Annotated in this window: 52 protein-coding genes and 1 tRNA gene (1 of these 53 running past the window's edge); 25 read left to right on the top strand and 28 right to left on the bottom strand. The window is 41.0% G+C overall.

The features are described 5' to 3' along the window. From L2730_RS19830 to L2730_RS19815, 4 genes are all read right to left on the bottom strand, one after another. Positions 1-622, bottom strand: the 5' portion of a protein-coding gene (locus L2730_RS19830) for a MarC family NAAT transporter (protein WP_248976170.1). The gene continues 29 nt to the left of window position 1, outside the view; the window shows 622 of its 651 coding nt (coding positions 1-622); it begins with the start codon at positions 620-622; its stop codon lies off the left edge, out of view. Between the two features lie 65 nt (positions 623-687). Then, the gene (locus L2730_RS19825; protein WP_248976169.1) at positions 688-1,344 is read right to left on the bottom strand and encodes a DedA family protein; all 657 of its coding nucleotides are present in this window, start codon (positions 1,342-1,344) and stop codon (positions 688-690) included. A 70-nt stretch (positions 1,345-1,414) separates the two neighbouring features. Continuing rightward, on the bottom strand, positions 1,415-2,506 hold the full coding sequence (locus L2730_RS19820; RefSeq protein WP_248976168.1) for a calcium:cation antiporter: 1,092 nt from the start codon (positions 2,504-2,506) through the stop codon (positions 1,415-1,417). Positions 2,507-2,884: 378 nt separating this feature from the next. Further along, a complete protein-coding gene (locus L2730_RS19815; protein ID WP_248976167.1) occupies positions 2,885-3,814 on the bottom strand; it encodes a LysR family transcriptional regulator in 930 nt (309 codons plus the stop codon). 613 nt (positions 3,815-4,427) lie between these two features. On the opposite strand from L2730_RS19815, the gene L2730_RS19810 reads away from it, so the two are divergent. The 3 genes from L2730_RS19810 (at position 4,428) to L2730_RS19800 (ending at position 6,832) form a co-directional block, all read left to right on the top strand. Next, positions 4,428-4,697, top strand: coding sequence for a hypothetical protein (locus L2730_RS19810; protein ID WP_248976166.1), 270 nt, complete (start codon positions 4,428-4,430; stop codon positions 4,695-4,697). A 420-nt stretch (positions 4,698-5,117) separates the two neighbouring features. Further along, positions 5,118-6,320, top strand: coding sequence for an AAA family ATPase (locus L2730_RS19805; RefSeq protein WP_248976165.1), 1,203 nt, complete (start codon positions 5,118-5,120; stop codon positions 6,318-6,320). Positions 6,321-6,412: 92 nt separating this feature from the next. Further along, complete coding sequence (locus L2730_RS19800) at positions 6,413-6,832, top strand: hypothetical protein (RefSeq protein ID WP_248976164.1); 420 nt, start codon at positions 6,413-6,415, stop codon at positions 6,830-6,832. A 1,438-nt stretch (positions 6,833-8,270) separates the two neighbouring features. Here L2730_RS19800 and L2730_RS19795 read toward each other — a convergent pair. Together L2730_RS19795 and L2730_RS19790 are read right to left on the bottom strand one after the other, a co-directional pair. Further along, entirely contained in the window at positions 8,271-9,563 is a 1,293-nt protein-coding gene (locus tag L2730_RS19795) for a tyrosine-type recombinase/integrase (protein ID WP_248976163.1), read from the bottom strand. A 522-nt stretch (positions 9,564-10,085) separates the two neighbouring features. Further along, positions 10,086-10,292, bottom strand: coding sequence for a hypothetical protein (locus L2730_RS19790; protein WP_248976162.1), 207 nt, complete (start codon positions 10,290-10,292; stop codon positions 10,086-10,088). Between the two features lie 520 nt (positions 10,293-10,812). Here L2730_RS19790 and ccoN point away from each other — a divergent pair. The 11 genes from ccoN to ttcA all read left to right on the top strand — a co-directional run bounded on the left by ccoN (position 10,813) and on the right by ttcA (position 20,832). Next, positions 10,813-12,249, top strand: coding sequence for a cytochrome-c oxidase, cbb3-type subunit I (ccoN, locus tag L2730_RS19785; RefSeq protein ID WP_248976161.1), 1,437 nt, complete (start codon positions 10,813-10,815; stop codon positions 12,247-12,249). A gap of 12 nt (positions 12,250-12,261) precedes the next feature. After that, the gene (gene ccoO, locus L2730_RS19780; protein WP_248976160.1) at positions 12,262-12,876 is read left to right on the top strand and encodes a cytochrome-c oxidase, cbb3-type subunit II; all 615 of its coding nucleotides are present in this window, start codon (positions 12,262-12,264) and stop codon (positions 12,874-12,876) included. An 11-nt stretch (positions 12,877-12,887) separates the two neighbouring features. Further along, complete coding sequence (locus tag L2730_RS19775) at positions 12,888-13,064, top strand: cbb3-type cytochrome oxidase subunit 3 (protein WP_248976159.1); 177 nt, start codon at positions 12,888-12,890, stop codon at positions 13,062-13,064. After that, a complete protein-coding gene (gene ccoP / locus L2730_RS19770) occupies positions 13,064-14,020 on the top strand; it encodes a cytochrome-c oxidase, cbb3-type subunit III (protein WP_248976158.1) in 957 nt (318 codons plus the stop codon). Before L2730_RS19775 ends, ccoP begins: the two co-directional genes overlap by 1 nt. 137 nt (positions 14,021-14,157) lie before the next feature. Further along, positions 14,158-14,637 carry a FixH family protein gene (locus L2730_RS19765; protein ID WP_248976157.1) on the top strand — a complete coding sequence of 160 codons (480 nt, stop codon included), beginning with the start codon at positions 14,158-14,160 and terminating at the stop codon, positions 14,635-14,637. Positions 14,638-14,681: 44 nt separating this feature from the next. Further along, on the top strand, positions 14,682-17,078 hold the full coding sequence (locus tag L2730_RS19760) for a heavy metal translocating P-type ATPase (RefSeq protein ID WP_248976156.1): 2,397 nt from the start codon (positions 14,682-14,684) through the stop codon (positions 17,076-17,078). Next, on the top strand, positions 17,075-17,299 hold the full coding sequence (gene ccoS / locus L2730_RS19755; protein ID WP_248976155.1) for a cbb3-type cytochrome oxidase assembly protein CcoS: 225 nt from the start codon (positions 17,075-17,077) through the stop codon (positions 17,297-17,299). The genes L2730_RS19760 and ccoS overlap by 4 nt, the downstream gene beginning before the upstream one ends. Next, positions 17,292-17,984 carry a sulfite exporter TauE/SafE family protein gene (locus L2730_RS19750; RefSeq protein WP_248976154.1) on the top strand — a complete coding sequence of 231 codons (693 nt, stop codon included), beginning with the start codon at positions 17,292-17,294 and terminating at the stop codon, positions 17,982-17,984. Before ccoS ends, L2730_RS19750 begins: the two co-directional genes overlap by 8 nt. A gap of 55 nt (positions 17,985-18,039) precedes the next feature. After that, a complete protein-coding gene (gene etrA, locus L2730_RS19745) occupies positions 18,040-18,792 on the top strand; it encodes an electron transport transcriptional regulator EtrA (protein WP_044555870.1) in 753 nt (250 codons plus the stop codon). Positions 18,793-18,881: 89 nt separating this feature from the next. Next, entirely contained in the window at positions 18,882-19,814 is a 933-nt protein-coding gene (gene uspE, locus L2730_RS19740; RefSeq protein WP_248976153.1) for a universal stress protein UspE, read from the top strand. Between the two features lie 79 nt (positions 19,815-19,893). After that, on the top strand, positions 19,894-20,832 hold the full coding sequence (gene ttcA / locus L2730_RS19735) for a tRNA 2-thiocytidine(32) synthetase TtcA (RefSeq protein WP_248976152.1): 939 nt from the start codon (positions 19,894-19,896) through the stop codon (positions 20,830-20,832). A 60-nt stretch (positions 20,833-20,892) separates the two neighbouring features. Here ttcA and L2730_RS19730 read toward each other — a convergent pair whose 3' ends face one another. Both L2730_RS19730 and L2730_RS19725 read right to left on the bottom strand, forming a co-directional pair. Continuing rightward, positions 20,893-21,513, bottom strand: a complete 621-nt coding sequence (locus L2730_RS19730; protein ID WP_248976151.1) for a DUF2987 domain-containing protein — start codon at positions 21,511-21,513, stop codon at positions 20,893-20,895. Next, on the bottom strand, positions 21,491-22,318 hold the full coding sequence (locus L2730_RS19725; protein ID WP_248976150.1) for a glucosaminidase domain-containing protein: 828 nt from the start codon (positions 22,316-22,318) through the stop codon (positions 21,491-21,493). Before L2730_RS19725 ends, L2730_RS19730 begins: the two co-directional genes overlap by 23 nt. Positions 22,319-22,474: 156 nt before the next feature. Between L2730_RS19725 and yvcK the strand changes: the two genes are divergently transcribed. After that, positions 22,475-23,389 (top strand): uridine diphosphate-N-acetylglucosamine-binding protein YvcK, encoded by a 915-nt coding sequence (gene yvcK / locus L2730_RS19720; protein WP_248976149.1) that lies wholly within the window; start codon positions 22,475-22,477, stop codon positions 23,387-23,389. A gap of 42 nt (positions 23,390-23,431) precedes the next feature. Here the strand turns inward: yvcK and L2730_RS19715 are convergent, their stop codons facing one another. The 7 genes from L2730_RS19715 to lrp all read right to left on the bottom strand — a co-directional run bounded on the left by L2730_RS19715 (position 23,432) and on the right by lrp (position 31,795). Beyond that, positions 23,432-24,625 (bottom strand): amino acid aminotransferase, encoded by a 1,194-nt coding sequence (locus L2730_RS19715; protein ID WP_248976148.1) that lies wholly within the window; start codon positions 24,623-24,625, stop codon positions 23,432-23,434. A 258-nt stretch (positions 24,626-24,883) separates the two neighbouring features. Further along, positions 24,884-26,170: a serine--tRNA ligase gene (serS, locus tag L2730_RS19710; protein WP_248976147.1), complete on the bottom strand. Its 1,287-nt coding sequence runs from the start codon at positions 26,168-26,170 to the stop codon at positions 24,884-24,886. A gap of 18 nt (positions 26,171-26,188) precedes the next feature. Next, on the bottom strand, positions 26,189-26,563 hold the full coding sequence (crcB, locus tag L2730_RS19705) for a fluoride efflux transporter CrcB (protein WP_020912683.1): 375 nt from the start codon (positions 26,561-26,563) through the stop codon (positions 26,189-26,191). Then, positions 26,556-27,887: a replication-associated recombination protein A gene (locus tag L2730_RS19700; protein WP_248976146.1), complete on the bottom strand. Its 1,332-nt coding sequence runs from the start codon at positions 27,885-27,887 to the stop codon at positions 26,556-26,558. Before L2730_RS19700 ends, crcB begins: the two co-directional genes overlap by 8 nt. A 9-nt stretch (positions 27,888-27,896) precedes the next feature. After that, a complete protein-coding gene (lolA, locus tag L2730_RS19695) occupies positions 27,897-28,523 on the bottom strand; it encodes an outer membrane lipoprotein periplasmic chaperone LolA (protein ID WP_248976145.1) in 627 nt (208 codons plus the stop codon). 85 nt (positions 28,524-28,608) lie between these two features. After that, positions 28,609-31,098 (bottom strand): DNA translocase FtsK, encoded by a 2,490-nt coding sequence (locus tag L2730_RS19690; RefSeq protein WP_248976144.1) that lies wholly within the window; start codon positions 31,096-31,098, stop codon positions 28,609-28,611. A gap of 193 nt (positions 31,099-31,291) precedes the next feature. Continuing rightward, positions 31,292-31,795 carry a leucine-responsive transcriptional regulator Lrp gene (gene lrp / locus L2730_RS19685; RefSeq protein WP_044555872.1) on the bottom strand — a complete coding sequence of 168 codons (504 nt, stop codon included), beginning with the start codon at positions 31,793-31,795 and terminating at the stop codon, positions 31,292-31,294. 180 nt (positions 31,796-31,975) lie between these two features. On the opposite strand from lrp, the gene ald reads away from it, so the two are divergent. Continuing rightward, on the top strand, positions 31,976-33,091 hold the full coding sequence (gene ald, locus L2730_RS19680) for an alanine dehydrogenase (protein WP_220736384.1): 1,116 nt from the start codon (positions 31,976-31,978) through the stop codon (positions 33,089-33,091). Positions 33,092-33,153: 62 nt separating this feature from the next. Here the strand turns inward: ald and L2730_RS19675 are convergent, their stop codons facing one another. From L2730_RS19675 to L2730_RS19660, 4 genes are all read right to left on the bottom strand, one after another. Then, positions 33,154-33,834 (bottom strand): response regulator transcription factor, encoded by a 681-nt coding sequence (locus L2730_RS19675; protein WP_248976143.1) that lies wholly within the window; start codon positions 33,832-33,834, stop codon positions 33,154-33,156. A gap of 177 nt (positions 33,835-34,011) precedes the next feature. After that, a complete protein-coding gene (locus L2730_RS19670) occupies positions 34,012-35,784 on the bottom strand; it encodes a DUF885 domain-containing protein (RefSeq protein ID WP_248976142.1) in 1,773 nt (590 codons plus the stop codon). A 164-nt stretch (positions 35,785-35,948) separates the two neighbouring features. Further along, positions 35,949-37,883 (bottom strand): RecQ family ATP-dependent DNA helicase, encoded by a 1,935-nt coding sequence (locus tag L2730_RS19665; protein WP_248976141.1) that lies wholly within the window; start codon positions 37,881-37,883, stop codon positions 35,949-35,951. A gap of 32 nt (positions 37,884-37,915) precedes the next feature. Continuing rightward, complete coding sequence (locus tag L2730_RS19660) at positions 37,916-38,776, bottom strand: endonuclease/exonuclease/phosphatase family protein (protein ID WP_248976140.1); 861 nt, start codon at positions 38,774-38,776, stop codon at positions 37,916-37,918. A gap of 163 nt (positions 38,777-38,939) precedes the next feature. Between L2730_RS19660 and cls the strand changes: the two genes are divergently transcribed. Together cls and L2730_RS19650 are read left to right on the top strand one after the other, a co-directional pair. Beyond that, positions 38,940-40,397, top strand: a complete 1,458-nt coding sequence (gene cls / locus L2730_RS19655; protein ID WP_248976139.1) for a cardiolipin synthase — start codon at positions 38,940-38,942, stop codon at positions 40,395-40,397. A 55-nt stretch (positions 40,398-40,452) separates the two neighbouring features. After that, positions 40,453-41,079, top strand: a complete 627-nt coding sequence (locus L2730_RS19650) for a sulfotransferase (RefSeq protein ID WP_248976138.1) — start codon at positions 40,453-40,455, stop codon at positions 41,077-41,079. A 78-nt stretch (positions 41,080-41,157) separates the two neighbouring features. On the opposite strand, the gene L2730_RS19645 is transcribed toward L2730_RS19650, so the two are convergent. The 7 genes from L2730_RS19645 to astE all read right to left on the bottom strand — a co-directional run bounded on the left by L2730_RS19645 (position 41,158) and on the right by astE (position 50,169). Next, a tRNA-Ser gene (locus tag L2730_RS19645) sits at positions 41,158-41,247 on the bottom strand. A 166-nt stretch (positions 41,248-41,413) separates the two neighbouring features. Further along, positions 41,414-43,408 (bottom strand): methyl-accepting chemotaxis protein, encoded by a 1,995-nt coding sequence (locus tag L2730_RS19640; protein WP_248976137.1) that lies wholly within the window; start codon positions 43,406-43,408, stop codon positions 41,414-41,416. Positions 43,409-43,592: 184 nt separating this feature from the next. Next, entirely contained in the window at positions 43,593-44,660 is a 1,068-nt protein-coding gene (gene nadA / locus L2730_RS19635) for a quinolinate synthase NadA (RefSeq protein ID WP_248976136.1), read from the bottom strand. A 572-nt stretch (positions 44,661-45,232) separates the two neighbouring features. Continuing rightward, a complete protein-coding gene (locus tag L2730_RS19630; RefSeq protein ID WP_248976135.1) occupies positions 45,233-46,780 on the bottom strand; it encodes a dihydrolipoyllysine-residue acetyltransferase in 1,548 nt (515 codons plus the stop codon). Positions 46,781-46,789: 9 nt separating this feature from the next. Further along, the gene (locus tag L2730_RS19625) at positions 46,790-47,767 is read right to left on the bottom strand and encodes an alpha-ketoacid dehydrogenase subunit beta (protein WP_248976134.1); all 978 of its coding nucleotides are present in this window, start codon (positions 47,765-47,767) and stop codon (positions 46,790-46,792) included. Between the two features lie 3 nt (positions 47,768-47,770). Then, complete coding sequence (locus tag L2730_RS19620) at positions 47,771-48,949, bottom strand: thiamine pyrophosphate-dependent dehydrogenase E1 component subunit alpha (protein ID WP_248976133.1); 1,179 nt, start codon at positions 48,947-48,949, stop codon at positions 47,771-47,773. A 182-nt stretch (positions 48,950-49,131) separates the two neighbouring features. Beyond that, complete coding sequence (astE, locus tag L2730_RS19615) at positions 49,132-50,169, bottom strand: succinylglutamate desuccinylase (RefSeq protein ID WP_248976132.1); 1,038 nt, start codon at positions 50,167-50,169, stop codon at positions 49,132-49,134. Between the two features lie 247 nt (positions 50,170-50,416). Here astE and msrA point away from each other — a divergent pair, with 247 nt between their 5' ends. Next, on the top strand, positions 50,417-50,896 hold the full coding sequence (gene msrA, locus L2730_RS19610; protein WP_248976131.1) for a peptide-methionine (S)-S-oxide reductase MsrA: 480 nt from the start codon (positions 50,417-50,419) through the stop codon (positions 50,894-50,896). Positions 50,897-51,006: 110 nt separating this feature from the next. On the opposite strand, the gene pgm is transcribed toward msrA, so the two are convergent. Together pgm and seqA are read right to left on the bottom strand one after the other, a co-directional pair. Further along, the gene (gene pgm / locus L2730_RS19605; protein ID WP_248976130.1) at positions 51,007-52,647 is read right to left on the bottom strand and encodes a phosphoglucomutase (alpha-D-glucose-1,6-bisphosphate-dependent); all 1,641 of its coding nucleotides are present in this window, start codon (positions 52,645-52,647) and stop codon (positions 51,007-51,009) included. Positions 52,648-52,681: 34 nt separating this feature from the next. Beyond that, entirely contained in the window at positions 52,682-53,239 is a 558-nt protein-coding gene (gene seqA / locus L2730_RS19600; protein ID WP_248976129.1) for a replication initiation negative regulator SeqA, read from the bottom strand. A gap of 268 nt (positions 53,240-53,507) precedes the next feature. Here seqA and L2730_RS19595 point away from each other — a divergent pair, with 268 nt between their 5' ends. The 6 genes from L2730_RS19595 to efp all read left to right on the top strand — a co-directional run bounded on the left by L2730_RS19595 (position 53,508) and on the right by efp (position 57,358). After that, a complete protein-coding gene (locus L2730_RS19595; RefSeq protein WP_248976128.1) occupies positions 53,508-54,263 on the top strand; it encodes an alpha/beta fold hydrolase in 756 nt (251 codons plus the stop codon). 98 nt (positions 54,264-54,361) lie between these two features. After that, on the top strand, positions 54,362-54,583 hold the full coding sequence (locus L2730_RS19590) for a DUF2788 domain-containing protein (RefSeq protein ID WP_248976127.1): 222 nt from the start codon (positions 54,362-54,364) through the stop codon (positions 54,581-54,583). Positions 54,584-54,594: 11 nt separating this feature from the next. Then, entirely contained in the window at positions 54,595-54,867 is a 273-nt protein-coding gene (ybfE, locus tag L2730_RS19585; protein ID WP_220736400.1) for a LexA regulated protein, read from the top strand. A gap of 53 nt (positions 54,868-54,920) precedes the next feature. Continuing rightward, positions 54,921-55,448, top strand: a complete 528-nt coding sequence (gene fldA, locus L2730_RS19580) for a flavodoxin FldA (RefSeq protein WP_020912708.1) — start codon at positions 54,921-54,923, stop codon at positions 55,446-55,448. Between the two features lie 98 nt (positions 55,449-55,546). Beyond that, positions 55,547-56,752: an elongation factor P maturation arginine rhamnosyltransferase EarP gene (gene earP / locus L2730_RS19575; protein ID WP_248976126.1), complete on the top strand. Its 1,206-nt coding sequence runs from the start codon at positions 55,547-55,549 to the stop codon at positions 56,750-56,752. A 45-nt stretch (positions 56,753-56,797) separates the two neighbouring features. Next, positions 56,798-57,358 (top strand): elongation factor P, encoded by a 561-nt coding sequence (gene efp, locus L2730_RS19570; RefSeq protein ID WP_020912710.1) that lies wholly within the window; start codon positions 56,798-56,800, stop codon positions 57,356-57,358. The last annotated feature ends 313 nt before the right edge of the window (positions 57,359-57,671 follow it).

The following is a 57,671-nucleotide window of genomic DNA, read 5'->3' as shown; positions in this document are numbered from 1 at the left end:
TCTCGGTGATCCCGATTGTAAAAAACTGGACGCCCATACAAATAAGTAAGAACCCCATAATTCGGGTAAATGCATCAATGCCATTTTGTCCAAGCGCTTTTAAAAGTGGGTAAGCCATACTGAGAATAAAACCAGCAATAAAGCTAACAACAACGAAACCACCTATCACTCCAGTGTAGATACTTAATCGCTCTAGTTCCTGCTCACTGGTTGCGATCTCTGCAGCAAGGCTGATAATTAAGGCCATCGTACCGGGACCACAAAGGGAAGGGATAGTTAAAGGCACCAAGGCAATTGAACCTTTAGGAGCTGTACAATCCAGATTTTCAGGTTTTGGAAACAGCATATTGAATCCGATCGCGCAGATAATAATTCCACCGCCTAGTCGTAAGCTAGGAATGGAGATACTAAACATCTCCAGTACCGATGCACCGATAAAAAAGGTGACGCACATGGCGATAAACAAATAAAGGCTAACGGTTTTAGCCTGATTAACAATGTATTCTTTATTTTGTCCTTTACTCAATCCAAGCAGGACAGTTGCGGCTGCAGGGGGATTCATCATTGGTAGTAAGCCAAGAATGGTGAGAGAAAAATAGGTCAAAAGTGTTTCAATATTCATTACGCTTTCCATAAAACTGCCCAGGATAGATTATCGCTTATTCGTCTAAAATCTAAACGGGAACATTAATTTGTTAATTTAACAGGGCGTTTCTTTCTTAAGACTCTAACGATTAAAGTAATAAAGGCGAGTGTCATCAGTGCCAGGCTTATCAATAGAAAATACTTAGTAAGAAGTTCTTGGTGTTGGCTAACAAAAGGGTGTCGCATAATTGATTTTCCAGCATAAAGAAGGGTAACAACCCAAACGATGGAGCTGGATAGACTTATCATAATGGTACGAGTAAGACTCAACTTAGCTATCCCCATAAGCATAGGTGTCAGTACCCTAACAAAAGGAATAAAGCGAGAGACAAACAAGGATAGAAAACCAAATCGTTTGAGTAAGCGCTTTGCCTTATACACAGACTTGTCTGGCAACACCTTTTCAAATTTGTCCATAAATTGCGTGCCTTCAAGGCAACGACCTTGTAAATAAGCTATCAAGGTTCCTATTGAAGCTGAAAAGCTAAGGACTGCAACAGCTGTGTAAAAATTAATTGCGCCTAAACCGACCAAGCCGCCAACAAATAACACTAAACCATCGCCAGGTAACGGTAAGAAAACAAAGCTAGACTCTAGTAATAAAACCATAGCCAGTAGCAGTAATAAGATGTTTAGCGACTCAATTTTCAGCAACACATTAAAATCTTGCACCCAAATTGCTGACAGTATTTCTTGCATGAGATGTCCTAGTTCTTAACCAAAGTTATGCTAGGCCAGCGTGTAAACTACTGGCCAAAATAGAGTGCTATTAATCGAACATGAGAATTAAATAGACGAAGAACAGAACCAAATGAGTTGCGCCGTTAAGTGAGTGGCTTCGACCACTACTAAAACTGACGCTTGTCATAAGCAGAGTCGCTGCAAGCAATACCATTTCAGCGGGCTCAAGCCCAAGTTTAATAGGTTGTTCCATTACGCCAGAAATCATTAATACTGCGGGTACTGTCAGCGCAATAGTGGCCAGTACCGAACCAAAGAATAGATTTATTGCCCGTTGTAATTGGTTAGTCAATGCGGCTTTTACTGCGCCCACAGCTTCTGGAGCCATGATGATTAAGGCAACTATTAAGCCACTAAGTGCTGCTGGTGCACCCATGACAGTAATGCTGTCATTAATTGGAATTGCTAAACCTTTAGCAAGGAATATCACGACGAGTAGATAACTTATAAGCATAACTGTGTGGAATACGTTGCTGCGAACAGCCCCATGATTGTCATGTTCACTTTTATTATCAGCATCGATAAAAAAATGAGTGTGACTTTTTGTTTGTATAAACAAAAACACGCCGTATAACACAATAGAAGCGAATACGAGTGCCAACATTAGGCTAACAGACATATTGCCATTTTCACCACTGCTGGTGAAATTAGGCAGTATTAAGCACAGCATAGCTAGGGGGATGATGGCGACCAAATAAGCTTTAATGCCATCCAAATTGTAAGATTGAGTATGAAACTTAACGCCACCGACTAACAGTGTAATACCTACAAAACCATTTAAGATAGTCATGATTACCGCAAACATTGTATCTCTTGCTAGCACTGGGTTCGGATCGCCAGTTAACATGACAGAGGAGATCATAATAACTTCTAATGAAATCACCGAAAGCGTTAATATGAGCGTACCAAAAGGGTCACCTAACTTGATAGCAAGTGCGTCAGAATGTCGCACGACTGCAAAAATTGCCGTCATTGCGACATAAAACAATACTGCAGTGGTGATAATGTATTGGCTAAGGCCAAGACCTATATTGAGTAATTCTTCGCCCCAAACTTTAAAAAATAATACTGCCAATACACCAATAAACAGTGTCTTTTCCTGCTTAATAAATTTATACATATGCGCTTAAAAGTTGTCTCTAACCGCTAATGGTCCTTTTGCGATAAGGTATACAAACTAACACTATTCTTCCGTGACAAAGTGATTTGGGCGCATTCTATGATTAGTTGAAACAATAGGGTACGAATTAGTGAAATTCAAAATTGGCGAGTGCATAAATAAATAACTACAAATATTTATAACACATAGTTTTTTAAGGTAAAAATACTTGCCGCGGGCCGCGAATAGTCATTGAATATATAGGAAGTAGATAGTATTTGTGAGTCGTTTAGTGAAATAGAGAAACGTCAACTACCTTGATGTCCATTACCACCTTAGTTTGCAAGACAATCTTTCGCTGGTATTAGACAAAAAAAGCCTAATTCCTTTAAAGCTTTATTAATCTTCAGGCTGTATAACCGTATCAAAGAAACGTTGCATTGTTTGGTGTAACAGTTGATTTAACGGAAAACCACGCTTTGATTGTAAGTAGCCGCCAATAATCTGGATCTCGTGCAACTCTTTTGGAACGAGAGGAAGCGGATAACAACACAATTCTGGCTCATTTTCAGTTAAAAATGTACTGCCAAACGAGAAAGCATCCGAGTTTCTAAGTTTATTGAGTAATACACGCATACTATGAGTTGCTAGCACCACATTCGCTTTATAACCTTTCGACAAATACAGATCTTCAAATGGTGTTCGTTTTGAGTTGATCCCATCGACCAATATACGTGTAATTGGCAAATGGTGAATATCTTCCCAGTTGCTACCTTGGCTGAGTACCGGGTGGTTTTTCCTTGCTATTAGGCTGATTTTTATATCTTTTAGTCGATGCTGATACACTTCCTGTGGCAGTGGGAAAGTTGCAAATTGTAGTATGTAATCAATTTTCCCGTTTAACACATTTACTAAACTTTGTTCTTGCCAATAAACCATTTTAAACTTAGCGTTAGGTAAGACTTCGCGCAGCGTGCTAAAAATGTCTTCACCATATTGCTCAAGCAGAAATATGTTCATTGCAATGCTAATTTCGCCAGTGAAATCAAGCGGCTCGAAGTTATTGTAAGATTCGAGTACCTTTATCAACGGAGTAAACATCTCATCTACAGCTTCAGCTAGTTTCTCGGCCAGTTCAGAAGGTTCTACGCCGTGTGCTTTACGGGTGAAAAGTTGATCACCAAACATTTCTCTCAGCTTCGCTAATCCGCGACTAACACTAGTTTGTGAGATCCCCAGTTTGTCGGCAGCTAAATGAGTATTTTTCGTATACACTACGGCTTGCAATAACTTAAGTAAGTTTAAATCTAAATCTCTAAGCTCTTTCATAGTGTTCCTAGTGTTAAAACAATGAAATAGAAACTAGCTCGTACATCATCAACGGAAACTAAACCTTATACAACTACTAATGATAATTCTGCCTTGTAACTAGCATTGTATATTAGGAAACTTTAGCCAACCTGAGCGGCTAGCAACTACCAAAGCATCTGTTATCTAAGCCCTTACGATCGAATCCTTAATACACACTTTACTGATTGGCATAATATGAAATCATGCGGATTAAAAACTTGGGTTCTTGCAAATCCGTTAATTACTGTAGGTTCGCTACTGCCGATATTAACGGATTAAGTTGTGCCAAGCACCTGTTTATGGACGGTTTATTTGTCTCGCAGTAACCAGATTTATTGTACGTCAGTTTATTGATTTCTTCGCAGAGTATTGATCTAAAGATATCAAGCTGCTCACTCAGTTTGAATCAGGTTAGGGCACTTCATTGGGCTTTTATAGCGAGTAAAAGTCATCATCGGTTTAAAATGGAAACGAGACTAACCGCTGTTTTAGCGCTACTTTGCAATATTTATGTATAATTCTATTGCTTACAACGCATATACGGCATAATAGCGCGAATGCAAAACTGAATCGTCAATAGAGAGTCGTTTTAATGGACACAGAGCAAGACAGCTACATGACTGAAGCAACACTAATTGAAACAATCGAAAACCAAATCGCTGACGGCGAGCCAAGAAAAGTCAAAGAAACTTTAATGCGTTTAGTTATGACCGGCACACCTCGTGAAGAGGCTATTCAGTGGATGGCTTGCGCATTAGCAATAGAGGTCAGTGACGTTATGGAAAATAACGCATCGTTCAACCAAGCACGTTACGCCCAGCATCTAGATGCATTGCCAAATTTAGATTGGATGGAAGATTAACCGTAGCGATAATCATCTATTAGCTTAGTTCTACTGAAACCCCAATAACTGCAGTTATTGGGGTTTTGTTTTTACGGGAGGCCAACTTATCCGTAAAGTCCGTACTAGTGGTTTATCGCCAACTTTGTCATAACTCAACGCCCCGCAGAATCAAATAAAACAGCCATTAGTAACGCGACACTTTTTAGAACGGGTCGACTCAAGCGCGCCGATGATCGCAAGATAGTCGCCAAAGAACTAGATCTGCATGTTTCCGAGGTGACAGGATAAAGCCTTTGGATTTCGTAGAAAGGGATGATATGACGGGTATTGTGAGAAAGGGAAATTTAAAGGGGTAAACTCTAAATTAATAACTATAATCATTGTAACCAACACCATCGTACTGCATAATCAACAAAAATACGTTCAAAGAGGCTTACTATGTTTAGTAAAATTAGCTTTTCTAATTTTTATTCCTTTTATGAAGAAACAGAAGTTTCTTTCGAAGTTGGTAAAAAGCCGAGCCATTCATACTATGATATCGATTTACCTGCCGGCACACGAATTAACAAAGTTATCGCTATCTCTGGCGCAAACGGCTCAGGAAAAACTCAATTATTAAGGCCATTTGCTTTTTTAAGTTGGTTTATCACAAAGTCATTTGTGCAGGCATCAGATGAAGACCAGACCATTGCTTTTAATCCGCATAAGCTACATCAAGATGAAGAGTCTACATTTGCATTAGAGTTTTATATTGGTGAGGAAAAGTATCGATACAAATTGGTGGCAACGAAAGAAAAAGTCATTCATGAATCGCTTTTTAGAAAAACCAGTCACTTATATAGTTATATATTTACAAGAGATATAGAGGACGCTCTTGGTGATTCTTTTTCATACAAATATAAAACGAAAGGCTTTGACTTTGCGCCTAAGCAAGAGAGTAAGGTAAAGCACAACGTTTCTTTTTTGTGTGCTGCTGATGCATTTGGTTCTGTCGTTGCAAGAAAGATCGTTAAGTATTTTAATAATGTGTCATTTAACATTAACTCCAGTGGAAGAGATAACTTCCACGAATCTGATCTTTTCGACAGTGCAGAATTCTATAGCAAAAACAAAAAACTGAGCAAAAAGGCCGTAGATTTGATCTGCCAACTTGACCTTGGTTTATCATCAGTAAAGGTCAAAAAAGTTAAAGGTCATAATGAAAAAGGTAATGAAGAAACACTTTTCATGCCAGTAGGTGTTCATGGTTCAAATGAAGAAAGCTTTGAACTTCCTTTTTTTGAAGAGTCTAGTGGTACTAAAGCAATCTATGTTCTTCTTAGACAGATCTTACCTGTACTAGAGTCTGGTGGTTTGGCTGTGTTAGATGAAATCGATAATGATCTGCACTTACATATGCTAATCAAGGTTATTGAAATGTTTAAGTTTAAACATACAAACCCTTATAATGCTCAGTTAATATTCACTTGCCATAGCAATGAAATTTTAAATACGCTAAAAAAGCATCAGCTCTACCTTGTTGAAAAGATCGATAATAAAAGTGAATCTTGGAGATTAGATGAAGTCGTTGGTTTGAGAGCTGATGATAATATTTATGGCAAATATCAAGCTGGAGCGTTGGGTGGAATACCTAACTTTTAAATACTATGACAAGGAAGAAACTTAGAAGAATAAAATTAGCATCTCTACTTATTGTAGGCGAAGGGCCGGATGATGAGGCCTTTCTTAGTTACATGAAAACGCTCTACGATGACAGGGAAACTAATCAGCATGTAACGATCAAAGCCGGTAGTGGGGGGAGTCCTAAAGACGTTATAGATTGCGCTATACAAGTTAGGGAAGCAGAGTTTGACAAGAAGTATGTTCTTATCGACTCAGACGTTAAAGTAGAACAAAAAGATTTCGATAAGGCAAGGGTACATAAAGTCGTAATAATTCAAGCTAGTCCTATTTGTCTTGAAGGAATGCTACTTGAGGTTTTAGGATGTAAAGCTGGGAAGACTAATAAAGCCTGTAAAGCTGCTCTAAAGCCACATTTAACAGGAACATCGACTTCAAAAACTAGTTATGCTAAAGCTTTTCCTAAAGCGGTATTAGACAAAACAACTAAACCTCAGATTGTTTCGTTAAGAAAAATAATAAGTAATAGTTAATAAGTTTTTCCTACAAACCGTACCAGTTAACGGGTACGGTTTTTTTATGCCTAAAATACGCGTATACCTACAGTACCGAAAGAATAACGCTGTGAGGCGCTAACTATCCCTTCAGGACTTTTCATTTGTCATTAGTGGCCATTGCTGCGGGTGTGGTGTACGTCGCTAATTGTATTCCTGCGGTTTGCGGCATCATAGGCTTAGCGGTTAGTTAAAAGCTGGTACTTTTCCGAAACTTGAAAGCTTGTCTAATGTAGTCGCAGGAAACTAAAACTCCGTTGAGGCTACAGGAATGGTATGGAACGACGTCGAGCGAAGTCTGAGCGCAGAGAGAATGACAAACAAATCCTGATAATCACATTATCGGCATCTTTATATCCACAGGCAAATGCGCACAATGTATATTATGTTAAATAACATGTACAGGTAAAGGCTTCAGTATAGCAGAAGCTGCAACCTACTCTTTGTAAGCATCATCACTAGCTCTTTGTTTACATGTACCTTTTATTGCTACTTAAACCGAAATCTACAGCATTTTGACCGGCTGCTGTGTAGATTCTGCAGTAGTAAGCCTAGCAAACTTGCAAAGCAGCCACACAGCGCACGCTACATTTTAGCTCTATCAAACTACTTGCTTTGGTTTTAGTATCTTTCACTTCAGATAACGCCAAGTTGTATAAGCGATACTTAACTATAGCCAGTAACAACGGATTCGAAACGGTTAGCTGAAGCGATTAGTTGATTAATATTCATCTAACCTGAATGTCAGAAAGTTTACTGAACCGAGCCTCGTATTTACAGTACAGCGCTTTCAATTTGCACATATGAATCTAATCGTGTCTACACTAGGAATTCTGTTCACTGCAAACTAAACGCTAAACACCTATTAAGATTAATAACTTTAACGTGTAGATAATCGACTTAATCTTTGGCGTACATAGAACTTAAGTGATTGCGTATTTGATTGGCAGCGACTTATATTGGGATCATCCATGCGGCTAATGCCTTCAACTTGCTTTGCAAGGTTTGAATGCATGTCTAAGGTTTTACATACATTTCTTATTTTTATCGTTTCGAGGTTCTTAGTGTTTTTATACGGCCAAATCCTCAGTTTACTGCCGTTTTAAAATAAGATTTAGCGGACTGTATAACCTGACTGCACTTACTCTAGAGTGCTAGCTGCATCTGAATCAAAGCAATCGATAGCGACAAATTTAACTGCCTATTCGAGAAGGCTAACGTACTACGCTATTCTTACTCATCTTTAATTATATAAGGATGAAAATCTGCAATGACTCATTGTTCATACTTGGATAACGGTAATTATGAGCGTCCTTTATAAGTGTGAATTGGCGTTTTTAGTTGAATGCCGATAATGTCACTTATCGGCATTCAGCCATATGAAATAATTAGTGCTTTGTTGATATTTAAACTTTCTTTACTCAATACCTTGGAGGTTATCTAACGGTTTATTTTGGCCACTTTGATGACGCTCAATCTGTGTGGTGTGCAAATATTGTGATGTGGTATCTATGCTTTCATGACCAGCATCAGCTTGCACATGAGATAGTGGCCTGCCATGAATATTGATGTCATGAGTGATCCCTGTATGGCGTATATTGTGGATGCTCAGTTGCCTCATCTGTGCACCATCTTCGAAAAAGCCGTCATTTTCGGCACTTATCGCTGCAAGTACGATGATCTTATCAACTTCTTCTCTTATTTGGCGGATCCCGAGGTTTGCATTAATACAGCCAACTTCCCTGCCTCGTCCTGCTGCTCTTTGTCTAATAATAAGTGGGTGCTGCTCATTTGACTTCGGGTAATCTACTAGACCTAAATAATGTCTGTACTCCACTAACGCCTCAAGCAATGCATTAGATATAGAAACGGTACGACGCTTACCACCTTTACTTGATGGAATATGAAAGCTCCAAATACCTGTTTGTGGATTACGTTTAAATTGCGCCATGACTGGCGAGTACCCTGCTCTTGCTGCGACCTCAGATACTCTTAGATAACAGCTATAAATTAGTTTAATTAAAAACAAACTACGTTGATGGGTTTCTGGTTGCTCTTTGGCTAACTCGGTGACTGTTGAAATAACGTAAGACCATTGCAACTCGGTAAAAGCGAGTTGATTGTCACCGTCGTTATCAAGACGATACTTCTTATTTGAAGCAAACCTGCTTTTATTCAGCCACATCTGCGCGGGGTTCTTCTCTACATAATCTTCACTCATTAAATAGGCATAGAAAGAAGATAAAATGGCAATTTTGGTTTTTAAGGCACTTTCAGTTAACACATAAGGTTGAATTTTATCTGCAGTCTTCTTACCGCGAAAAGGCAACCATTGTGGGTTTGGCGTTCGCAGTGAACTCCCCTTCTCCGCTTTAAACTGCGCGACATTATAATAGCCAATTAGATTTAGAGGCGGAGACTGACAATATTCTACATATTTACTAATTTCTTTGCGGCCAATCTTAACCAGATCTTGCTCTGCAACGTCAAAACACCAATGTAGAAAAGTGGTTAATTCACTGCGGTAAGCTTTATAGTTATTTTCGCAATACTTTTGTTCTGCTAGCCAGTCGCTGGCATGTTCAAATACAACACTGGCGTCTTCAATGCCGCTTAAAGAGAGTTGAGTAATACGTTGGTTGACTATTGGATTACCATTTTCAAGGTACTCGATAGAGTCGAAGAGTGGCATTACAATTGGAAGTTGCATTGTTGAGTCGCTTGGAATACTTATTAATTGCACTATATTAATCAGTTAGATGTTTCTTGAGTAGTGTTGTTCTCTATATAAGGCTATTTTTTTATTTAGCTGGTAGTGACCTTAATTTTTGATGAACACAGGCTATTACATTCGCTGGCACATTGCTGATTACAGCTTATACGTTTCTCACAGCACCAGAGACAAAGTTGCCAAACAGTATTTTTTGATTCCGAATCCAAGCACCTAAAGTCGGCAGCGCATAGATGTCCTTGCTGGATTAATTGCGCAATCTTTTGCTGTGGGATACTAATATTGAGGTGTTTGTTACTGGCTTCCATGTGGTTCTCTACCGATAAGATATTAACTGTAAACCCAATATACCCAAATGAGAATAATTATCAATAGCGTGTTGTTGGTAGTTAGATCTATACCTCTTTTTAGAGATCACTTGTTTATCTATTGTCTAGAGAAGTTCGGTGCTATTCGCTTATATACTAACCACATAGTACTCGCACAAATAACTCTTATAGATTAGCTATCGCTGTCAGCTAAAAATTCAAAAATGGTGAATTTCTCGATACCATTCACCTCAAAACTTACAATTGCTTGCCAAACCATGTAACCACTGCTGCACGAACCGTAGATTAATGGAGCTTGATAGCTATTTTTGCCTATCTCAGTCAAATTGACAGGGATAATCCCCATAAACATATCTCTACCTTCGATACGGACGTTCACGTTTTCCAACTTTGTCGAACTGGTCAAATTTAGCGTAAGGGGCTTTTCACTTGGGGTATTCCAAGGGGAGATGCTCAAGGCTAAATCAATGTCATTAACCGACTTTGTACATGGGCCAATTTGAAAATTACATAAACTAGGGTCGGCCTTAAAAACGTTTGTTTTTTTGTTAGCATTAGGTTCGCAACCGCTAATCAATAACCCAATTAAACACAGAGATAAAACTCTCAATACTATTGATTTGTGAGTATTTTGCACAATAAATAACCTTTTAACTAACTCTGTTAACATTCTATGGAGTAGCTTGATCTAGATCAACTTTTCTATAGCCCTAATTCCTATCTTTTTTGACATAGCTCAAGTATCATTGCATTGCTTAGCGTTTACTTCATGAAATGCTAGGTTACACATTGACACAGACAACTTATTCCCTGTAGGGAAGCGCTAATTTGTGTCATTTTGCCGGGTAGAGTTTAACTCTACTCAATAATAAGTATAAGTAATAAGCAGTGGAAGCAATATGATGAACCATTCCCAGCCTCAAGGCGCTGATTACAACTACACTATTGTCCGTCAATTCGCCCTAACAACTGTGTTATGGGGAATTGTTGGAATGTCAGTAGGTGTATTGATCGCAGCCCAGTTAATCTGGCCGCAACTAAACTTTGAAACTCCATGGTTAACGTATAGTCGTCTTCGACCGCTACATACGAACGCCGTGATTTTCGCGTTTGGTACTTCAGCCCTTTTTGCCACATCCTATTATATCGTTCAACGCACCTGTCAAACCAAACTTTTTGCGCCTAAGTTAGCCGCATTTACGTTTTGGGGATGGCAAGCCATTATTCTATCAGCAGCAATAAGTCTGCCTCTTGGTATCACAAGTGGTAAGGAATATGCTGAGTTAGAATGGCCTATTGATATCGCAATTACCATCGTATGGGTTGCGTATGCAGTGGTGTTCTTCGGTACCATCATTAAACGAACAACTTCTCACATTTATGTGGCGAACTGGTTCTTTGGTGCCTTCATTATCACCGTAGCAGTGTTGCACATAGTTAACTCTATGGCAGTTCCGCTAACGCTGACCAAGTCCTACTCACTTTATAGTGGTGCAGTCGACGCAATGGTTCAGTGGTGGTACGGCCATAACGCGGTTGGTTTCTTACTAACAGCGGGCTTCTTGGGTATGATGTACTACTTCGTACCGAAGCAAGCGGGTCGCCCTGTTTATTCATATCGTTTATCTATTGTTCACTTCTGGGCATTGATTGCTTTGTACATCTGGGCTGGTCCTCACCACCTACATTACACAGCACTTCCAGATTGGACTCAATCACTTGGTATGGTCATGTCGCTGATTTTATTCGCTCCTTCATGGGGTGGTATGATTAACGGTATCATGACGTTATCGGGTGCTTGGCACAAACTACGTACTGACCCTATCCTGCGTTTCCTAGTTGTTTCATTGTCTTTCTATGGTATGTCTACCTTTGAAGGCCCGATGATGGCAATTAAGACGGTTAACGCTCTATCGCATTACACTGATTGGACTGTTGGTCATGTTCACTCTGGTGCATTGGGTTGGGTTGCTATGGTTTCTATCGGTTCTCTGTATCACTTGATACCTGTTCTGTTTAGCCATGGTCGTATGTACAGCACAAACTTAATTAACGTTCATTTCTGGTTGGCAACAATCGGTACTGTTCTTTATATCGTTTCAATGTGGATCTCTGGCGTAATGCAGGGTCTGATGTGGCGCGCAGTTAACTCTGACGGTACATTGACTTACAGCTTCGTTGAAAGCTTAGAAGCCTCTTACCCGTTCTACTTTGTTCGTTTCTTAGGTGGTGTTTTCTTCCTGACAGGTATGTTCTTAATGGCATACAACGTGTTCCGTACTGTTAAGGCCCCTAAAGATTCTTTGCCAGCAATTGCTGAAGCAAAAGCAGCTTAAGGAGTAGATTCGATGAAATTTAATCATGAGTTAGTTGAGAAAAACATCGGTCTATTAGGGATATTTACAGTTATCGCAATCAGCTTTGGTAGCTTGGTTGAGATCACTCCCCTACTTTTCCAAAAAGACACGACTGAACCGCTAGAAGGTCAAATTCCTTACACTGCTTTGCAGATTGAAGGTCGTGATATCTATGTTCGTGAAGGTTGTTATAACTGTCACAGCCAGATGATCCGTCCTTTACGTGCAGAAACAGAACGCTACGGACATTACTCTGTTGCGGGTGAGTCTGTATGGGATCACCCATTCCAGTGGGGTTCTAAGCGTACAGGTCCAGATTTGGCTCGTGTTGGTGGTCGTTATAGTGATAAATGGCATGAAGTTCATTTAATTGACCCTCGCGCTGTAGTACCACAGTCTAATATGCCTGGTTTCCCATGGTTGGCAGATAACAAGCTTGATGGCGAGTTAACTGGCAAGAAAATGGATATCTTACGCAACCTTCATCCTACACATAAGCTGTATACCGATGAAGAGATTGCTGGGGCTAAAGATGCTGTGAAAGATAAGACAGAAATGGAAGCATTGATCGCTTATCTTCAATCACTTGGCCACGCGCTTAAATAAGGAGGCAAATTATGGATTACGGCACATTACGAGGAATTATAACCATCGTAGTAATGGTGACCTTCATCGGTATATTTGCTTGGGCATATAGCTCGAGTCGCAAAAAGCAATTCGACGATGCAGCTAATCTTGTTTTCTCTGATGAAGAGCAAAGCCCAGTTGCGAATAACTCAGGAGAGCCAAAGTAATGACAAACTTCTGGAGTATATGGATTATCGTACTCTCGTCTGTGGTAATTATTGGTTGTGTTTTTCTACTACGTGCTTGTTCTAAGAACGACACCGGTGTAGAAGAAGGCGAATCAATGGGCCATAGCTTCGACGGTATTGAAGAACTAAACAACCCACTGCCAAAATGGTGGAGTTATATGTTCTACATTACTATCGTATTTGGTGTCATCTATCTTGCACTTTATCCAGGTATGGGTAGCTTTAAAGGCCTATTAGGTTGGACAAGTTCGAACCAAAGCGTTCGTACACTTGAAGAATCTAAAACTGCTGTTCAAGACGCGTTAAAAGAAGGCCGTTGGGTTCAGTATGACCAAGAAGTCATTCAAGCTGACGAAAAATTTGGTCCTATCTTTAAAGCATACGCTGACACGCCATTGGAAGAGTTAGTTAATAACAAAGAAGCACTGAAAGTTGGTGGTCGTTTGTTCTTACAAAACTGTGCAATGTGTCATGGTAGTGATGCACGCGGCAGCAAGGGCTTCCCTAACCTCACCGATGGTGCTTGGTTATATGGCGGTGAACTAGAAACGATTAAGACATCCATTATGAATGGCCGTCACGGTATGATGCCGCCTAAAGGTGGTTTACCAATCGAAGACAGTGAATTACCTGGTCTAGCTGAATACGTTGTTAAGTTATCAGGCCGTGAACATGACGCCGCACTTGCTGCTCAAGGTCAAGGTTCATTCATGAAAGGCTGTTTTGCTTGTCATGGTATGGACGGTACAGGTAACAAATTCATGGGTGCACCTAATTTAACTGACAATGCGTGGCTATACGGCGGAAGTCGTGGTGCGATTCAACAGTCGATTAAGAATGGTCGTAGTGGCGTAATGCCAGCATGGAAAGATGTATTAGGTGAAGAGAAAGTTCACGTAATCTCAGCATACGTTTATAGCTTGTCAAACAAGTAGTTACACTAGTGTAACATTAAACGAAATATAAAGGCCTCGTCACTCACGAGGCCTTTTTTTTAAGTGCTAAATCACAGTTTTAACTGTAAAATACCGACTTCAAAAACATCATTCTCTGGAAATAATAGGTGTAAAACATGGCAACTCCACAACCCTGGTATAAGCAGTTCTGGCCTTGGTTTTTAATTATTCTTCCTCTTTGTGCTGTCGTTGCTAGTGTTAACTTGTTATACCTTGCAATCGATAATAAAGATTCACTTGTTTCGGAAGACTATTACAAAGAAGGTAAAGGCATTAATATGGACCTTCGAAAGATAAAGCATGCCAAGCAATTAGGCATGAATTACCTACTTGAATTCGATGATGAATACGTCGAACTTTCACAGCAAGGCGGCAAGAATTATCAAGCGGCATTAAGTGTTGGCTTTTTTCACCCAACAATGGCGGAAAAAGACTTTAATGAGATAGTTACTGCAGATGCAAATGGTATCTACCGTATTGAAATAGCCCAACCAATTTCAGGGCCTTGGGAAGTGCGTATCGAAGGTTTCGATCAAACCTGGCGGATCCAACAGCGAGTTACCTTGGTAGACGACCAGCAATACTGGCTAAACTAACAAAAACAATAAATTGGTCTAAAAATTAGTATGAACCCAACTCTATGAGTCAAATCAATTGCTATCACTGTAGTGAACCGGTACTTACTGGTACTCAATTCACCACTCAGATCCACAACGAAGACCAACCCATGTGTTGTCCGGGTTGTCAGGCCGTTTCTCAGGCTATTATTGATGCGGGTTTAACTAATTATTATAAGTTTCGTACTGAACCAGGTAGTAAGCAAACCGCTTTAGTACCCGAAGAGTTGAGCAGTGTTAGTGCCTATGATCTGCCTGAAGTGCAGCAGGACTTTATTCATCATAGAGATGATCTCAATGAAGTGTCGTTGACTATTGATGGGATCACCTGCGCAGCCTGTGCTTGGCTGATTGAGCACCAAGTCAAAAAGCTCAATGGTGTGGTTAGCGTACAAGTAAACTCTACCACTCAGCGAGCACTCATTGCATGGCAAGCCGAGCAGGTTAAGTTGAGTGAAATACTCAATAAAATTGGCGCAATTGGCTATCAAGCAGCGCCTTTTCAAATCGATGAACAAGAAACAAAGAGTAAAAAAGACAGTAGAAAGTTTCTAGTCCGTCTTGGTCTAGCGGGTTTTGCGACTATGCAAGTAATGATGTTTGCCCTGGCCCTTTACTCTGGATACTTTACCGATTTAGATACAGAATTTAGGGATTACTTCCGCTGGGTTAGCATGCTTTTTGCCGCACCAGTTGTGTTTTACTCTGCTCAGCCTTTTTATTTCAGCGCCATTCGTTCCTTGTTAATGGGGCGTTTGAATATGGACGTTTCTGTGAGTATCGCAATATGCGGCGCTTATATCGCCAGTTGTATTGAAACCATTAACGGCACAGGTGAGGTCTATTTCGAATCGGTATCTATGTTTACCTTTTTCCTATTGCTTGGACGTTACTTTGAACAAAATGCTCGTCAAAAAGCCTCTGTTAGCTCCAGTAATTTACATAAACTGGTGCCGTTAACCGCTCATTTAAAAACCGGCAACAGTATTGAAGAAGTACCAGCTAAAAGGCTAGTAATTGGTGATACTATTGTGGTGAAGCCTGGCGATGTGATTGCGGCCGACGGTATTATTATTGAGGGAAATTCCTCCATAAACGAAGCCATGTTAACTGGTGAGCAGATGCCCGTAGCTAAGTCACTAGAGGCACAAGTGTTTGCTGGTACGATCAATATTGAACAACCCATTACCGTCCAAGTTACCGCGTTAGGGCAAGAACAACTGGTTGCCGAGATTATTAGGCTACAGGAAATAGCGTCTAATAGTAAACCTAAGATAGCTCTTTATGCTGATCGATTCTCTAATTACTTTACTGCTGCAATTTTGCTGATTGCGACAGCCACTTATATATTTTGGTATTTTTACTCACCTGAAGATGCTTTTTGGGTAACGCTTTCGGTGTTAGTTGCGACCTGCCCTTGTGCATTAGCACTCGCAACGCCTACGGCAGTTACATGTGGTACTGCAATTTTAACAAAACTTGGGATTATCACTCGCAAGGCTGGTGTTTTTGAAAAGCTTCCTAAGCTTAACCATATCGTTTTTGATAAAACTGGTACACTCACCTTAGGCTCATTATCGATAACTGATGTGCAGATGATACAGCCAGCGAAAAATAATGTTTCTGAAGAGAAAGTGATGCAATATGCGGCAGCGCTTGAAGCAAGTTCATTACACCCTATCGCCCGAGCTTTTCAACCGTATTTAAACCAAACAATTAAAGTGCTAGATAAAAAAAGCTTTATTGGAAACGGCCTGCAAGGTGTTATTGATGGTCATTTAGTAAAAATCGGCAGCCAGTCATTTATCAATGGCAGCAATGAAGCAGAAAAAGAGGTCATTGTTTGGTTAAGCATTGATGATGTTGTTCAAGCGAAAATAACACTTGCAGATGAAATTAGGCCCGATACTGCGCAAGCTGTTACCGCGCTTAAAGCGTTAGGCTGTAATATTAGTATCGCAAGTGGTGATAACTCAGGCGAAGTAGCAGCCCTAGCAAAACGACTGGGGATTGAAAACTGGCATAATGGTCTGTTGCCTGAAGATAAACTAGCGCTAATTCGTAAATTACAACAAAACCAACAAGTGGCAATGTTCGGTGACGGTATTAACGATGCTCCGGTACTTGCAGGTGCCAACCTGTCAGTGGCAATGGGAAGCGGCGCAGCTATCAGTAAAAACAGTGCGGATATCATACTGCTTGGTGATTACCTTTCACGTTTCTCTGATGCGGTTAAAGTCGCTAAGAAAACCGGACTTGTCATCAAACAGAATTTGTTCTGGGCGCTGGCTTATAACCTGTTTATAATTCCCCTTGCTGTTAGTGGCCATGTTGCTCCTTATATCGCTGCTATTGGTATGTCTGCCAGTTCACTCATTGTCGTAAGCAATAGCTTAAGACTACTCAAGGTACGTGTATGAGCATTATTTATGTCTTGATCCCCATCGCCATGTTGTTTGTGCTCGTCGCAGTTGGCATTTTCTTTTGGGCCGTTCGCTCAGATCAATTTGATGACTTAGAAAAGCAAAGTGTCTCTATTTTGTTTGAAGATGATAACACCCAAGGAGACTCAGCAAAGTCATCAGAAAAGCCGACAATCGCGCCCCCTAAAGATAAAGGGAATAATACACCGAGTGAATGATTACAGCTTAGTCGGTGCGTTTCTTGTCGGAATCATGGGAGCTGGTCATTGCATTGGTATGTGTGGCGGCCTGGTTGGCGCATTGTCGGCAAACATTCCCCAAAGAAATGGCAGTAATACTCTCGTAAACCAACTCGGATACCTTTTTAGCTATAACAGTGGTCGAATCATCAGCTATACCGCTGCTGGTGCGCTTGTTGGTCTCAGCACCAATGCTTTAGGCTTGCTTTTTAACGTTGACCTATACTTATTAGTGTTAAGAATTTTTGCCGGAATAATGATGATTATTACCGGACTTTACATCGCACAAATTTGGTCTGGAGTTGTTCAAATAGAACGCTTGGGTAAAGGACTGTGGAAATTAGTATCACCTTTAGCTAATCGCTTTATACCCATTAAAAGTAAACCACATGCTTTTATAGCCGGCGGATTGTGGGGTTGGTTACCATGTGGATTAGTCTACAGCATGCTTACTTGGGCTGTGGCTGCTGGTAATGCACTGGATGGTGCACTAATCATGGCAGCTTTTGGATTAGGTACGCTCCCGGCACTACTTAGCGCTGGTGTAGCTGCTAGTACCTTTAGCCGCTGGGTTCAAAAAGGTGCTGTAAAAAAAGTAAGTGGCATGCTGCTTATCGCCTTTGGATTACAAACCATATATGTGGCTATTGGGCAGCTAAACTAGCCCCAATTATTAAATTAGTTTAACATAGCAAGTGAATACAGAACTGAGATAGATAATGAGCGTAGATAACAACAAAAATCGTCGTCAAATGGCATCAGGCTGTGCGATTCATTGTCATGATTGCAGCATGGGTACCTTGTGTATCCCTTTCACGCTGAATGCTAATGAATTAGATCAATTAGACGAAATAATTGAACGTAAAAAACCTATTCAAAAAGGCGAGGCAATTTTCAAGTCAGGTGACCCACTTAAATCCCTGTTTGCCATTCGCTCTGGCACTATTAAAAGCTATACCATCACCGAGCAAGGTGACGAGCAGATCACAGGCTTTCATTTAGCTGGTGACGTTATAGGATTTGATGGAATTCATTCACAATTCCATCAAAGCTTTGCACAAGCTTTAGAAACCTCAATGGTTTGCGAGATCCCCTACACAACACTTGATGACCTTACCGGTAAAATGCCAAAGCTCAGACAGCAAGTGATGCGTTTGATGAGTAACGAGATCCAAAGTGATCAAGAGATGATTCTATTGTTAAGTAAGAAAAATGCTGAAGAAAGATTAGCAGCATTTATTAGCAACCTTGCAAAGCGATTTGGCAGCCGAGGCTTTTCTCCAAGAGAGTTTCGCTTAACCATGACACGTGGGGATATCGGTAATTATCTAGGGCTAACCGTTGAAACCATCAGTCGTTTATTAGGTCGTTTCCAAAAAGCTGAACTGATTGAAGTGAAAGGTAAATATATTACTATCCTAGATATTGACGCTTTGAGTAATTTAGCTGGAAATAGTAATATTGCACGATAATGTATTTCGACTACTCAGTTGATCTAAAACAATGAATATCCATCGATTTGGTGCAAGATGGTAATACAACATTAGATAAGGATAAAGTTATGATGGACTATCAAAAACTCCTTGTTGTGGTTGATCCGACCACAGATAAACAAGCTGCATTAGCTCGCGCCGTTAAGCTCGCTTCTGCAAACAATGCGAGTATTACCGTCTTTTTATCTATCTTTGATTTCTCTTATGAAATGACATCGATCTTGTCAGGACAAGAGCGCGAAGCCATGCGCGAAGGCGTAGTGGCACAGCGTAAAGCTTGGTTGGATGATATTGTTGAACCGTTTAAGACTGAAAACGTTGCGATTGAAACTGAAGTTGTTTGGCACAACCGTCCTTTTGAGAGCATTATTCAACACGCTATTAGTGGCCAATATGATGTTATCGTTAAAGGGACTCACGAGCATGACAAGCTCAAATCAGTGATATTTACCCCTACAGATTGGCATCTTTTAAGAAAGGCACCAGTACCAGTATTACTGGTCAAAGATCATGACTGGCCGGTGGCAGGAAAAATAGTTTGTGCAATTAATGTAAGCTCTGAGGATGAAACAAATCAATCACTAAACGTCAAAATAATTAAGCATGCTAAAAAGCTCGCTAAACAATTTGATGCACAGGTCCACCTTGTCAATGGTTACCCTGGCACGCCAGTTAACCTTGCTATTGAGCTACCGGATTTTGATTCACATTCTTACAGTGAAACCATTCGTAATCAGCACGAAGAGCGTATTACCTACCTCGCGAATGCCTATGATATTTCTTCTGATTTCTGCCATGTGAGAGAAGGTTTGCCTGAAGATGTTATTCCTGAACTTGCTGAAAAACTCGATGCGGAACTGGTTATTTTAGGTACTGTGGGTAGAACAGGAATCTCAGCTGCTTTAATAGGAAATACTGCAGAACATGTTATCGACAGCATTAACTGTGATCTACTCGCCGTCAAACCAGACGGCTATAAATCTCCTCTAGATGACGCATAACTGCTAATAGGCTTTACCCAGAGCTGATTAGCTGGAATAATACGCGCCCTGAACATTTGTGTACTAGGCGCGTTTTTTTATGTCCGAAGAATTAACACCAGAACAGATCTCTCGAAGCAATAAACTACAGAAGCGTTTGCGCTCTGAGGTTGGCAAAGCAATTGGCGATTACAACATGATCGAAGAAGGCGATCGTGTCATGTGCTGCTTATCAGGCGGTAAAGACAGTTATGCTATGCTCGATATTCTGGTAAACCTTCAGCAACGTGCTCCGATTAAATTTGAGATAGTCGCTGTTAATCTTGACCAAAAGCAACCAGGGTTCCCTGAAGAGATCTTGCCAGCTTATCTTGATACGCTCGGCGTGGCATACCATATCTTAGAAAAAGATACTTACTCAATCGTAAAAGATAAAATCCCTAAAGGTAAGACTACCTGTTCATTATGCTCACGCCTACGTCGTGGCACTCTATATGGCTTCGCTCAAAAAATTGGCGCAACTAAAATTGCTCTTGGCCATCATAGAGATGACATCATTGAAACTATGTTTTTGAACATGTTCTTTGCAGGTAAAATGAAAGCAATGCCGCCAAAGCTGTTATCTGACGACGGAGCCAACATGGTCATACGCCCTCTTGCCTATAGTCGTGAGAAAGATATTGCTGAATATGCTGAATTAAAGCAGTTCCCTATTATCCCTTGTAACCTGTGTGGCTCACAGGAAAACCTTAAACGAGCAGCGGTAAAAGAGATGTTAGTTCAGTGGGATAGAGATTTCCCTGGCCGTATAGAGACAATATTTACAGCGATGCAAAATACAGCGCCATCTCAAGGTGTCGATAGAGATAAATTTGATTTCTTGGCATTAGAGCGAAATGCTGATGCGCCTTTAAAAGGTGATGTAGCTGAATCCGACCTACCGGCTTTTGACTTTGTTGATATTGCTAACAACGGCCACATCGATTTAGATAAAGCCGCCCGCATCGATGTAGTCAGTACTTATAGCCCTAACAGCTAATCAGGTTTTCTCAATTAAAAAGCCCTCAATTAAGAGGGCTTTTTGTTACTGCAATCGTTACTAGTTAGCAGTCCAGGGACTAATAACCTTAGGCGCCTGAGTAAACTCAATAGATTTTAACTGTTCAATTACGTTCCTTTCTAGCCGATAAGTACCATTTACTGGTATCTGCTTTCCATCTAAAGTCATGACGACATCAGTACCGAACTCTAGGTTAAGGCCCGCGATGTCTGATGAGAAGTAACGCATAGGAAATCCCTGCATCTGGCTTAATAGAGCATCCATTTCAGTCTGTATTTGCAATAACTCTGATCTGTCATAAGCAATTTTTGTTGTTTTGGCTCTAACCTGCATCGCGATGGCACAAGATTTGGCGTCACCATCTACATTAAGGTTGATCAAAGCTCTATCTGACTTTAACTTTACATCGTAAGGCAAAAATATTCTTTGATCTTGAGTTATTGTCAGTGGGTAGGATTCTTTCTCTGTGGTGATGGTGCCATCTATCACTTTACAGTCATTAGCTTTTGACACAGAAAAAGCAACTTCAACAAGTTGGTAATTGCCCTTGTTAACTTGTTTAAGGCGTTGATAGAACCCTTGATACTCTAGTGATATAGGTTCAGCGTGTACCGCTGAACAACTTAGAATAATAAGGCTAAGCAGCAGGTGTTTTTTCATTTTTGTCCACTAAATATGGTTGATTTTGACGTAACATTTCAAGTAACTCATCGATATAAGCTTCTTGTCTTTCTGAATAATTAACTAAGCCATACACTAGTTTTTCTGCAGTAGGCACTTGGTTATCTGCGCGCATATCAGCACGAATAGACCTAAACACGGAGTAAGCAGCATTGGAGTTTAAGTTGCGCATATAAGAAGCAACTGAGTCTTCTACTGTTTTGAACACAGCGACTTCATGTGATAAACCCGTTGTACGTGATTGCGGTACTAATCCACACCCCTTTCTAAAGCACCACTGACCGAAGAAGTTAAGGCCCTCCCTAGCAAAACGAGAACTACCCCAACCGGTTTCATTGGCAGCTTGAATTAAAACCATTTGCTCAGGGACGACATCAACTCGAACCAGTAATTTATCAATCGTGTTGCTATTAATGCGCCTTGAGGTGTATTGGTACTTTTCAGCAATTTGTTGTAAACGGAATTCGTCAGCATCAGTCAGATTTGTATCATTTTCTATCTGTGACTTTATACCGAGTAGAAACTCGCGTTCAGCTTTGATAACTGCATTTTGGTGCTTGACTGATGGACGAAGAAAATCAAAAAAAGCGTTCTTTTTTGCTTTAATATCTTTAATCTCGCTAAAGTTAGGCACCTTACTCTCGATAGCAGAGTTCTTAATTGCTTTACCTAGTCGGGAGTTCTCACTCTCTTGTTCGGGGATAAGTGTTAGCCTAACAAGTAAAAAACCACCTATAACAACGCCAAAAGCGATGGTAAACAAACCCACTTTACCTGTCTTCACTGCACATCCTCTAAAAATACAAAATATGTTAAGTCTAATTATCTAATTTTGTATTATATGACAGCTGGGATCAGATTTCATTGCGAAAAATTCTGTTTAAGTCGTTATAATGCCAATAAGAATTAAAATACCTGGGTATTCAGGAAGGAGACCCTTATGAAGAACAATGCACTCAATCAGTATCAACATGTTGTTGCCATTGGTGGCGGCCATGGTTTAGGGCGCGTATTATCAACATTGTCATTTCTTGGTCCGAAATTAACAGGGATTGTCGCTACTACGGACAATGGCGGTTCGACGGGAAGATTGCGCGCGGAAAAAGACTGCATAGCTTGGGGCGATCTACGTAATTGCCTTACTCAACTTTCTAAAAAACCATCAGTTGGCTCATTGATGTTCGAGTACCGCTTTAATGGTGAAAGCGAGCTCAATGGTCACAATCTGGGCAATTTAATGCTCACAGCATTAGATGAGCTTTGCGTTAGGCCTCTTGAAGCTATCAATTTAGTACGCCAGTTTTTGAATATTGAAACACGATTAATACCAATGTCTGAAGAGCCTACTCACCTTGTCGCTATGGAAGCATGTGGGCGAAGTGTTTTTGGTGAAATCAATGTCGATAAAATGGAAGATACCCCGATTGCCTTATCTCTTGACCCTTTAGTTCAAGCCACCTGTGAAGCTTGTGAGGCAATAAGGGAAGCTGACATTATTATACTCGGGCCAGGTAGCTTCTTAACCAGTATTATGCCACCGTTACTACTGCCTAAAATAGCCAAAGCACTAGCTGAATCTAATGCTGAAGTGATATTAATCGATAATTTAACCGAAGAGCCTTCACCGATAGCTAATTGTGGTTTAGCGCAAAAATTAGATTGGTGTCATCAGGTGCTGGGACTTAAGATTGTAGATAAAGTATTACGGCACGCTGATACGCCATCTCAAGACGGTTATATCAGCTACTTCCCCTTAAGAAGTAGCCATCACCGCGGTTTGCATGACAAAAGAGCCTTAGCTACAGCATTAGCACAAATGATGCCTGATAAACTTTCTCAGCTAAAGAGCTCATAAAAAAAGGACCCTAAGGGTCCTTTTTTATTAACTGGCTAATATCTATATAACAGCAGCAATTGCCTTACAGATGATTGGCATGTTTGTTTTAGTCATTCCAGCCACACTAATGCGCCCAGAACCGACAATATAAACACCAAATTCATTTTTCAATCGAGACACTTGATCTTTGTTTAATCCAGAAAAACTAAACATACCATTTTGAGTAGAAATAAAGCTAAAATCTTGACTTACGCCACTCTCTTTAAGAGATTTAACAAATAGCGCGCGCATCTCAGCGATACGTTCTCTCATCTGTTTTAACTCTTGCTGCCACATCTGCTTTAAAGAGTCATCTTCTAAAATGGTACTAACGATTAGGGCACCATGTGCAGGAGGGTTTGAGTATGATGCACGAATGGTGCTTTTTATCTGGCTAAACGCATTAACCGCTTCTGCATCATTTCCAGCTACAACTGTAATTGCGCCTATACGTTCATTGTATAGGCCAAAGTTTTTAGAGAATGAATTAGCAACGATTAACTCTGGAACAATGCTGGCGACGATACGAAGACCTTCCGCATCTTCTTCTACACCAGCGCCAAAGCCTTGATAAGCAAAGTCGAATAGCGGTACTAATGATTTGCTTAAGCAAAGCTCGCCTATTTGCTGCCATTGCTGTTTATTTAAATCAATGCCAGTTGGGTTATGACAGCAGCCATGCAATAACACCAGGTCGCCCTCTTTAGCGCCTTGTAGATCGGTTAGCATTGCATCAAAGTCTAGACCATGAGTTTCTGCTTTATAGTAGCCGTATGACTGAGTTTTCAAGCCTGCGGTATTAAAAATATTATGGTGATTAGCCCATGTAGGATTACTGACCCAAATCGTATCGGCCTTAGTTTGGCGAACTAAAAACTCTGCAGCTACTCGAAGAGAACCTGTCCCTCCTGGTGCCTGTGCAGTTAACGCTCGAGCATTGTTAACGACAGTATGATCAGCGCCAAACAGTAAGGTTTGCACTGCGCGGTTATAAGCTTCGACACCTTCCATGCCTAAATAGCTCTTGCTCATTTCTGTCGCTAGCAACTTTTCTTCAGCTAATTTAACAGCTTTTAGGATGGGGGTTTTTCCAGATTCATCTTTATAGATCCCAACGCCTAAATTGACTTTATCCTCACGAGTATCGGCTTTAAACGCATCAGTAAGGCCTAGAATTGGATCGGCTGGGGCAAGTTCAACCTGGGAAAATATCATGACTGCTTTCCTAAATAGAGTTTTTGTAGGGGGTTCGGCTGTAGTTATACCACTGAAGTCGCTCTGTAGAAAGTGAGTTTTGTTGACTAAAAGCAAAGTTTGTAGATTTGACTTACATTACTTAATCTTGCTGCGCAATTTTTAAATAATATTCAATATAACCAACAAAAAAACCAACATTTGATAATGGCTTTGACTAGCAAATTTCAGATAAAAAAAGCCTCTACAGAAGTAGAGGCTTATTCAATGGCAATCGACTTAGCCGATTGTTTCTAAGCCGCCCATGTATCCACGTAATACTTCAGGTACAGTGATAGAACCGTCTTCATTTTGATAGTTTTCTAGCACTGCGACCAAAGTACGCCCTACAGCTAAGCCAGAACCATTCAAAGTATGAAGTAAGCTTGGCTTCTTAGCTGATTTAGCTTTAAATCGAGCTTGCATACGACGAGATTGGAAGTCCTGCATGTTACTACATGAAGAGATCTCTCTGAATGTATCTTGGGCTGGTAGCCAAACTTCAATATCAAACGTTTTAGCCGCGCCAAAGCCCATATCGCCAGTACACAGTACTACCGTGCGGTATGGTAAACCTAGCTTCTGCAAAACAGTTTCTGCATGGCCTGTTAACTCTTCAAGTGCTTGCATAGAGTCTTCAGGCTTAACTAGCTGTACTAGTTCAACTTTATCAAACTGGTGTTGACGAATAAGGCCACGGGTATCACGGCCATAAGAGCCTGCTTCACTACGGAAACACGGCGTGTGCGCTGTCATCATGACAGGCAAGTCATCTTCATCAATAATTGAATCGCGAGCAATATTCGTCAGTGGCACTTCAGCCGTTGGGATCAAGCTTAAACCTTGACCCTCTTCTGTCGCTGGTTTGGTATGGAATAGATCTTCACCAAACTTGGGAAGCTGCCCTGTACCTAACAAACTATCTTCGTTTACTAGCAGAGGGACATAAGCTTCAGTGTAACCGTGCTCTGTCGTATGTAGGTCTAGCATAAACTGTGCTAAAGCACGGTGCATGCGTGCTATTTGACCTTTCATTATGATAAACCGAGAACCGGTAAGTTTTACTGCATTTTTAAAATCAAGACCACCGAGTGTTTCACCAAGTTCTACGTGGTCTTTAACTTCAAAATTGAATTCTTTAGGTGTACCCCAGCGACGTATTTCAACGTTCTCTGATTCATCAGCACCGATGGGTGCTGATTCATCTGGTAAGTTGGGTACACTCATAGCAATGGCATTCAATTCTTCTAAAAGTGCTGCTAACTCAACTTTTTTTGCATCGAGTTCAGCACCTAACGTGCCAACCTTTGCCATTATCGGTGCAACATCTTCACCTTTAGCTTTTGCTTGGCCGATAGATTTAGAGATAGCATTGCGGGAAGCTTGTAATTCTTCAGTACTAACTTGCAGCGACTTGCGCTTTTCTTCTAACTTTCCTAAACGATCGACATCTAAAATAAAACCACGAGTGGCTAGACGTTCAGCGGTTACTTCTAATTCATTACGCAAAAATTTTGGATCTAACATGTCTTATTATCTTAATAGTTAATAACGAGAAAATACCAATTGCTGCCCTAAATAGACGACGAATATGCACACGCCGACATTGACAACAACATTCAAAATCGCTTTGACCAAATAACCTTCCTGCATCAACAACAGTGACTCATTGGAAAAAGTTGAAAACGTAGTAAGGGCACCTAACATACCCACACCAATAAATGCTTTTATTTCCGGGCTCACTTCACTGACTTGTCCAAGAGCGTAAACCACGCCCATTAAGAATGAACCCAAAATATTGACCATTAGTGTACCAAAAGGGAAACCACTACCAAATACCTGAAGCATCAATATTGAGATAAGATAGCGTAAAACTGCACCAATAGAGCCACCTAGCGCAACAAAAAGGACATTATTCATATCTTTTCACCTTACTTTTAAGATCAAGCTCGGCTAAATTTGCCAATTTCTCTTTTATACGTTTTTCAAATCCACGTTCAGTTGGAAAGTAAAACTGACTTCCAGCAATCGATTTAGGCAAATAGACTTCGCCATCTGCATATGCATTTGGTTCATCATGGGCATAGCGATAGCCTTCACCATAACCAATATCCTGCATCAGTTTAGTTGGTGCATTGCGTAAATGCTCAGGCACGCTTTCATTCGCTGTCTCTCTAGCTAATTGGCGTGCTGCTTTAAAGGCAGTGTAAACAGCATTGCTCTTGGGTGCGCTGGCTAAATAAAGTACTGCTTGTGCTATCGCTCGCTCACCTTCCGACGGCCCAACTCTGTGAAAGCACTCCCATGCATTAACCGCTACGGTCATTGCATTTGGATCTGCATTGCCGATATCCTCAGATGCAATGGCTAATAAACGCCTACCGATATAAAGCGGGTCGCAGCCACCTTCAAGCATTCGACAATACCAATATAGCGCTGCATCAGGATCTGATCCTCGTATTGATTTGTGGACTGCAGAAATTAAATCATAATACTGGTCACCATTTTTATCAAAACCTGCAAGTTGCTGTCCTGCTACCTGAACGATCATCTCTTCAGTAAAAACTTCGCCATCTTTGAGCATGTCACTAATAAGCTCAATAAGGTTAAGTGCTTTGCGGGCATCACCATCACAAACTTTCGCCAATTTTATGGCCACATCAGGCGGTAAAATCAGCTTACGCTTACCTAGCCCTCTTTCCTCATCCAATAAAGCTTGCTGAGTTATCTGACAGATCTCCTCGATCGTGAGCTGTTTGATAAGATAAACACGCGCACGAGATAACAAAGCATTGTTTATTTCAAATGAAGGGTTTTCAGTCGTCGCGCCAATAAAGATCACTGTGCCATCTTCAATAAATGGCAAGAAAGCATCTTGTTGACTCTTATTAAAACGATGCACCTCATCGACAAAAAGTAACGTTCGCTGCCCTCTTGACTGAGCCACGCTTTTTGCGTGTTCAATTGCACTGCGGATCTCTTTAACGCCAGAGGTCACGGCTGAAATTCGCTCAACGTGGGCATTAGCGTAATTGGCGACAAGTTCTGCTAAAGTAGTTTTTCCAGTACCAGGCGGCCCCCAGAACATCATAGAGTGAGCTCTACCGGCTTCTAAAGCTTGCCTTAATGGCTGCCCTTCTCCCAATAAATGCTGTTGCCCAATATATTGCGGCAATGTCTCAGGGCGCATTCTTGCTGCAAGCGGACGAAAATCTGGAGCGAAATCAAAACTAAAACTGCTCACGAAATACTCTTAATTAGGTGACTTTAAACGTTGGTCGTCGATATCAACGTCTTCAGGAACAACAAATTTAAACAAATTTTTCTCACTTTTATCCAGTGTAGTCTGTTCAGAAAGCGAGAAGTTACTGGTATTACCCTGCTGATCTTTTAAGACCATTTGCGTTAACGTTGTTTCATTAAAACAAACTTCAACTTCAGATACACCAGCATCTTTATCTATTGGGCTGATTGCAAAGCACTTTTCGGTATTAGACACTTTATACTGTGCCCAGGTTTTGGCATCATCATGCACAAGTAAAGCGATAGGCGATGCACTGATGGCTTGATTTACATCCATTACAGACACCTCTTCGTTAAATGGATTATAGATCCATACATCAGTGCCATCGGCAACAATCAAAGATTCATCAGGAGCAGTCAGGTGCCAGTAGAATTGGTTTGGCTGAGCAAGTGCAAAAACACCTTCGCCAGTCTGAATGACTTTGTCGTTTATATCTGTAACAGTCTGACTAAAATTGGCCTTTAAGTTATCTATTTCAGCAAGCTTAACTTTTAACTGCTCTGACGCATCTGCTTGAGCCGAAAAGTGGGTTAAAAGAGGTAAGCTTGCAATCGCTATAGCGATCAGTTTATTCATATCTATCTCTCCGGGTTGGCAAATAACCAACACTGATTTTGACTTTGCTATTTGTTCTACAAACAACAGCATTATATATCAAGATTTAATCAAAGACTTTAGGCGGTGGCGGTGCTAATACTTCTCTATTACCGTTATGTCCTTGGGCACTAACCACACCTTGAAGTTCCATCTGTTCAATGATCCTTGCTGCGCGGTTATAACCAATTTTAAATTTGCGTTGCACGCTCGAGATTGAGCCTCGACGTGTTTGAGTGACAAACGCAACGGCTTCATCATATAGCGCATCGGTATCTTCATCTGATTCACTCGCTTCACCAGGGAGCAGGACCTGCTCACCTTCTGCAGAGCCTTGCAGAATATCTTCAATATATTGAGGCTTTCCACGTGCGTGCCAATCTGCCACGACTTTATGGACTTCATGATCATCAATAAATGCCCCATGGACACGGCTAGGAACACTGGTACCTGGAGGCAGATAAAGCATATCGCCCATACCCAATAATGTCTCCGCGCCCTGCTGGTCGAGAATCGTACGAGAATCAATACGTGATGATACTTGGAACGCCATACGTGTCGGAATGTTTGCTTTAATCAAGCCTGTAATGACATCTACTGATGGTCTTTGTGTCGCAAGTATTAAATGGATACCAGCAGCACGTGCTTTTTGTGCGATACGCGCGATAAGTTCTTCAACTTTTTTACCGACTATCATCATCATATCAGCAAATTCATCCACGACTACGACGATAGAAGGCAACTTGTCCAGCTCTGGCGCTTCAGGCTCCATACTGTCCGATGACTTCCAAAGCGGATCATAAATCGGTTCACCAGACTCTTTCGCTTGTTTTATTTTAGCATTGTAGCCTTTAAGATTTCGTACACCGAGCGCTGACATCAATTTATATCGACGTTCCATCTCTCCTACACACCAGCGCAGTGAATTTGCTGCTTCTTTCATGTCGGTAACGACTTCACATAATAAATGAGGGATCCCTTCATAAACTGATAGTTCTAACATTTTAGGATCAATCATAATAAAGCGGACATCATCAGGGCCTGATTTATATAACAGGCTGGTGATCATTACGTTTACACCGACTGATTTACCAGAACCTGTTGTACCAGCAACTAATAGGTGCGGCATTTTCCCTAAATCGACAATAACAGGTTTACCACCAATGTCTGCGCCCAACACCATGCTCAAATGGGATGGGTTATCTCTGAACTCTTTACAGTCGAGAACGTCGCGCATAAATACCGTTTCACGGAATTTATTCGGTAATTCCAACCCGACATAAGCTTTGCCAGGGATAACTTCTACGACTCGAACATTCTCAGCGAGTAATGAGCGCGCTAGGTCTTTCGACAGGTTAGTAATTTTTGATGCTTTGACTCCCGGTGCTAACTCAAGCTCAAAGCGGGTAATGACCGGTCCTGGAAATACGCCAACAACTTTGGCGGTAATATTAAAATCAGCAAGCTTGACTTCAACTAGTTTGCCGACCTGTTCTAACTCTTCTTGGCTTATTGGATTACTTTGGCGATTGGGTACATCGAGTAAAGAGATACTTGGTAACGGTTCCATCGGAGTTGTCAGTGCTTGCTCTTCTTGGCCAGGAAGAATAACAATGCCGTCAACAATTTTTGCTTTATCATCTTTAATGCGCTTGCTGGCATTAACAGCGCCAATTGATTCTTTTGAATCGAAATCAATTGCCTCGAGTTCATCTATATTGTCGCTTACCCAAGGCGCCTGTATTGTAGGTTCTTGCGGCAATTCAGATTGCGTCAACTGCGGTTCAATACGCGGTTCCTTATGGGGTTGGACCTGTTCGTTTTTATCTTCAACATACTCTTCATCATCTTGACGCCCTTCTTCTGCCTGCTCTCTACTGCGTTTTTCTCGAAAGCGCTCCACGACTGATAAGAACCCTCGAGTGTCTTCAGTCTCCTCTTTTTCAGGAGTGAGTCTAGCGGGGAGTTCGCGTAGTGCCTTAAAGCACCATAAGGTAGCGAATCCAGTCATGTCGATAACAGTTAACCAGCTGATGCCAGTAAGTAAGGTAAAGCCAGCTCCAACGAAACACAATAAAAGCAAGGTTGTGCCTAACTGGTTGAAGTAAGGCAGCATCGCCTGGCCAATAACATCACCAGCAACGCCACCTGCCGAGAATTCATATAACCCATTGGCATTCATGCTTCCTAGAGCAGCTAAGCTAAACACAATCAGTAAAAAGCCTATAAGCCTAAGGCCGACCGAAAAGTAATCTATCTCTAGCAGTTTATGGGTTCGTTTAAACAACAACCAACCGGTAAGCGCAATAATGATTGGAATGATATAAGCGGTATAGCCAAATATGTAAAACAGCACATCAGCTAGCCAAGCACCTACTGCACCAGTTAGATTTTGTATGTCTCCATCAAAATTTGATTGACTCCAGCCTGGATCGGATGCATTAAAACTACTCAATGCGATAAGTATGTAAGTTGCAATCATGCAACAAATGATCAGACTACCTTCTAATAGTCGCTGTACGCCAGAAAGGGTTTTTACACTATTTGCCTTAGACAATCGCAAACCTACAATAAAAAAGACGATAATGTCAGTAAGATACCAGAAATCAGTTCGTTTTGCAGCGTTTGGGATGACTCTCAATAAATGAATAAATATTCACATGAATACTTTGCATCATTTTGTATCAATTGTATTTTGTATAAAAAAAGGGAGTCGACTGACTCCCTTCTTGTACGATAAAACAACGAAACTACATATCTGAGATAGTATTGATAGCTACACGATTAGTTTGCTTAACCTCTTCCATCACCACATATGTGCGGGTGTCAGAGACTGAAGGTAATTTTAGTAAGGTTTCCCCTAATAAACGTCTATAGGCAGACATATCAGAAACACGAGTTTTCAATAAGTAGTCGAAATCGCCTGAAACTAAATGACATTCCTGAATATCATCAAGTAGTTGCACAGCATTATTAAACTTATCAAATACTTCGGCGGTGTCTCGATTTAGTGTGATTTCAACAAACACGAGTAATGATGCACCCAAATAATGGGGATTAACTAATGCTGTATATCCTTTGATATACCCTTGTTTTTCAAGCCTTTTAACTCTTTCTAGACAAGGAGTGGGACTCAGCCCTACACGCTTCGATAGCTCGACATTCGAAATACGTCCATCAATTTGTAACTCGTTGAGTATATTTCGATCTATACGATCTAAGTCTTTTATAGGACTCTTTTTATTATTAACCATATTTATAACCTTGAATTGCATCTATAACCAAATAAAACACTGTGTTTAGATAAACTTCAGCAGCATAAACTGCCGAAGGAATACTATACTAGATTTCCCTGAAACATTCACGTTCAGGCTATTTAAAATAACAATTACACCCATAGAAAATGGGTTTTTATGCGAAATTGAGGCTCTAAGATGATTATTGGTGTTCCAAAAGAAATCAAAAACCACGAATATCGTGTAGGCATGGTTCCTTCTAGTGTTCGTGAATTGACTCTACGTGGTCATGAGGTTTTTATTGAAACAAATGCTGGCTCTGGCATTGGTTTTTCAGACGAAGATTATATAAACGTAGGTGCTAAAATCCTAGCTACCGCTGCTGAAGTTTTTGCACAATCAGAAATGATAGTAAAAGTGAAAGAGCCTCAAGCCGTTGAACGCGCAATGTTAAGAGAAGATCAACTTCTATTTACCTACCTACACCTAGCGCCAGACTTACCACAAACAGAAGACCTTGTTAAAAGTGGTTCTGTTTGTATTGCTTATGAAACTGTTACCGATGACCGCGGTACTCTACCACTACTTGCACCAATGTCGGAAGTTGCTGGTCGTATGTCAATTCAAGCCGGTGCTATGGCACTTGAGAAGTCTATGGGCGGACGCGGTATGCTACTTGGTGGTGTTCCGGGCGTTGAACCAGCAAAAGTCGTCATTATTGGTGGCGGTATGGTTGGCACAAACGCAGCACAAATGGCTGTCGGCCTTGGTGCAGACGTTGTCATCCTTGATCGTAGTATTGATGCGCTTCGTCGCCTTAATGCACAGTTCGATAATAAAGTTAAAGCAATCTATTCTACTGCTGATGCAATCGAAAAGCACGTGCTTGAAGCGGACCTTGTCATTGGTGGTGTATTGGTTCCAGGTGCAGCCGCACCTAAGTTGGTTACCAAGGAACATATTGCCGCAATGAAGCCTGGTTCTGCAATTGTAGACGTTGCTATTGACCAAGGTGGCTGTATTGAAACATCACATGCAACTACACACCAAGATCCAACGTATATCGTCGACGAAGTGGTTCACTACTGTGTGGCGAACATGCCAGGTGCAGTAGCACGTACTTCTACATTTGCTCTGAATAATGCAACGTTACCTTACATTATCAAGCTGGCACAGCTTGGTTACCGCGAAGCATTACTGCAAGACAAACACCTGTTAAACGGTTTGAACGTTATGCACGGTAAGATCACTTGCGCTGAAGTTGCAGAAGCACTAAATCTTGAGTTTGTAGACCCAACTATCTTGCTAAAATAGTCAATTAAATTTAGACATTAAAAAAGGGAGCTAATTGCTCCCTTTTTTGATTCAAGGCTAAGTTACTGTTCTGCGAAACTGTAGCCTTTACCTCTTACAGTATTAATTAAAGATTTAGGTAACTGAGTGGCTGCAAGTTTCCTTCGTGTATTACTTATATGCATATCTAGATTACGGTCAAATTGACCTAACTCCTTTTGCAATACTCTGAGTTGTAGTTCATCTTTAGCGACTACATTGCCCTTACGTTCAAATAGGTACTTAAACAGCTTAAACTCGGTTTGAGTGAAGGAGACTTCTTTAGCAGATATTGAAACACTGTAACTGCTATCATCAAATAACACATCCATCGCAAATTCATCATTGAGATGATTTTCATTTCTAACTAAAGCAATTCTTCGCTTAATCGCATTTATTCTTACCAACAGCTCACGTTGACTAAACGGTTTACTCAGGAAATCATCGGCGCCTAATTCAAATACATTAACCCTATCTTGCTCTGTATCTAACGATGAAATAACAATGACGGGGGTTTTATCTTTACGAAGTTTAAGCATTTCAATACCATCTAGTGTTGGCATATTTATATCTAAAATGATGACGTCCACTGGCGAGCATTTCAATTTTTCAAGTGCTTCAAAGCCATTCGAGGCCAACGATACAACGTAGCCCTCAGCTTCTAAGCCACTCTTTAAAAGGCTTTGTAAAACAAGATCATCATCAACAACGAGTACATTTTTCATTTTCAAGAATCTAAATGCGAACTATTATCATTAAGATTACACCAAGTCTACTTAATATGCTAGTACAAATCCTTTGATTACTTCACATTAGTTCAATTACTTTAAACTAAAAAGCCAGTAACCTTTGGTTACTGGCTTTTTAGCAAAAATGTAGTTCTAAATGGTCTTATTAAACACCTATTTTGCTAGCATGAGTTCCCTAATATATTTAACGGGTGCACTACCGTAACTCAAGAACTCTTCATGGAAAGCTTTAAGGTCAAAATCTTCCCCTTTCAACGCTTTATACTCTTCTCTAAAGTCATATATTTCACGATAACCAGAGTAATAACTGGTTAATTGTACTTGGCTTAATGTTGCTCGACGCCACTTACCTTGGGCTTCTGCTTGTTGCTGGAACGCTTCATTCATCATTAAGTCCAAGGCTTGATCTTCAGTCATTCCATTAACTTGAATACTGTAATCTAGAATAGTGTTACAGATAACGCGCAAATTCCATTTGTAATACATCAGCCACATTTCTGGCTCAAAGTCACCATACCCCTCTTCGAGCATCATGCGCTCTGTGTACACAGCCCAACCTTCGACCATTGCACCGTTACCAAATAGGCTTTTAATTAAACTTGGAGATTCATTTGAATAGACTAATTGAGTGTAATGGCCAGGTATTGCTTCGTGAATATTGAGCACTTGCAAAATCCAATGGTTATACTCTCTAAGGTAGCTTTCTGCAGACTCTTCGCTCATCCCATCTAGAGGAGTAACGTTGTAATACGTATTGCCTGACTTTTCATAAGGCCCTGGAGCACTAATCGATGCACCCGCATAACCGCGCATATAGGCGGGTGTCTCACGTACAACTAAAGGCTTATTTGGATCAAGAGTGACGAGTTGCTTTTCATTAACAAAAGCGATCAACTCAGGAATTTGTGCTCTAACTTCATCAACAAAGTCATCGCGTTTAACATGCTTGGCAGACAATTTATCGATCAACTGTTTAATCGCAACCTTGCTATCAGTCGGCATAGCCGTATTGAAATAGGTTGGCCATAATTTTTCAGTTATTTTGCTCATTTCTGCTTGGACTCGAGTTTTGTCCGCAAGCGCCTTTTTGTATAACGCTTTACCACTCATTCCTGCTTGTATGTCGAAAGCAAACTTCTGCTCATACAACTCTTCTCCAATCCTAAAGCTACGTGCACCTTCTTTATTTAACTTAGTTTCAAGCGCCTTAAGCCAATCTATATGTTCATTGATAGCGATAGTGACTTTGTTGAAACGGGTTACAAACAGAGCTTTTTGAGCATTTGATAAATTGGATGCGATTACCTTGTCTAATAAATCATTGTTAAAAACAGAAAAAGCGCCTTCATTCTGCATTATCGCAAGTTGAGTATGCTCAAGAGTTGGGTTACTTATGTTTTCTCTAGCGGCCGCATAATAAGCAGGAACATTTTCCATTCTTGACAATACTGAAATAAGACGCTCGTCAAGTGGAGCGAAGTCTTCATTAATGATTTGAGCAAACCCGCCAGATACGTTGTAACTAGATGGGTTCCATTGCCATGACTTAAATGTCTCGATATTCCAACGCATTTCACCAATGAGGTTTTCAATTAAGCGATAATCAGTAAGCAAACTGGCAGGTAAGCTTGCAGTGTCGAAACTGGCTAGTAAAGCCGACTGCTTGTTAACAAAGCTCAAGGTTGCTTGACGAGCTTGCTCATTAGGGACTTTAAGCACGCCATCATATTTATGGAAGCCGCTGTACAAAGCCCAGGTCGGTGATTCAACCCACAAGTCATCAATAAACTGTTGACTAAACGCCTGAAAATTCAAACTCTGTTCAGACAACTCTATAGAGCTAGCTTCTACCGTCGTTTGGCTTTGACAAGCTGTGAGGCCTGTTATTGATAATGCGATAGCAAGTGTAAGTGCGGCTTTTTTCATTAATATCCCTTAATTATTGTTTCTCGCGATCTGTGTCGCGATAAATGCGAAGTAAGTAAAGCATGTTCTAAAATGTTTTACATTAACAAACTCTTTCCTGAAAGTTTTCGTTACACATAATGCATAAATAGATGCGCCTTATGCATAAGCTAAATAAGTTGATACTACTTTTCTATATGCTGCTTTACCCAATTAAGTACATCTTTGAAACGATATTGTTCAAATTTGCCAAAGCCGTAAGTTTGCCTCATCTTAAGCTTGGTAAATATTGGTGTAGTTAGACCACATAAAAATCGGCTGAGTAAAATAGCTGAGTAATTTTTTTTAAGCTTGGAAATAGCATCTGCACTGATGACATCAAAATCATAAGTCTGGATCTCTTGCAGTTTTTTAGGCTCAGGCAACTGAGCGGGATGTCCAAGGCAAACTGAACAACTGCCGCAAGGGGCGACAGCATGAGGATCTGAAAAATACTGTGCTAATTGCAGACTTAGGCACTCATTACTGCCAAAAAAATCGACTAAAAAGTTAATTCGAGCTATTTCGCTCACCTCTTTAGTCGTGAACTGCTTAAAGAGGCTTTCGGCTAACCCGTGTACCTGCAATCTGCCCTGGTCGACGTCGTATACTTGAGTCAGCTGCTTGCTCTGTAGTTCAATCAGCTGTTTTTGATCCAAGTAGTCTAATGCCTTAATCGCTCTGCTTCTGCTGTTAGGAAAAAAGTTTTCGAGTTGATTAAGGTCAGCGGTATGCCATATTTTTGCTTTCGCTGAAGTATCAATAATGGCATTAATAAATTGTTGTCTTTCCGGATCAAACTTACTCATAAGCGTTGCTAAAGTAGTCTGTAGTTTATACTTATACTCAGCAAAATAACTATATTTCGGTTTAATAACCCCCTGCATCTCGAGATAAACAAGTAAGGTCTTTAAACTCAATGGCCTAATATTCGATGCGCTAGAGAGTTGATTTAACATTAACTCCCATTGATTGCTTTGTTGAGTTTGGACTTTAATCTGCTCAATAACGCTACAAATAGCGCTTAGCTCTGGAGTGTCTCCGTAGACAAAATTTTCTAGCACATTCAAGTTATCTTTATTTGCTAACACTAAACATTCTGAGTCACCGCCGTCTCTTCCAGCCCTGCCTATCTCCTGTGCATAATTTTCTATTGATTTAGGAAGATCATAATGCACCACAAAACGAATATCGCTTTTATCTATTCCCATGCCGAAAGCAATAGTAGCGACAATAATTGGTACCTCACCAGACATAAACTTAGTTTGTATTGCTTTACGTTGTTCGCTGTCCATTCCCGCGTGGTAGGCTAGTACACTAAACCCTTCCCTTTGAAGATAATTAGCAACTGTTTCAGCACTTTTTTGCAGCGTAACATAAATAATACCGCTTACTTGCTGCCTTACCTTTAGCCAATTTTTAAGGTAATCCATCTTATTGGCTTCATCTATTCCTATCGCATTAAGGTGCAAATTAGGCCTATAGAACCCAGTTAAGGTAATGCAATTAACATCAATGGCAAATTTACTGCTCATATCCTCAATAACTTTAGATGTAGCGGTTGCTGTGAGCAATAATACTTGTGGAATATTAAGTTCTTTTTGGTAACTAGGAAGCTTCAAATAATCCGGTCTAAAATTATGCCCCCATTCTGAAATACAATGCGCTTCATCAACCACTAACAAAGATATTGCTATTTCTCCGATGAAACGACGAAAGCGCTCATTATTAAGCCGCTCAACAGAGATCATCAAAACCTTTATGCTGCCATTAGCAACGCCATCAAGCACTGACGCAGCTTGCTCTGGAGTTTGAGTCGAATCGATTGAGGCTGCTGAAATACCTCGGGCCTTTAGAAACGCTAATTGATCTTGCATTAACGCGAGTAACGGCGACACTACTAATGTTAAATGAGGCAGCACTGTGGCTGGTAATTGATAGCACAGCGATTTCCCAGAACCAGTGGGAAATATTGCTGCTGCGCTTAGCCCATTAAGTACATTACTAACGACTTGTTCCTGACCCTCTCTAAATGTATTGAACCCGAAATACTGTTTAAGTAATGCGTGAGCATCGTGCATGCTTTATCCTATCAATGTTTGCTGGTATTAAATTACTGAGGGATTGCTTTTATCAATCGAAAGTAAGCTTTTAGTGGGTTGTGGTCTGAGCTATCGGTAACGATAGACTCCGCTTTCACAAGTTCTAAACCTCTGTAAAAGATATGGTCAGGTGTTTTACCGAAAAACTGGGTTCTAGAGTCAACGCTAGGTACCGCCTCTGTTAATCCTGCAGTATGGGCAATAGTTAAAACATACTCATTGCGGCTATTACTCCAAGTATTTAGATCTCCCGCCAGTATGATCGGGCCGGCATGCACTTTCATCGCTTCGGTCACAACATTCAATTGAGCACGGTATTCATCAAGACCTAGAGCAAAATTAATACTATGAATATTAACCACTAATAGCTGACTATCGTCTGACAATTCATAATAGGATATCAATAATGACTTTGGATATTGGATCAGTGGCTCTTCATACCTAAAAGAGCAGACGCTTGAGGGGTAACCTTTAGAAATATTCATCACTCCAATAGGTTCACCTGCAAATAGAAAGGCTTTTGCCATGACCCAGTCCTCGAGCTGTTCTTCTACCAATGACTTAAATTCGTCGGAAGCACTGACTTCCTGTAGCAGTAACAGATCCGTTCTCTCTGTTAACTGTTTTAGCACATTTTGCCAGCCGCTATTTTTCTGCTTATGAATATTCCAGATAGCAATATCGAGTTTACCGTGGCTATCAAGCGGCTCTATTGGCTTGTTGGTAAAACATTGAACAGCATCAGTGCTATTTGAATCGTTGGACAATAATGTATCTTGCTGCGGAATTACTGTACTTTGGTACACATAAAGGGCTACCAATGTTGCTATCAATAGCGAAAATAATATCAGTTTACGGAGAATTCTAAACATGGTGATGTATTCAACTTCTAATTTAGATTTACAGTAATCTTTTCATTATAATAGCTTTTACTCTCATGTGGCAGAAACATTAGCGGTATCAATCTCCAAGTTGCCATCATGAATGTAAATTCATACATCTATTTCCACAAAGGCCTATATTATCAAAGAGAATATGTACCAATTTTATCAACTGCTGACCATCGCTGGCGTATTTATATATTGGTTAGTCATTGCAGGGATCACAGTCAGAGTTGTCGTGAAAAGGCGCGCTATTGGCGTGTCTTTAGCCTGGTTGATGATAATATATATCGTTCCATTAGGCGGTGCATTTGCCTATCTTTTATTTGGTGAGTTAAATTTAGGTAAAAAGCGTGCAGAGCGCGCACAGTCAATGTTTACGCCTTATGAGATATGGTTCTCTAATCTTTATAAAGTACGCCAATATACCCCTCATGTATCAAGCCTATATGGTCAATCAATCAGTGCAATATGCGAGAAGCAGATAGGTATCCCCGCTCTTGCCGATAACCAACTCACACTACTGAACCAAACAAGTGAAATCTTAAATAAGTTAATCGAAGATATAGATCAGGCAAAAGAATCTATCCATCTAGAGTTTTACATATGGCAGCCAGGTGGGAAAGCAGATGAGGTAGCGCAAGCATTGATTAATGCCGCAGCGAGAGGAATCAAAGTTAAGTTGTTATTGGATGCCGCTGGAAGTCGAATGTTCTTCAAAAGCCAATGGCCAAAATCTCTACGAAAGGCTTCAATTAACGTTGTTAAAGCACTTGAAGTTTCACCGTTAAGAATGTTCTTCCGCCGACTTGATTTGCGATTGCATAGGAAAATTGTGGTAATAGATAATGCCATCGCTTATACCGGTTCGATGAACCTCGTCGACCCAAAATATTTTAATCAAGATGCAGGTGTTGGTGAGTGGATCGATGTAATGGTGCGTATCACAGGGACGACTGTGCCCGTCTTAAACAGTATTCATGCATGGGATTGGGAAGTTGAAACCAACGACCGTACTTTACCCGAACTGCCAGAGTGTTTACCACACAAAGAGCATGAAATAACAGATTTGGTACAAGTGATCCCTTCAGGGCCAGGTATGCGAGAGGAAATCATTCATCAGGTCTTATTGCAAAGTATTTATCAAGCCCAACAAAGTATCGTCATCACTACACCCTATTTCGTCCCTAGCGAAAACCTGCAATTAGCACTTGTTATAGCAGCGCAAAGAGGAGTACAAGTTGATATTATCGTGCCTGATAAAAATGACTCAACCATGGTTGAATGGGCTAGCCGTGCGTTTTTCACCCAACTCCTTGACGCTGGCGTTAATATCCACCGCTTTACTGGTGGCTTATTACATACAAAGTCAGTAGTGATCGATGCAAACCATTGTTTAATCGGTACTGTTAATCTAGATATGCGCAGCTTATGGCTAAATTTTGAAGTTACATTAGCAGTGGATAACCTTATCTTTACTCGAGACCTGCAGAAGGTTCAACAAAGTTACCTATCAGATTCAATCAAAGTTTGTCCTGAACAGTGGGCTAAAAGATCGCTGGCTAACCGGATAGCAGAGCGCACTTTTTACCTATTTAGTCCTCTATTGTAGAATCAAAACTACAATAGCTTCCCCTATCAGTATACAGAGTCGTTGGTTAAAAATTATGAACAAGCTTTTTATCATAGGTCTTCCACGAACCGGGACAACCAGTATTAGTGTGGCGCTCTTAGACTATGGTTTTACCGTCGCTCACACTGCTTATACAAAAAGAGCATTTGAATTAGCAGATGTAATTTCAGACTCGCCCTGCTTTTGCGATTATCGGCAGTTAGACAACTTATTCCCAGGTTCAAAATTTGTTTATTTAGAACGGGATCTATCTCTATGGGTGCCATCTATGCAGATGTTAATTAACAAAATGGCAGCCAGTTTAGATTTGAAAACAGGCGTATTTAATCCAGTACTAAAACGTACTTTTAATGAAACCTTTAAATTATCTTCTACCACTACACCCGATAACCAACAACACCTTATAGAGTGCTATCAGCAACATAAACTTGAAGTTCACTCCTATTTTAAAGAACGTGATGATTTAATAAGCATAGATGTAAGTAAACCGAGTAGTTTGAGCGAGCTGTTAGCCTTCATCGGTGTAAGTACTGATGAGCCATTGAGATTCCCGCACTTGAATATAGGCAAGCAAGTTGCTTGCTGGAAAGAATATAAGCACCCAAATAAAGTCAATTCGAATGCAGCCGGTATAGAGCAACGTAAATTCTTTAGTTACTGACACCCTCAATATTGATGAAGTGCCAATAAAAACACAGCAAAAAGCCCGTTATCTTTCAATAACGGGCTTTTTAGTATATGGCGGTGAGCGAGAGATTCGAACTCTCGTTAGGGATAAACCTAAACACACTTTCCAGGCGTGCGCCTTCAGCCACTCAGCCAGCTCACCAAATGATTATTTTTATGTGTTTAATCATCACAATAGCCAGAAGCACTAATGCTGCCAACGGAGCGCTACTTTACGCAAAAGCCTTATGTGCGTCAAGCGTATTTGTAGCTAGTTTAAGTGTTTGCATACTTGGTAGCCAAATTCCTACTAGGCGTGCAAAATTACATCAAGAAAGCGTAAACTTACTAACCTGTTTCGCCACATCGTTTGAACCGTTTACTAACTCATTCGTAAGCAACTGTAGCTCGTCAGCAATGCTATGAGTCTGTATATAAATCTCACTGATTTTCAGTGCATTCAGGTTTACTTCCTCTGCCACTGCGCTTTGCTCATGTGTCGCCGCCGCTATCTGTTCATTCATGCTGTCGATAACACCAACATGAGTTACAATTTTTTTAAGTTCAGCGCTCACCTTCTCAGCCTCTGCAACACTTTCTCCTGCCTGCTTTGTCCCCCGGTCCATTGCATTAACCGCAACATTAGCACCAGAGCTTAAGCGTTCAGTCATCTCTTTAATATCACCGGTTGCAGTTTGAGCCCGTTGCGCAAGGTTTCTAACTTCATCAGCAACCACTGCAAACCCACGCCCCATTTCACCAGCACGAGCGGCTTCAATAGCTGCATTTAGCGCTAAAAGATTGGTTTGTTCAGCAATACCACTAATGACATCAGAAACTGCAACAATTCCCTGAATGTCCTGCTCTAACGCTTGCAAAGCGATTGCGGAATCATTAATTTCATTGGCTAATAAACTTATAGCGACACTCGAACGACCAACCTCATCATTGCCCTCCTGGGCTTCAAGGTTAGCTTCAGTTGATGCGTTTGAAGCGTTTTCAGCATTCTCTGCAATTTCAGCAACAGTCGCACTCATCTCTGTCATTGCGGATGCGACCTGCTCAGCTTCGCTATGTCCTAGCTGTACATCACTTTTTAACTGAGTAGAATGCTGTTCTAGCTTCTCGATTGCCTGAAATAATACGTTGGAGTTGTTTTTGACATGAGCGATCACTTTTTCAAAGTCAGTCATCATTCCGTTAAAAGCTTTTGCTAATAATCCAAATTCATCATCGCTGTTCTGAACGATTCTGACACTCAAATCAAAATTTTCTCTAGCAAGAGTCATACTTTGTTGAATGTTTGCCACACTGTTGTGAATAAAGCGCATCACTGACATCGAAACGAAAATCACTAAACTTGCTACCAAAAGTAATACGGTTAACGTTATATAAAGGTGTTTAGTTGCAAGACTGAGTCTGCTCTTAGTCACTGCCATTAACTCATTAGATAAACGTCGTTCAAACTGGCTTAACAATTCTATTCGTTTTGTAGAAGTCTGAAACCATCTTTCAGGTTGCTGTTGGCTCAATTGTTGCGGATTTTGAGCAAATCCTATCGCTCTGTAATCTGTAACTTCTTTGAATGCCTGATTGTTTAACAACTGATGGTAGTTAGAATAGTTTTGCGGCTCTGTTAACGCTAGAAAGCGTTCTTGATACGCTTCTTGCTCCGAAACTAGGGTAACAAAGCGGCGATAAGCGCCAGTTTTAAAAGTGTCATTACCAAAGGTTGAGCTCAGTACCGCTCTTTCAATACCTGCGCGCTCTTTCATCTGTAAGTAAGCTGAGAATGCAGCGGCCTGAATCGCTATTTGCTGATTAGCGCCTCTCTTAGCGGTAAGATCGACAATACTTAGCAACTCTTTGTTTAATTCAGTATAGAAAGCAACTTCATCAGCAACACTAATAGACAGGGCTTGTACCTGTCTTCTTACATCAGGGATTTGCCCTATAAGCGTGTTAGATTTACGGATCTCAGCAGCAAACTCATTTGGCAATGTATTGCTTTCTAGAAACAACTTAAATGTGCGAATAAGTTTATCAGTATCTTGTTGCTGGGCAGGTAATGTTGCATTAAAAGCCTTGCCGTTAGAGCCAATAAATCCTGCACTCATGCCGCGTTCTTTTTGCAGTTCATGCACCAAACTACTGTTGGCGACCGCAAGTTCGCTTAACACTAATACTTGATCTAACTGCTTGGTCAACTTGTATTGTTCATAGGCATAAAGCCCGCCAAAGACTATTGATGCAAATAAAGAAGGAGCGATAACAATAAAAAATTTATGCTTTAACGAAAGGTTGCCGAGCCAATTCCATTTCATTCGTGGGCCTTTAAGTTGTTAAATCAAATTAGTGGCTAGGATAAACGATAAAAGCATGAGGTAAACAGTTGTTTGATAAAATTTACATAAAAAAAGCCTGCTATTGCAGGCTTTTTAACCACCACAGAACGCGGCGTGATCCAGATCAAAAAATAAAGATTAGCGTGACATACCTTAACAATTGTTAAGCATTGCCTTTGACCTTCATATTCAGCTCTTTTGCGAAATCTAACATACGATCCAGCGGCTTTAACGCATCAAGCCTTAGCTTTTCATCAACAAATATTTCATGCTGCTGTTGTGCACCAACTTCCAATGAACTTTCTATAGCTTTTAAGCCGTTCATCGCCATCCACGGGCAATGTGCACAACTTTTACAAGTAGCACCATTACCACCTGTTGGCGCTTCAATAAGCACCTTATTAGGCGCCGCTTGCTGCATTTTATAGAAAATGCCTCTGTCAGTTGCAACGATAAACTTATCATTATCCATAGTCTGAGCGGCTTTAATCAATTGACTGGTAGAACCTACGGCATCAGCTAACTCAACCACACTCGCAGGAGATTCAGGGTGAACCAAAACAGCGGCTGTTGGGTGTTGCTTCTTCAGTTCGGTCAATGCTTTCGCTTTAAACTCGTCATGGACAATACATTCACCTTGCCACATCAACATCTCTGCGCCAGTTTCTTTGGCAATGTAACTACCTAAGTGACGGTCTGGCCCCCAGATGATCTTTTTATCTTCACTATCAAGATGCTCGACAATCTCGAGCGCAATACTAGATGTTACCACCCAATCTGCACGTGCTTTAACAGCAGCGGATGTATTGGCGTATACAACCACCGTATGATCTGGATGTGCATCACAAAACTCGCTGAAGGTTTCGATTGGACAACCAATATCTAACGAACAAGTGGCATCCAGTGTTGGCATCAAGACAGTTTTTTCAGGACTTAGAATTTTTGAAGTCTCACCCATAAATTTAACACCGGCAACAATAAGTGTTTTTGCTGGGTGATCTCGACCAAAACGTGCCATCTCTAGTGAGTCTGAAACACAACCACCAGTTTCTTCAGCAAGCGCTTGAATTTCTGGATCGGTATAGTAATGAGCGACCAGTACTGCATTACGCTCTTTAAGCAGTTGCTTTATACGTGCTTTCGATTGCTCTTTTTCTATATCAGATAAAGGCATAGGTTTAGGCGGGAATGGATAGTCAATAGTTTCAATACTTGGGACGAATGCGCTCATACAACAACCAAAGGCAATAACAGATTAGCGGAATTATACGGAATAGTTCACAAATTTAAAACTCTTTATCCTTATTCTATCTTTCTATTATTCCAACCACTCATTCATTTATTTCAAAACTTCTTATACCAATTGCATTAAAAGTTTGACCATTCAGCGGGAATTCAAAACGCTGCAGGCAAGTAGTGGGTTTTGAGCTAATAGTTATTCTCGGCTCTGGCATCCTGCTTCGCTCTCGATAATTGCTCCTGCATTATTCTACCTTCGACCATCCTTGGTCTCGTACCTCCTAAATCTGACCGCCAAGGAGGGCCGGAATGTCTTATTTTGTATGGAACAAAATAGACCATTTAGTCGTATATCCAAATCCCAAGCGAAGCATACAGCGTTTTGGCAATTTGTTTAACCTCAGCCGCACTACGTGAGCCCCTCAAATACTTAATGCAATTGGCATTAGCTATCGCTAAAGGAGCAGATCTTTATACTGAATGGGATTTGGTATTGCCATTAGCCAAATACAAAAAAGGTGCTTTAGTCAGCACCTTTTTCACATTCAACAATAAGTATAAAGATTACTGCATTGCCAGTAGCATCTCTTGAGGTTGCTCTAGATAAAGTTTCCACAAGTTACAGAAACGAGCAATGGTGCCGCCATCTATCACTCTGTGATCGCCTGACCAACTTACTTGCATGATCTTACGCGCTTCAACTTCACCTCCATCATTAAATCTTGGTAATACCTGCAACTTACCAAGCGCTACAATAGCCACTTCTGGTTTATTGATGATAGGCGTTGCAACCGTGCCGCCTAAAGCTCCAATGTTTGAAATTGAAATAGTGCCACCTTTAAGGTCGCTAGGGGATACACGTCCGCTACGAGCAGCTGTCGTTAAACGAGTAATATCTGCAGCAACCTCTAAAATAGTTTTATCTTGTACGTCCTTTACATTCGGTACTAATAACCCCACTTTAGAATCAACTGCCATGCCAATGTTATGACTGCTTAAGAATGTTTGTTCACTACAATCAGCATTCACTTGGCTATTCATATCAGGGAATTGAGCAAGGGCCAGCGACATTGACTTCATAAAGAAAGGCATCATAGTGAGCTTTAACTCATCAGTTGAGTACTTTTTCTTCATGCTTTCACGCAGCGCTACTAATTCAGTCAGGTCAAACTCTTCACAATAGGTGAAATGCGGAATGGTTGATACAGATTCTGTCATCATTCTAGCCATTACAGCGCGTACACCTTTAATCGGCTCTACACGATCTGTAGTAACATTTTGCTTATCGTTTGACGTTGGCGAAGCAACTTGCTCTTGTTGGCTTACAACAGCAACAGGCGACTGATGACGTTCTATATCTTCTTTAAATACACGGCCATTCTTACCTGTGCCTTTAACCGAAGCGATATCGATATCAAGAGTACGGGCTAAACGGCGAACAGCAGGGCTTGCAAGCGCTTTACCTTGAGAAGCAGGCTCTACATTCAGGTTCACTGGCTTGTTTTCCAATTCAGCAGTTGTTGTATTCTCTGCTGGTGCAACAGTAGCGGCTTGTGATTCGACTTCGATCGCAAATAGCGGTGCGTGTACTTTCGCTAACTGGCCTTTACGGTAATGCAGTTTAGCGATTTTACCGTTCTTAATTGCAGGGATTTGAACCAGCGCTTTATCAGTCATAACATCAGCAATCGGCTGATCTTCAACCACGGTGTCACCTTCGCTTACTAACCATTCAACCAATTCACACTCTACAATTCCTTCACCAATATCAGGCAACAGAAACTCTTCAATCGTGACCCCAGCAGATGTTTCTGAAACAGGTTGGGTGATTTCTGGTTGCTCAGTTACCGCTTCAGTCGCTATTGGAGCAGAGCCACCGACGTCAACTGAGTATAAAGGTTGGTGAACGATTGCAATTTCACCTTTAGCATAATGAAGCTTTGCTATGGTTCCAGCATAAGGCGCTGGAATTTGTACTAGCGCTTTGTCTGTCATTACATCAGCAATTGGCTGATCTTCTGTGACAACATCGCCCTCTTGCACTAACCACTCAACGAGTTCGCATTCAACTACGCCTTCACCGATATCAGGCAGAATAAATTCTTTAATCATGGCGAGCTCCTAAAATTTAACCGATGCTTTAATCGCTTCAAAGGTTTTCAAAGCATCCGGCATATACTCTTTTTCATGGATCAACGGATAGGGAGTATCCAAACCACAAACTCGTGCGATTGGTGATTCAAGGTATAAGAAACACTCCTCTTGAATCGTAGCCGCTATTTCACCAGCGAAACCACCGGTTAACGGTGCTTCATGATTAATGAGTAATCGGCCAGTCTTTTTAACTGAAGCCGCAACTGTATCAACGTCCCACGGTGATAAGGTGCGCAGATCGATCACCTCACATGAAATGCCTTTCTTTGCTGCCATATCTGCGGCATTTTCAATTATTTCCATCTGTGCGCCCCAGCCTAACAAGGTGATATCTGTACCCTGTCGGACAACTTCAGCTTTACCCAGTTCGATTTCAAAATCACCGTCACGCACTTCACCGACCGAGGCGCGATAAAGACGCTTTGGTTCGAAGAATATGACTGGATTTTTATCTCGAATAGAAGCAATCAACAGACCTTTAGCTTGCTCAGGGTTACGAGGAATAACCACTTTAAGTCCTGGAGTCTGAGTAAAGTAAGCTTCAGGTGATTGCGAATGATAATGACCGCCAGCGATACCGCCGCCATAAGGTGTTCGGAAAGTTAATCCACCGACATCAAACTCATTACCACTACGGTAGCGGAATTTTGCGCTCTCATTAACAATCTGATCGATTGCCGGAAAGATATAATCTGCAAATTGTATTTCAGCGACAGCAGTCATACCATTGGATGCGAGTCCATTAGCAAAACCGGCAATACCTTGTTCTGTTAGTGGGGTATTAAAGCAACGGTCACGGCCGAACTTTTCTTGTAAGCCCGAAGTCGCTCTGAAAACACCGCCAAAATGACCGACGTCTTCACCAAATACCATCATTTTTTTATCAGCTTCCATTTCCGAGCTCAGGGCTTCGTTAATGGCTTGCAACATATTCATCTCTGCCACAGCTTAGATTCTCCCTGCGCTTTTTGGATAGGCTTCTGGATACTTTTTGATGTGTGACTTAAGATCAGCTAACTGTTTCTCTAGGATTGGCGTTGGCTTGTCATACACATCTTGAATTAGTTCATCTAAGTGCGGTAAAGGCACCTTTTCAGCAACTTTAAGTTCCGCTAACACCTCTTCACGATATTTGACATATAAATCAGCATCTTGCTTCTCTTTTAGCCAGCCTTTATTGATCATCCATAACTTAAAGCGTTTTACAGGATCATGCTGCTGCCACTTTGCTTCTTCATCTTTTGAACGATAGCCCGAAGGATCGTCTGAAGATGAGTGTGCGCCTAAACGATAAGTCATCGCTTCAATGAGCACTGGCGCATTGTTATCTAACGCATAAGCCCGCGCCTGTTGTGTAGCAGCCAATACAGCGAGCATATCGTTGCCATCAACACGAATAGTGTGCATGCCGTAACCAGGACCCCGACTCGCTATACCATTACCTGAAAACTGTTCTTCAGTAGGTGTCGAAATGGCATACCCATTGTTACGGCAGAAAAAGATTACCGGCGAGTTAAGTACTGCGGCCATATTAAGACCAGCATGGAAATCGCCCTCGGAGGCTGCACCTTCACCAAAATAACAAATAGCGATATTACGCTTTTTTTGCATTTTCAAACTATAAGCAACGCCTGTAGCTTGTGGGATCTGTGTCGCTAACGGTGAAGAGATTGTCTGATAGTTAAGTGCTTCGCTGCCGTAGTGAATCGGCATTTGGCGACCTTTACCCAAATCTTTTTCATTGCTGAACATTTGGTTCATAAACTGTTCAGTGGTGAAACCACGATAGCGTAGCGCTGCATGTTCACGGTACTGGGCTAAAATAACATCACCGTCATCAAGGGCAGCGGTGCTGCCTATAATAGAGGCTTCTTCACCAGTACAGGTCATATAAAAGCTAATTCGACCTTGACGCTGCGCACCCAACATACGCTCGTCAATAACCCGTGTAAATACGCAAGTATCGTGGATCTTACTAGCTAAATCTTCATCTATGACGGGCAATACTGCGCCCTCATAGGCTGTACCATCTGCTTGTAATACTTTAAGGATGGGGATCGCGATAGCATTTTTATCTAAAAAACTTACACGATGGACAGTCTCAGCATTTGTTGTTGCGTTGCTCATAATGTGCTCTTGTTATTTATGATGCTTCCAAATGTCAAAAGAAACATCTATCTATTCTAATACGCGGGAAGAACATTACGTTAACGTAAACTAACTCTCAATACTTCCCATCACTCAAAAGACAACTAAGCGCCTCCATGCATGTATATATTGGTTTACATGCACAGTTATTCAGTTTGAATTTAGTCTAAATTGCTGTCGTCTGCAGTCTTTAACATCAGCACTGTACGTTGACCTACAGGCACTTTGGCGTTAGGGAATACAATAGACTCAAATTCATGTTCAATCTTCACCGCCTTACCACCCTCTTTCGCTAACGTATAACCCTTAGGAAATGCGGTAAAGTTTTCGACATCATTAGTAAAGTTAAATTCAAAATCTTCAAAATGTTTGTTCACCGAACGGCAGACTTGATAGAGGTTCAATCTTTTAAGGTCAAACTCCGGCAATTGTAGCTCTTTACCCGTCATCAACAAAGTAAGCATCTCTTTCATGGCGATAAAACGCGTCATATCGTTCTGCCCCATCGGGAATACTTTTCCTAATTCGATGGTGAAGGCATCTGCTCGATAATTCTCAGACGAGAAGTAGCTAAAGGTTGTTGTTGGTTCATGATGGAACAATATGGTGTTTACGCCGCATGATTCAAGAAACATTATCTGCTCGCGACTGTACTTTCTACCAGGTCGATAAGGGTAGATAGCAAACTTTTCATGCTTTGAGCCCCGTATAGCAGTATGCAGGTCATAGTGTATACGCTGTCTTTCTCCAGATTGTGATGCGTAAAACCTATCGACATATTGCTCTAACTTATGTGCACGAACGCGCTCTGGATTACACAAACCTTCATCACGTGAGTGCGCCCCATTAAACAAACGATTTAAATTCTCGTCGATGAATCGAGTACCATTGTGGATAGCTGCAGGATTACCAATTAGAAACATTACCCGCTGAGCCAGTGTTAACTCTTCAGATAAAATCTGAGTGATTAATGCGTTACAAAGTTCGATCGGCGCAGTCTCATTGCCATGTACCGCACAGGACAACACTATATCTTTACTGTGCTTAGCCTGCTTTGGCGAAAAAACAATAACACCGGTATCCCACACTTCAACATGTGTATGCTCACCTAAGTCAAATTCAAAGCTCTCAGAAAGATACTGAGGATGAGCCAACGTTAGTGCGAGAAAATCCTTAGACTGCTTCAATTCATGAAACACAAATCACTCCTTATTTATACTTGTCAGTGCGCTAAACGTAAGTTTGATTATCCATTTAAACCAAGTCACCTCTGCGCTAATGCACTGGATATTAGCACGAAATATACCTCTAGAAGGCAACCAATTTACAGTCTTAGTTCAACAAGTAATCAGCTAGATTAATTTGTGCTTGCATTGCAACTAAACATAAAACACAATGAAGACATCTAGCCGTCCAAACGGCTAACAATATTTAATAGGAGTCGACATGGCTTTAGCTACATTCGGTGCAGGTTGTTTTTGGGGTGTTGAATATTTTTTCAAGCAAGTAGACGGTGTGGCTAACTGTGTCTGTGGTTATATGGGTGGAGACAATCAATATTCATCATATGTAGACGTGAAAGCTGGAATTACAGGTCACGCAGAAGTCGTTCAAGTTGAATACGATCCGAACAAGGTTTCTTTCAACACACTGTTAGAAGTATTCTGGCAAAACCATAACCCGACAACCGTAAATCAGCAGGGTGATGATATCGGCGATCAATACCGTAGTAGTGTATTTTTCCACGATGATTTACAACAGGAACTAGCACTGCTTGCAAAACAAGCGATCATAGACAGTAAAAAGTGGGGCAATAAGCCAATAGTGACGGAAATTGTTCCTATTGGGCAATTCCATGAGGCAGAAAGTTATCATCAAGATTATCTCGCTAAGAACAACCTACCTAGCTGCCATATAAGCTTCTAAACTGGCTATAGATAATGTATTAACTTTTAAGATTAGCTTTAAGAGTTTTTATTAAAAAAGTCATATAACAAAGGCGCCATTAGGCGCCTTTGTTGTTTACTAGTTTGATACTATCCCGCTAAAGCTTGTTCAACTATCTGCTGTGCTTCGGTTAATAAAAGCTGCAAGTGCTCTTCACTAACAAAACTTTCTCCGTAAAGTTTAAATAATGCCTCAGTACCTGAAGGGCGAGCTGCGAACCAACCATTGCTAGTAGAGACTTTGATCCCCCCTATTGCAGCTTTATTGCCTGGAGCATGAGTAAGCCTTTGGGTAATAACATCGCCTGCAAGTGTTGTCGCTGATATCGCCTCTACAGTGATCTGACCGAACTTAGCTTTGTTCTCTAAACTAATTGGACTATCAATCCTCTGGTAAAAGCTCTGACCAAATTCGCTTTCAAGTTCAAGGTAACGTTGTTGTGGTGTTTTACCGGTCACGGCTAATATTTCAGCGGCCAATAAACAAAGAATAAAGCCGTCTTTATCGGTACACCAAGTGCTACCATCAAGCCTTAAAAAAGCTGCACCAGCACTCTCTTCACCACCAAAAGCAAATGTACTATTTGCAAGACCATCCACGAACCATTTAAAGCCTACAGGTACTTCAGACATACGCTTGCCGTGCAAGTCACATACCTTATCAATCATGGCACTCGACACTAATGTTTTACCAATTAGCATGTTGTCGGTCCAATTAGGCCTATGTGTGACCAAGTAATCGATAGCAACAGCAAGAAAATGATTTGGATTCATTAATCCTGAGCCGGGGCAAACAATACCATGACGATCGTAATCAGGATCATTGCCAAAACAGAGATCGTAATTGTCTTTATGTGCTAACAAGCCGGCCATCGCATAAGGAGATGAACAATCCATGCGGATTTTGCCATCTTTGTCCAGCGTCATAAAACTGAAACTTGGATCAATTTTATTATTAACAATTGATATGTCTAAGCCATATTGCTTAGCGATAGGTAGCCAATAGTGAATACCTGAACCTCCAAGGGGGTCGACGCCTAAACGTAGCTTAGCATCGGCGATTGCAGCCAGGTTAATTACGTTAGCCAAATCGTCGACATAAGGCGTAATAAAATCTTCTTGAATAACAAATTCAGACTGCAGCGCTTGGGTATAATCGCAGCGTTTAACGCCCTCTAATCCATTAGCTAAGTATTCGTTAGCTCTATGTTGGATCCAATGGGTGATATCACCCTCGGCAGGTCCACCATGGGGAGGATTGTACTTAATACCGCCATCTTGAGGTGGATTATGCGACGGCGTCACAATCAGCCCATCGACTAAGTCGTTATTATTCTTATTTGCGCAAACAATGGCATGTGATACGACTGGCGTTGGGGTAAAACCATCATTCTCATGTACGGCGACAGTAATCTTATTTGCCACTAATACTTCAATAACTGATATCGCCGCTGGCTGAGATAAAGCGTGAGTATCTATGCCTAAAATAAGCTTGCCGCTAATGCCAGCTTGAAGGCGGTAATCAGCAACTGCCTGAGCGATAGCGAGAAGGTGCGCTTCATTAAAACTGCGTTTAATCGCACTACCGCGATGACCAGAAGTGCCAAAGGTCACTTGCTCAGTTACCTCTGCTACATTTGGGCATAATCGATAATATAGACTTATTAATTTCGAAGTGTTGACCAAATCCTTTTGCTCAGCAATCTGCCCAGCTCTTTCATGTATAGCCAAAAACTAGCTCCTTTAGTTACTGTTATATTTGATATTAAATTTTACTGGTAATAGCAGCAACTTGCTCTTCATCGGTACCAAATTGCGTTAGTACTTCTGACAAAATAGTGCGCTTTTTAGCAGTATTATTATTGGTCGTCACCCAAAATCCGCTCTTACCAATCTCTTTTGGATTAGCCGACTTACTGGCCTTAAGTAATGCATCCTTTGAGGTAGCAAAATACAAACGGTCGCGTCCTTGGATCTGCAGTACTTGCTGAAATTGGCTGTTAGACGATTGGTAAACCGTGTCTAGTATAAATAGAAAACGCCCTACTGCGCCCTTTTGAGCTGCAAGCAGATCTGCATCTATAAGCCCGATGAAGTCTGATGTTGGGTTTACTTGCTCTTCTATAGGTTCTACGGCAGCTTCAATCACATCCTTGTTAACTTCCAAGCTTGGATGGCTAATAGTTTCAGGCTCTGTCTGTGCAATTGAATCAACGCGCAGCCCTAGTATTCGACGTAAAATATCTGAAGCACTCTCGCCAATATGTTCAGTCTTACTGGCAATGTGACGGTAAAGTTCTTCATCAACCTCGATATATTTCATAACGTTTATCTTCCTTACGTAGAAAACTGGTTTCGGTGTTATTAATGACTATATTACAGCCCCGAATTATCCCCTCAGTGTAACGAGGTTTAGAGCCTTGATAAAGCATCAATAATTGAAAACTGCGATCCACATAAGAAAGAGTGTCGGTTAATCCTTTTAAGCGCTTAATAATGCACCAAAGAGATGACAATTTAGTGACCTGACTTGGATTATTTTATGGATACAGGCACAATCTGCCTCAATTGATCTTAGCGGTAGACGTAAAATGCACTATACGACCAAAGGCAATGGACCTGTTGTGATTCTAATCCACGGATTATTTGGTGATCTTGATAACCTTAAAGCACTTGGTAAAAGTTTAGAAGATAGCTTTACCGTCGTGAGAGTTGACGTTGCCAACCATGGAAGTAGTAAGCAGGTTTCCTCTATGACCTACCTATCATTGGCTGAAGATATCAAGCAGCTTATTGAAAGTCTCGATATTAGCAGTGCTATCTTGGTCGGCCATTCCATGGGCGGAAAAATTGCCATGGCGACAGCGCTATCTTACCCAGCTCTAGTTAGCAAACTGGTGGTAGCTGATATTGCCCCTGTTACTTATAACAGCCGTCACGATAAGGTCTTTGCAGCACTTGAAAGCATGCCGCTAAGCCAAATAAAAGATCGACGCGAAGCATTGCAACATATGCTTGAGCACGATATCGACGAAGGCACAGCGCAGTTCCTTTTAAAATCACTTACACGTAGTGAAGATGGCTTTAAATGGAAGATGAATTTGACTGGCTTAAAACAAAGCTATAACGACATAATTAGTTGGCCGACATTCACATCTCCCTACCAAGGAGCTTGCCTATTTATACGAGGCGCCGACTCAGACTATGTTACGTCGGCACACCGAAGCGCTATAATTGAACAATTCCCAACAGTTAAAGCGAAAACTATTGAAGGTGCGGGTCACTGGTTACATGCTCAAAAAGCCAGCATTTTTAACCGTATAGTTAAAGAATTTATTACCGATTAATGAGCTTAGAATTGCACGATTAAGGTGTAAATCGTCTAGCCGCTTTAAAACTTATGTGGTATATTCGCGCCACTTTTTTTGGCCAGAAGGAATGGTAGATGTTAATGCAATATATGGAACAGATTGAAGCTTTAGGCTTAAACCTGTTTTTTGCAGCCATTTTCTTTTTTATCGGTATGGCCATACACGATGTACTAAAGCAAGGGAAAGTCCCTAAATTTGGTCAATACATTGTTTGGTTAGTTTTATTTCTCGGCTGTGCCGGGTTTATAGCAAAAGGGATTATACAGATGACTTGGGAAGGCTCAGGCATCAGTTAAATACGAACTCAATGGCAAAAGAAACATCAGATAGAACCACCATTGATCTGTTCGCAACAGAAAAACGACGTGGTCGTCCTCGCAGCAACCCACTGCCGCGGGACCAGCAATTAAAAATTAATAAAAGAAACCAGATCCAACGCGACAGAGCGAACGGATTAAAGCGAATAGAGTTAAAGGTGTCACAAGATTTGTATGACGCCTTGAATGAACAGGCAATGGCCAGTAACATCAGCCGCAGTCAGTTAATAGAATCAATACTGCAAAAGTTAGTAAGTGATTAACGGCTTTTGCAGCACAAATACCTTAAAGTGAACTAGATATTAAAGGAACAACAATGGCTACAGTAGGTCTTTTTTTCGGGTCTGACACAGGCAACACCGAAGCCGTCGCCAAAATGATCCAGAAAAAACTGGGTAAGAAAATGGTTGAGGTGAAAGATATCGCCAAAAGTACCAAAGAACAGATAGCAGATTATGATCTACTTCTTTTCGGGATCCCAACATGGTATTACGGTGAAGCGCAGTGTGATTGGGATGATTTTTTCCCAGAACTTGAGCAAGTCAACTTTGAAGATAAGCTAGTCGCTATTTTCGGTTGTGGCGATCAAGAAGATTACGCAGAATACTTCCTTGATGCGATGGGCATGGTTAATGAAATTGTTGAAGGTCGCGGCGGTATCGTTATCGGTCACTGGCCAACAGAAGGCTATGATTTTGAAGCGTCTAAAGGTTTAGTTGATGACAAACATTTTGTCGGACTAGGCATTGACGAAGACCGTCAACCAGAACTAACTGAAGAGCGTGTAGATGCTTGGGTCAAGCAGATCTACGAAGAGATGTGCTTAGCAGAATTAGAAGATTAATAGTCCATTAGGATTACTAAGCTTTAAAACAAAAACGGCATTTATGCCGTTTTTTGTGTATGTAGTGATCATAAAAGATTTTTAGGTAGCAAGTAGTAATGACAAGTATGGTAGAAGTCGAAAAGTCTTTGGCAAAATGGGATATCTTTTGTGCCGTAGTCGATAACTATGGCGATATTGGTGTCACCTGGCGTCTGGCTAAGCAACTTACCAATGAATACCAGATAAACGTCACTTTATGGGTCGATGATTTAAAGAGTTTCTCCCATATACTGCCTTGTCTAGACCCAAAGCTTACCAGCCAAATACTGCATGGTGTAAAAATAAACCTTTGGAGTAACCCATTACCTGTTTGCTTTAACTGTCCCGACGTCGTCATTGAAGCATTTGCCTGTGACTTACCTGAACACGTTGTGCAAATCATGTATAACCAGCACCAAGCGTATAAAAATAATCTTAGCAACACTAAAGCGCCTGTTTGGTTAAACCTTGAATACCTTAGTGCGGAAACGTGGGTAGAGGGGTGTCACGGTCTACCCTCTATGCAAACTAACGGATTGAATAAAAATTTTTATTTCCCAGGATTTACCGCAAAGACTGGCGGCTTAATTTGTGAAAAAGACACCCTAACTAAACGAGCACGCTGGCAAAGCAATCCAGATTGTCGTCAGCAACTGTTCGATAAACTCGGCCTTATAGGTATTGCGGGTAGTGATACCGTCATCAGTGTTTTTAGCTACGAAACGCCAGCATTACTAGCTTTATGCAATCTATGGATGCAGAGTAAAAAGCCAATTCACGCACTCATACCAATAGGACGCAGCCTAAATTGTTTACAACCCTTGTTGCCTTGCTCTATTGAAGAGCTTAAACCTGGACAACAGATAAAACATGGTCAGCTAACCTTGCATATATTACCAATGACAGATCAACAAGGTTATGACGAGTTGTTGTGGAGTTGTGACTTTAATATTGTACGTGGTGAAGACTCTTTTTTACGCGCCCAATGGGCGGCAAAACCTTTTATTTGGCATATCTATCCTCAAGAGGATGATTATCACCTGGTTAAATTAGATTCATTTCTCAATTTGTACTGCTGTGATTTAGGCGAAAATGTTGCCAATTTATACCACAAATTGAATAACTCTTTTAATACGGGTAACCAAGAAGATACGCTTGAAGCATGGAAAAGTTTGACTTCTAACCTGCCCGAACTCACTAAAAATGCCAAACAATGGCCAATTAATACATTAAATGATACAGATCTTGCTTCTCGACTAGTTCAATTCGTCAAAAATAGCTAAGATACTTTGTTGAAATAGAAAAAACCTAAAATAGGAAATTGTGTAATGAAAACTGCTCATGAAGTCCGTCCTGGTAACGTGATCATGTTAGATGGCAACCCATGGGTTGTGCTAAAGACTGAAACAAGTCGCTCAGGCCGTAACGCTGCAGTGGTAAAGTTAAAGCTAAAGAACGTGTTGCTTGACTCTACAACTGAAACATCATTTAAGGGTGAAGATAAGCTAGACGTTATCGTGCTAGATCGCCTTGATTGTACATATTCATACTTTGCTGATCCTATGTACGTATTTATGGACGAAGAGTTCAATCAGTATGATGTTGAAGCTGAAAACTTAGGTGATGCTGCAGCCTACATTACTGATGGTATGGAAGATGTTTGTCAGGTGACTTTCTACGAAGAGAAAGCGATCTCTGTAGAGCTACCGATTATCGTTACCCGCGAAGTGACCTACACTGAGCCTTCAGCACGTGGTGATACGTCAGGTAAAGTCATGAAGCCTGCTACTATTGCTGGCGGAAGCACATTAAGTGTTGCGGATTTCGTTAAAACTGGCGATATGATTGAAATCGATACTCGCACAAACGAATTTAAGAAACGCGTCTAAGCTTAAACGCGTTTCAACTAAGCCAACCGCGAGGTTGGCTTTTTATTGTCTAGATTACGGCCTACACAAATATAAATTGTACTTATTACCAATTGCATTAAGCATTTGGCCAGTTCAGAATCCCTCAGTCTTTTCAATTCAAAGTGCATTGGTAAAGAAATGGTTATTCCCTTTTAAGCCAATGCAAAGCAGAAGTGGAAATACTGAGGGCCTCACGTAGTGCGGCTGAGGTTAAACAAATTGGCAAAACGCTGTATGCTTCGCTATGGGATTTGGATATACGACTAAATGGTCTATTTTGTTCCATACAAAA

It is taken from the genome of Shewanella kaireitica (assembly GCF_023284045.1).
Taxonomy (GTDB): domain Bacteria; phylum Pseudomonadota; class Gammaproteobacteria; order Enterobacterales; family Shewanellaceae; genus Shewanella; species Shewanella kaireitica.
This window is presented reverse-complemented; position numbering and strand designations above follow the sequence as displayed.

What these genes read in the sequence shown, in the direction of transcription:
- L2730_RS19675 (WP_248976143.1), bottom strand. Translation starts at nt 33,834, where the DNA reads ATGAAAAATGTACTCGTTGTTGATGATGATCTTGTTTTACAAAGCCTT.
- L2730_RS19730 (WP_248976151.1), bottom strand. Translation starts at nt 21,513, where the DNA reads ATGAAAAAACACCTGCTGCTTAGCCTTATTATTCTAAGTTGTTCAGCG.
- L2730_RS19650 (WP_248976138.1), top strand. Translation starts at nt 40,453, where the DNA reads ATGAACAAGCTTTTTATCATAGGTCTTCCACGAACCGGGACAACCAGT.
- L2730_RS19665 (WP_248976141.1), bottom strand. Translation starts at nt 37,883, where the DNA reads ATGCACGATGCTCACGCATTACTTAAACAGTATTTCGGGTTCAATACA.
- L2730_RS19620 (WP_248976133.1), bottom strand. Translation starts at nt 48,949, where the DNA reads ATGAGCAACGCAACAACAAATGCTGAGACTGTCCATCGTGTAAGTTTT.
- msrA (WP_248976131.1), top strand. Translation starts at nt 50,417, where the DNA reads ATGGCTTTAGCTACATTCGGTGCAGGTTGTTTTTGGGGTGTTGAATAT.
- lrp (WP_044555872.1), bottom strand. Translation starts at nt 31,795, where the DNA reads ATGGTTAATAATAAAAAGAGTCCTATAAAAGACTTAGATCGTATAGAT.
- L2730_RS19590 (WP_248976127.1), top strand. Translation starts at nt 54,362, where the DNA reads ATGTTAATGCAATATATGGAACAGATTGAAGCTTTAGGCTTAAACCTG.
- L2730_RS19825 (WP_248976169.1), bottom strand. Translation starts at nt 1,344, where the DNA reads ATGCAAGAAATACTGTCAGCAATTTGGGTGCAAGATTTTAATGTGTTG.
- yvcK (WP_248976149.1), top strand. Translation starts at nt 22,475, where the DNA reads ATGAAGAACAATGCACTCAATCAGTATCAACATGTTGTTGCCATTGGT.
- efp (WP_020912710.1), top strand. Translation starts at nt 56,798, where the DNA reads ATGAAAACTGCTCATGAAGTCCGTCCTGGTAACGTGATCATGTTAGAT.
- L2730_RS19595 (WP_248976128.1), top strand. Translation starts at nt 53,508, where the DNA reads ATGCACTATACGACCAAAGGCAATGGACCTGTTGTGATTCTAATCCAC.
- etrA (WP_044555870.1), top strand. Translation starts at nt 18,040, where the DNA reads ATGAGCGTAGATAACAACAAAAATCGTCGTCAAATGGCATCAGGCTGT.
- L2730_RS19640 (WP_248976137.1), bottom strand. Translation starts at nt 43,408, where the DNA reads ATGAAATGGAATTGGCTCGGCAACCTTTCGTTAAAGCATAAATTTTTT.
- serS (WP_248976147.1), bottom strand. Translation starts at nt 26,170, where the DNA reads ATGTTAGATCCAAAATTTTTGCGTAATGAATTAGAAGTAACCGCTGAA.
- ccoO (WP_248976160.1), top strand. Translation starts at nt 12,262, where the DNA reads ATGAAATTTAATCATGAGTTAGTTGAGAAAAACATCGGTCTATTAGGG.
- L2730_RS19760 (WP_248976156.1), top strand. Translation starts at nt 14,682, where the DNA reads ATGAGTCAAATCAATTGCTATCACTGTAGTGAACCGGTACTTACTGGT.
- lolA (WP_248976145.1), bottom strand. Translation starts at nt 28,523, where the DNA reads ATGAATAAACTGATCGCTATAGCGATTGCAAGCTTACCTCTTTTAACC.
- L2730_RS19805 (WP_248976165.1), top strand. Translation starts at nt 5,118, where the DNA reads ATGTTTAGTAAAATTAGCTTTTCTAATTTTTATTCCTTTTATGAAGAA.
- ccoS (WP_248976155.1), top strand. Translation starts at nt 17,075, where the DNA reads ATGAGCATTATTTATGTCTTGATCCCCATCGCCATGTTGTTTGTGCTC.
- crcB (WP_020912683.1), bottom strand. Translation starts at nt 26,563, where the DNA reads ATGAATAATGTCCTTTTTGTTGCGCTAGGTGGCTCTATTGGTGCAGTT.
- L2730_RS19810 (WP_248976166.1), top strand. Translation starts at nt 4,428, where the DNA reads ATGGACACAGAGCAAGACAGCTACATGACTGAAGCAACACTAATTGAA.
- ccoP (WP_248976158.1), top strand. Translation starts at nt 13,064, where the DNA reads ATGACAAACTTCTGGAGTATATGGATTATCGTACTCTCGTCTGTGGTA.
- ald (WP_220736384.1), top strand. Translation starts at nt 31,976, where the DNA reads ATGATTATTGGTGTTCCAAAAGAAATCAAAAACCACGAATATCGTGTA.
- L2730_RS19815 (WP_248976167.1), bottom strand. Translation starts at nt 3,814, where the DNA reads ATGAAAGAGCTTAGAGATTTAGATTTAAACTTACTTAAGTTATTGCAA.
- L2730_RS19765 (WP_248976157.1), top strand. Translation starts at nt 14,158, where the DNA reads ATGGCAACTCCACAACCCTGGTATAAGCAGTTCTGGCCTTGGTTTTTA.
- ybfE (WP_220736400.1), top strand. Translation starts at nt 54,595, where the DNA reads ATGGCAAAAGAAACATCAGATAGAACCACCATTGATCTGTTCGCAACA.
- L2730_RS19660 (WP_248976140.1), bottom strand. Translation starts at nt 38,776, where the DNA reads ATGTTTAGAATTCTCCGTAAACTGATATTATTTTCGCTATTGATAGCA.
- uspE (WP_248976153.1), top strand. Translation starts at nt 18,882, where the DNA reads ATGATGGACTATCAAAAACTCCTTGTTGTGGTTGATCCGACCACAGAT.
- cls (WP_248976139.1), top strand. Translation starts at nt 38,940, where the DNA reads ATGTACCAATTTTATCAACTGCTGACCATCGCTGGCGTATTTATATAT.
- fldA (WP_020912708.1), top strand. Translation starts at nt 54,921, where the DNA reads ATGGCTACAGTAGGTCTTTTTTTCGGGTCTGACACAGGCAACACCGAA.
- earP (WP_248976126.1), top strand. Translation starts at nt 55,547, where the DNA reads ATGACAAGTATGGTAGAAGTCGAAAAGTCTTTGGCAAAATGGGATATC.
- nadA (WP_248976136.1), bottom strand. Translation starts at nt 44,660, where the DNA reads ATGAGCGCATTCGTCCCAAGTATTGAAACTATTGACTATCCATTCCCG.
- ccoN (WP_248976161.1), top strand. Translation starts at nt 10,813, where the DNA reads ATGATGAACCATTCCCAGCCTCAAGGCGCTGATTACAACTACACTATT.
- L2730_RS19795 (WP_248976163.1), bottom strand. Translation starts at nt 9,563, where the DNA reads ATGCAACTTCCAATTGTAATGCCACTCTTCGACTCTATCGAGTACCTT.
- ttcA (WP_248976152.1), top strand. Translation starts at nt 19,894, where the DNA reads ATGTCCGAAGAATTAACACCAGAACAGATCTCTCGAAGCAATAAACTA.
- L2730_RS19715 (WP_248976148.1), bottom strand. Translation starts at nt 24,625, where the DNA reads ATGATATTTTCCCAGGTTGAACTTGCCCCAGCCGATCCAATTCTAGGC.
- L2730_RS19670 (WP_248976142.1), bottom strand. Translation starts at nt 35,784, where the DNA reads ATGAAAAAAGCCGCACTTACACTTGCTATCGCATTATCAATAACAGGC.
- L2730_RS19800 (WP_248976164.1), top strand. Translation starts at nt 6,413, where the DNA reads ATGAAAACGCTCTACGATGACAGGGAAACTAATCAGCATGTAACGATC.
- seqA (WP_248976129.1), bottom strand. Translation starts at nt 53,239, where the DNA reads ATGAAATATATCGAGGTTGATGAAGAACTTTACCGTCACATTGCCAGT.
- L2730_RS19820 (WP_248976168.1), bottom strand. Translation starts at nt 2,506, where the DNA reads ATGTATAAATTTATTAAGCAGGAAAAGACACTGTTTATTGGTGTATTG.
- L2730_RS19775 (WP_248976159.1), top strand. Translation starts at nt 12,888, where the DNA reads ATGGATTACGGCACATTACGAGGAATTATAACCATCGTAGTAATGGTG.
- L2730_RS19630 (WP_248976135.1), bottom strand. Translation starts at nt 46,780, where the DNA reads ATGATTAAAGAATTTATTCTGCCTGATATCGGTGAAGGCGTAGTTGAA.